The 57,671-nt window shown below is 42.3% G+C and carries 36 protein-coding genes, 11 tRNA genes and 2 rRNA genes (2 of these 49 cut by a window edge); 42 read left to right on the forward strand and 7 right to left on the reverse strand.

All coding sequences use genetic code 11. From position 1 onward, the window contains the following. The 25 genes from WDY75_RS03650 to WDY75_RS03770 all read left to right on the forward strand — a co-directional run. A 23S ribosomal RNA gene (locus WDY75_RS03650) occupies positions 1–1,646 on the forward strand (it extends 1,285 nt beyond the left edge of the window). 66 nt (positions 1,647–1,712) lie between these two features. Next, positions 1,713–1,829 (forward strand): 5S ribosomal RNA (gene rrf, locus WDY75_RS03655). A gap of 10 nt (positions 1,830–1,839) precedes the next feature. Beyond that, positions 1,840–1,915: transfer RNA gene (locus tag WDY75_RS03660), tRNA-Asn, on the forward strand. Between the two features lie 3 nt (positions 1,916–1,918). Further along, a tRNA-Thr gene (locus WDY75_RS03665) sits at positions 1,919–1,994 on the forward strand. A gap of 37 nt (positions 1,995–2,031) precedes the next feature. Next, positions 2,032–2,106 (forward strand) — tRNA-Glu (locus tag WDY75_RS03670). Positions 2,107–2,128: 22 nt separating this feature from the next. After that, positions 2,129–2,204 (forward strand) — tRNA-Val (locus WDY75_RS03675). A 55-nt stretch (positions 2,205–2,259) separates the two neighbouring features. Beyond that, positions 2,260–2,334: transfer RNA gene (locus WDY75_RS03680), tRNA-Gln, on the forward strand. 67 nt (positions 2,335–2,401) lie between these two features. Further along, positions 2,402–2,477: transfer RNA gene (locus WDY75_RS03685), tRNA-Lys, on the forward strand. Positions 2,478–2,491: 14 nt separating this feature from the next. Beyond that, positions 2,492–2,575, forward strand: a tRNA-Leu gene (locus WDY75_RS03690). 5 nt (positions 2,576–2,580) lie between these two features. Continuing rightward, a tRNA-Gly gene (locus WDY75_RS03695) sits at positions 2,581–2,655 on the forward strand. Between the two features lie 3 nt (positions 2,656–2,658). Beyond that, a tRNA-Arg gene (locus WDY75_RS03700) sits at positions 2,659–2,735 on the forward strand. A 19-nt stretch (positions 2,736–2,754) separates the two neighbouring features. Next, positions 2,755–2,828, forward strand: a tRNA-Pro gene (locus WDY75_RS03705). A 76-nt stretch (positions 2,829–2,904) separates the two neighbouring features. Continuing rightward, positions 2,905–2,978: transfer RNA gene (locus tag WDY75_RS03710), tRNA-Gly, on the forward strand. A gap of 275 nt (positions 2,979–3,253) precedes the next feature. Next, the gene (gene ppc, locus WDY75_RS03715; RefSeq protein ID WP_006212877.1) at positions 3,254–6,043 is read left to right on the forward strand and encodes a phosphoenolpyruvate carboxylase; all 2,790 of its coding nucleotides are present in this window, start codon (positions 3,254–3,256) and stop codon (positions 6,041–6,043) included. A 241-nt stretch (positions 6,044–6,284) separates the two neighbouring features. Next, positions 6,285–6,854, forward strand: a complete 570-nt coding sequence (gene sigW / locus WDY75_RS03720) for an RNA polymerase sigma factor SigW (protein ID WP_006212876.1) — start codon at positions 6,285–6,287, stop codon at positions 6,852–6,854. Positions 6,855–7,074: 220 nt separating this feature from the next. After that, the gene (locus WDY75_RS03725; RefSeq protein WP_040681072.1) at positions 7,075–7,689 is read left to right on the forward strand and encodes a zf-HC2 domain-containing protein; all 615 of its coding nucleotides are present in this window, start codon (positions 7,075–7,077) and stop codon (positions 7,687–7,689) included. 313 nt (positions 7,690–8,002) lie between these two features. After that, positions 8,003–8,833, forward strand: coding sequence for a diadenylate cyclase CdaA (cdaA, locus tag WDY75_RS03730; RefSeq protein WP_036643621.1), 831 nt, complete (start codon positions 8,003–8,005; stop codon positions 8,831–8,833). After that, positions 8,826–10,286 carry a YbbR-like domain-containing protein gene (locus tag WDY75_RS03735; protein ID WP_082834255.1) on the forward strand — a complete coding sequence of 487 codons (1,461 nt, stop codon included), beginning with the start codon at positions 8,826–8,828 and terminating at the stop codon, positions 10,284–10,286. Before cdaA ends, WDY75_RS03735 begins: the two co-directional genes overlap by 8 nt. A 32-nt stretch (positions 10,287–10,318) precedes the next feature. After that, the gene (gene glmM / locus WDY75_RS03740; protein WP_063477854.1) at positions 10,319–11,659 is read left to right on the forward strand and encodes a phosphoglucosamine mutase; all 1,341 of its coding nucleotides are present in this window, start codon (positions 10,319–10,321) and stop codon (positions 11,657–11,659) included. 735 nt (positions 11,660–12,394) lie between these two features. Continuing rightward, entirely contained in the window at positions 12,395–14,227 is a 1,833-nt protein-coding gene (gene glmS / locus WDY75_RS03745) for a glutamine--fructose-6-phosphate transaminase (isomerizing) (RefSeq protein ID WP_063477853.1), read from the forward strand. A gap of 151 nt (positions 14,228–14,378) precedes the next feature. Beyond that, entirely contained in the window at positions 14,379–15,218 is an 840-nt protein-coding gene (locus WDY75_RS03750; RefSeq protein WP_053522644.1) for a heteromeric transposase endonuclease subunit TnsA, read from the forward strand. After that, positions 15,215–17,371, forward strand: a complete 2,157-nt coding sequence (locus tag WDY75_RS03755; RefSeq protein WP_053522645.1) for a Mu transposase C-terminal domain-containing protein — start codon at positions 15,215–15,217, stop codon at positions 17,369–17,371. Before WDY75_RS03750 ends, WDY75_RS03755 begins: the two co-directional genes overlap by 4 nt. Next, positions 17,346–19,040, forward strand: a complete 1,695-nt coding sequence (locus tag WDY75_RS03760) for an ATP-binding protein (protein WP_053522646.1) — start codon at positions 17,346–17,348, stop codon at positions 19,038–19,040. The genes WDY75_RS03755 and WDY75_RS03760 overlap by 26 nt, the downstream gene beginning before the upstream one ends. Positions 19,041–19,051: 11 nt before the next feature. After that, a complete protein-coding gene (locus tag WDY75_RS03765) occupies positions 19,052–20,923 on the forward strand; it encodes a TnsD family Tn7-like transposition protein (RefSeq protein WP_053522647.1) in 1,872 nt (623 codons plus the stop codon). Then, a complete protein-coding gene (locus tag WDY75_RS03770) occupies positions 20,904–22,436 on the forward strand; it encodes a Tn7-like element transposition protein TnsE (RefSeq protein WP_053522648.1) in 1,533 nt (510 codons plus the stop codon). The genes WDY75_RS03765 and WDY75_RS03770 overlap by 20 nt, the downstream gene beginning before the upstream one ends. A 980-nt stretch (positions 22,437–23,416) precedes the next feature. Here the strand turns inward: WDY75_RS03770 and gshAB are convergent. Both gshAB and fghA read right to left on the reverse strand, forming a co-directional pair. After that, a complete protein-coding gene (gene gshAB, locus WDY75_RS03775) occupies positions 23,417–25,675 on the reverse strand; it encodes a bifunctional glutamate--cysteine ligase GshA/glutathione synthetase GshB (RefSeq protein ID WP_094871741.1) in 2,259 nt (752 codons plus the stop codon). A gap of 107 nt (positions 25,676–25,782) precedes the next feature. Then, positions 25,783–26,616 carry an S-formylglutathione hydrolase gene (gene fghA / locus WDY75_RS03780; protein ID WP_094871740.1) on the reverse strand — a complete coding sequence of 278 codons (834 nt, stop codon included), beginning with the start codon at positions 26,614–26,616 and terminating at the stop codon, positions 25,783–25,785. Between the two features lie 382 nt (positions 26,617–26,998). Between fghA and WDY75_RS03785 the strand changes: the two genes are divergently transcribed. The 17 genes from WDY75_RS03785 (at position 26,999) to WDY75_RS03865 (ending at position 50,560) form a co-directional block, all read left to right on the forward strand. Next, the gene (locus WDY75_RS03785) at positions 26,999–27,361 is read left to right on the forward strand and encodes a winged helix-turn-helix transcriptional regulator (protein WP_094871738.1); all 363 of its coding nucleotides are present in this window, start codon (positions 26,999–27,001) and stop codon (positions 27,359–27,361) included. A gap of 278 nt (positions 27,362–27,639) precedes the next feature. Further along, entirely contained in the window at positions 27,640–28,755 is a 1,116-nt protein-coding gene (locus tag WDY75_RS03790) for an S-(hydroxymethyl)glutathione dehydrogenase/class III alcohol dehydrogenase (protein ID WP_064617364.1), read from the forward strand. A 25-nt stretch (positions 28,756–28,780) separates the two neighbouring features. Beyond that, a complete protein-coding gene (gfa, locus tag WDY75_RS03795; RefSeq protein WP_094871737.1) occupies positions 28,781–29,362 on the forward strand; it encodes an S-(hydroxymethyl)glutathione synthase in 582 nt (193 codons plus the stop codon). Positions 29,363–29,612: 250 nt separating this feature from the next. Then, entirely contained in the window at positions 29,613–29,936 is a 324-nt protein-coding gene (locus WDY75_RS03800; protein ID WP_053522651.1) for a hypothetical protein, read from the forward strand. 212 nt (positions 29,937–30,148) lie between these two features. Continuing rightward, a complete protein-coding gene (locus WDY75_RS03805; protein WP_064617367.1) occupies positions 30,149–30,499 on the forward strand; it encodes a hypothetical protein in 351 nt (116 codons plus the stop codon). 236 nt (positions 30,500–30,735) lie between these two features. Further along, on the forward strand, positions 30,736–33,690 hold the full coding sequence (locus WDY75_RS03810; RefSeq protein ID WP_338841925.1) for a hypothetical protein: 2,955 nt from the start codon (positions 30,736–30,738) through the stop codon (positions 33,688–33,690). An 82-nt stretch (positions 33,691–33,772) separates the two neighbouring features. Further along, positions 33,773–38,455: an RHS repeat-associated core domain-containing protein gene (locus WDY75_RS03815; protein ID WP_338841926.1), complete on the forward strand. Its 4,683-nt coding sequence runs from the start codon at positions 33,773–33,775 to the stop codon at positions 38,453–38,455. 13 nt (positions 38,456–38,468) lie between these two features. After that, complete coding sequence (locus WDY75_RS03820; protein WP_063477849.1) at positions 38,469–38,843, forward strand: hypothetical protein; 375 nt, start codon at positions 38,469–38,471, stop codon at positions 38,841–38,843. A 961-nt stretch (positions 38,844–39,804) separates the two neighbouring features. Beyond that, the gene (locus tag WDY75_RS03825; RefSeq protein ID WP_063477847.1) at positions 39,805–40,173 is read left to right on the forward strand and encodes a hypothetical protein; all 369 of its coding nucleotides are present in this window, start codon (positions 39,805–39,807) and stop codon (positions 40,171–40,173) included. Further along, the gene (locus WDY75_RS03830) at positions 40,161–40,367 is read left to right on the forward strand and encodes a hypothetical protein (RefSeq protein WP_063477846.1); all 207 of its coding nucleotides are present in this window, start codon (positions 40,161–40,163) and stop codon (positions 40,365–40,367) included. The genes WDY75_RS03825 and WDY75_RS03830 overlap by 13 nt, the downstream gene beginning before the upstream one ends. 504 nt (positions 40,368–40,871) lie before the next feature. Further along, on the forward strand, positions 40,872–41,543 hold the full coding sequence (locus WDY75_RS03835; RefSeq protein WP_082834254.1) for a helix-turn-helix domain-containing protein: 672 nt from the start codon (positions 40,872–40,874) through the stop codon (positions 41,541–41,543). Between the two features lie 349 nt (positions 41,544–41,892). After that, on the forward strand, positions 41,893–43,521 hold the full coding sequence (locus tag WDY75_RS03840) for an ATP-dependent endonuclease (RefSeq protein ID WP_063477844.1): 1,629 nt from the start codon (positions 41,893–41,895) through the stop codon (positions 43,519–43,521). Next, positions 43,508–44,632, forward strand: coding sequence for a UvrD-helicase domain-containing protein (locus tag WDY75_RS03845; RefSeq protein ID WP_063477843.1), 1,125 nt, complete (start codon positions 43,508–43,510; stop codon positions 44,630–44,632). The genes WDY75_RS03840 and WDY75_RS03845 overlap by 14 nt, the downstream gene beginning before the upstream one ends. Positions 44,633–44,832: 200 nt before the next feature. Continuing rightward, a complete protein-coding gene (locus WDY75_RS03850) occupies positions 44,833–45,999 on the forward strand; it encodes a hypothetical protein (protein ID WP_063477842.1) in 1,167 nt (388 codons plus the stop codon). Positions 46,000–46,064: 65 nt separating this feature from the next. Then, positions 46,065–48,323, forward strand: coding sequence for a hypothetical protein (locus WDY75_RS03855; protein ID WP_063477841.1), 2,259 nt, complete (start codon positions 46,065–46,067; stop codon positions 48,321–48,323). Between the two features lie 142 nt (positions 48,324–48,465). After that, the gene (locus WDY75_RS03860; RefSeq protein WP_063477840.1) at positions 48,466–49,071 is read left to right on the forward strand and encodes a hypothetical protein; all 606 of its coding nucleotides are present in this window, start codon (positions 48,466–48,468) and stop codon (positions 49,069–49,071) included. Between the two features lie 37 nt (positions 49,072–49,108). Next, the gene (locus WDY75_RS03865; protein WP_063477839.1) at positions 49,109–50,560 is read left to right on the forward strand and encodes a caspase domain-containing protein; all 1,452 of its coding nucleotides are present in this window, start codon (positions 49,109–49,111) and stop codon (positions 50,558–50,560) included. A gap of 559 nt (positions 50,561–51,119) precedes the next feature. Here WDY75_RS03865 and WDY75_RS03870 read toward each other — a convergent pair. The 5 genes from WDY75_RS03870 to WDY75_RS03890 form a co-directional block, all read right to left on the reverse strand. Continuing rightward, positions 51,120–52,409 carry an ABC transporter substrate-binding protein gene (locus tag WDY75_RS03870; protein ID WP_063477838.1) on the reverse strand — a complete coding sequence of 430 codons (1,290 nt, stop codon included), beginning with the start codon at positions 52,407–52,409 and terminating at the stop codon, positions 51,120–51,122. Positions 52,410–52,571: 162 nt separating this feature from the next. After that, positions 52,572–54,191: a response regulator transcription factor gene (locus WDY75_RS03875; protein ID WP_063477837.1), complete on the reverse strand. Its 1,620-nt coding sequence runs from the start codon at positions 54,189–54,191 to the stop codon at positions 52,572–52,574. Further along, the gene (locus WDY75_RS03880; RefSeq protein ID WP_063477836.1) at positions 54,166–55,953 is read right to left on the reverse strand and encodes a sensor histidine kinase; all 1,788 of its coding nucleotides are present in this window, start codon (positions 55,951–55,953) and stop codon (positions 54,166–54,168) included. The genes WDY75_RS03875 and WDY75_RS03880 overlap by 26 nt, the downstream gene beginning before the upstream one ends. Before the next feature lie 163 nt (positions 55,954–56,116). After that, complete coding sequence (locus WDY75_RS03885) at positions 56,117–56,953, reverse strand: carbohydrate ABC transporter permease (RefSeq protein WP_063477835.1); 837 nt, start codon at positions 56,951–56,953, stop codon at positions 56,117–56,119. Continuing rightward, on the reverse strand, positions 56,950–57,671 hold the 3' portion of the coding sequence (locus WDY75_RS03890; RefSeq protein WP_006212864.1) for a carbohydrate ABC transporter permease. It continues 244 nt past the right edge of the window; the window shows 722 of its 966 coding nt (coding positions 245–966); its start codon lies beyond the right edge, outside the window; it ends in the stop codon at positions 56,950–56,952. Before WDY75_RS03890 ends, WDY75_RS03885 begins: the two co-directional genes overlap by 4 nt.

The following is a 57,671-nucleotide window of genomic DNA, read 5'->3' on the forward strand; positions in this document are numbered from 1 at the left end:
CAGCATACAAGTGAGAATGCCGGTATGAGTAACGAAAAGATCAGTGAGAATCTGATCCGCCGAAAGCCCAAGGTTTCCTGAGGAAGGCTCGTCCGCTCAGGGTAAGTCGGGACCTAAGGTGAGGCCGAAAGGCGTAATCGAAGGACAACAGGTTGAAATTCCTGTACCACCGTAAACCGTTATGAACGATGGGGTGACGCAGGAGGGTAGTGACGCGGACTGATGGATGTCCGTCCAAGCAGTGAGGCTGATGTGTAGGCAAATCCGCACATCGATAAGGCTGGGCTGTGATGGGGAGTGAAAATTATAGTAGCGAAGGTCATGATCTCACACTGCCAAGAAAAGCCTCTAGTCAGGTGAAGGTGCCCGTACCGCAAACCGACACAGGTAGGCGAGAAGAGAATTCTAAGGCGCGCGGAAGAACTCTCGTTAAGGAACTCGGCAAAATGACCCCGTAACTTCGGGAGAAGGGGTGCCTCGGTAGGGTGAATAGCCCGAGGGGGCCGCAGTGAAAAGGCCCAAGCGACTGTTTAGCAAAAACACAGGTCTGTGCGAAGCCGTAAGGCGAAGTATACGGGCTGACGCCTGCCCGGTGCTGGAAGGTTAAGGGGAGCGGTTAGGAGCAATCCGAAGCTGTGAACCGAAGCCCCAGTAAACGGCGGCCGTAACTATAACGGTCCTAAGGTAGCGAAATTCCTTGTCAGGTAAATTCTGACCCGCACGAATGGCGTAACGACTTGGGCGCTGTCTCAACGAGAGATCCGGTGAAATTTTAATACCTGTGAAGATGCAGGTTACCCGCGACAAGACGGAAAGACCCCATGGAGCTTTACTGCAGCTTGATATTGGATTTGGGTACGATCTGTACAGGATAGGTGGGAGCCTTCGAAGCATGAGCGCCAGCTTGTGTGGAGGCGACGTTGGGATACCACCCTGATCGTATCTAGGTTCTAACTTGGTACCGTGATCCGGTACGAGGACAGTGTCAGGCGGGCAGTTTGACTGGGGCGGTCGCCTCCTAAAGAGTAACGGAGGCGCCCCAAGGTTCCCTCAGAATGGTTGGAAATCATTCGAAGAGTGCAAAGGCATAAGGGAGCTTGACTGCGAGACCTACAAGTCGAGCAGGGACGAAAGTCGGGCTTAGTGATCCGGTGGTACCGCATGGAAGGGCCATCGCTCAACGGATAAAAGCTACCCTGGGGATAACAGGCTTATCTCCCCCAAGAGTCCACATCGACGGGGAGGTTTGGCACCTCGATGTCGGCTCATCGCATCCTGGGGCTGAAGTAGGTCCCAAGGGTTGGGCTGTTCGCCCATTAAAGCGGTACGCGAGCTGGGTTCAGAACGTCGTGAGACAGTTCGGTCCCTATCTGTCGTGGGCGTAGGAAATTTGAGAGGAGCTGTCCTTAGTACGAGAGGACCGGGATGGACGTACCGCTGGTGCACCAGTTGTTCCGCCAGGAGCATGGCTGGGTAGCTACGTACGGAAGGGATAAGCGCTGAAAGCATCTAAGCGTGAAGCCCCCCTCAAGATGAGATTTCCCAACTAGTAAGACCCCTTGAAGACGACGAGGTAGATAGGTTGGAGGTGGAAGTGCAGCAATGCATGGAGCTGACCAATACTAATCGGTCGAGGGCTTATCCAAAGATATTTCAATGTGCTGCAAATTCGTTTCGTATCTAGTTTTCAGGTGATCAAGCATCTGAAGCCGTTTGGTGGCGATGGCGGAAGGGTTCCACGCGTACCCATACCGAACACGACCGTTAAGCCTTCCAGCGCCGATGGTACTTGGACCGCAGGGTCCCGGGAGAGTAGGACGTCGCCAAGCGGATACATATTCCCTGATAGCTCAGTTGGTAGAGCACTCGACTGTTAATCGAGTTGTCACAGGTTCGAGTCCTGTTCGGGGAGCCACTTGCTTCCATAGCTCAGTAGGTAGAGTGCATCCATGGTAAGGATGAGGTCACCGGTTCGATCCCGGTTGGAAGCTCCAGATTCGTTTTTAGAATGGACATGCATCATGTAAATGAGGCCCGTTGGTCAAGGGGTTAAGACACCTCCCTTTCACGGAGGTAACAGGGGTTCGAATCCCCTACGGGTCACCATTATTTCTCATCCATTATATATGGAGGCTTAGCTCAGCTGGGAGAGCATCTGCCTTACAAGCAGAGGGTCGGGGGTTCGAACCCCTCAGCCTCCACCATTTAACTCATGATTATTAGAGTATTGAAATGCAAAATAGAAGTACTCATCGATATTGGGGATTAGCCAAGCGGTAAGGCAACGGACTTTGACTCCGTCATGCATAGGTTCGAATCCTATATCCCCAGCCACTTCACACCAAAAAGTGAAGTTGCGCTTTGAAGGTGATTCCGAAACTTTTCGGAGGTCCTGATATGCGAGCCATTAGCTCAGTTGGTAGAGCACCTGACTTTTAATCAGGGTGTCGAAGGTTCGAGTCCTTCATGGCTCACCATTGTTTCATCTTGTGCGCGTGTGGCGGAATTGGCAGACGCACTAGACTTAGGATCTAGCGTCTTTGACGTGGGGGTTCAAGTCCCTCCACGCGCACCATTTATGCGGACGTGGCTCAGCGGTAGAGCATCGCCTTGCCAAGGCGAGGGTCGCGGGTTCGATTCCCGTCGTCCGCTCCATTTGCGCCCTTAGCTCAGCTGGATAGAGCGTTTGACTACGAATCAAAAGGTCGGGAGTTCGAATCTCTCAGGGCGTGCCATTTTTTCAAAGATTAATATCGGGATGTAGCTCAGCTTGGTAGAGCACCTGGTTTGGGACCAGGGGGTCGCATGTTCAAATCGTGTCATCCCGATTTGCTTAGGCGTTATTGCCCATAAAAGTAATCAGAATATGCTCCAAAGTATAAGATCACTTTTATGGGGTGATATGCGGGTGTAGTTCAATGGTAGAACTCCAGCCTTCCAAGCTGGTAGCGTGGGTTCGATTCCCATCACCCGCTCCATACATATGCAGGACATCACCGTGTGTGATGTTTTTTTTACATATTTACACGACTATCCTGCGAAGTGTTAATGTGATAAAGAATGCAGTCATATCAAGGGTTTCTTGGACTAATGTTTATCGTAGAAGGGCATATCAATAGCATGAGTTTTGTCGATTTGGCTAATTTTTTCGCCTGAAAAATGCAGATTTTCATTCGCTTTTATTGTATGATGTTAGGAAGGCGTTACGTCCTAAAGATAAACTGCTGAAACGGGTTGAGATGGGAGGAGTAGCATGACTGAACTTACAGTAACCGCAAAGAGCAATTCCAACAATCTGCTGCGGCGTGATGTACGGTTCCTTGGCAATATTCTTGGGGAAGTTCTTGTCCATCAAGGAGGCAATGAGCTTTTAGATATAGTTGAGAAAATTCGCGAAACGAGTAAATCGTTGCGATCCGTATTCCTGCCGGAATTGTTTGCAGATTTCAAAGGGATTATCAGCACGCTGGAACCAGACATTCGCCATCAGGTGATTCGTGCGTTTGCCATTTACTTTCAATTGGTTAATATCGCAGAGCAGAATCATCGCATACGCCGCAAGCGTGATTACGAGCGTTCCGCTGGGGAGAGTGTTCAACCAGGTTCCATTGAAAGTGCGATCCAGGATTTGAAAGAGCGCAATATTACGTTTGAAGAAGTTCAAGAAATTCTCGAAAGTCTATCCCTTGAGCTGGTAATGACAGCTCATCCGACAGAAGCGATGCGTCGGGCTATTCTGGATATTCATAAACGGATAGCAGACGATGTTATGCAACTGGACAACCCGACACTGACATTCCGCGAACGAGAGCAGCTTCGGGAGAAATTACTGAATGAGGTTATCACACTGTGGCAAACCGATGAGCTTCGTGATCGCAAGCCGACGGTTCTTGATGAAGTCAGAAACGGCATGTATTATTTTCACGAGACTCTGTTTCACATTCTGCCAGAGGTTTATCAAGAGCTGGAGCGCTGCCTAAGTAAGTATTACCCGGGTCACCATTGGCACGTTCCAACCTATTTGCGTTTCGGTTCATGGATTGGTGGCGATCGGGACGGAAATCCTTCAGTGACGGCGGACGTAACATGGAGAACGCTCGAAATGCAGCGGAAGCTTGCGGTTCGTGAATATCAACGGATCTTGCGTGAATTCATGAAATACCTCAGCTTCAGTTCATCCATTGTGAGCGTGTCGGATGAATTGCTTCAATCCATCGAAAAAGACCGCGAGCATGTGACACTGAAAAAGATGGAAATTTGGCACAATGAGAAAGAGCCTTATCGTGTAAAACTGGTATATATGTTAGCTAAAATGAGTCATATTCTTGATGAAAACATGACAGGAAGCGAGCGATACCAGTCTCCTGAAGAGTTTATTGAGGACTTGAATATCATTGATCGTAGCTTGCGTTTCCATTTTGCTGACTATGTTGCAGACACTTATATCCAGAAGCTGATTCGCCAGGCGGAGTTGTTTGGTTTCCATACAGCAACACTGGATATCAGACAGCATAGCCAAGAGCATGAGAACGCAATGGCCGAAATTCTTCGTAAAATGAACGTCACTCAGGATTATGCACAAATGAGCGAGGACGAGAAAATCGAGCTGCTCAATAACCTGCTTAACGATCCTCGACCGTTGACAACTCCATATCAGGAGTATAGCGACAGCACCGAAGAATGCCTTGAAGTCTATCGCACGGTATTCCGCGCACAGCAGGAATTTGGTGTGAAATGTATTTCGAGTTACTTGATCAGTATGTCGGAAGGAGCAAGCGACATTCTTGAAGTGATGGTGTTTGCCAAAGAGGTCGGACTCTTCCGCAAGGATAATGATGGTTCTGTGGTTGCTACATTACAGGCTGCCCCATTGTTCGAGACGATTGAGGACCTTCATGCAGCGCCTGAAATTATGCGCAAGCTCTTCAGCCTGCCGATTTATCGTGAGGCCGTAAGCGCAATGAATGAACTGCAGGAGATCATGCTGGGCTACTCTGACAGCAACAAGGATGGCGGAGCTATTACAGCAAATTGGGAGCTGCAAGTAGCGCTCAAGGATATTACCGCTGTAGGCAACGAATACGGCATCAGGCTGAAATACTTCCATGGACGCGGCGGATCGCTTGGACGCGGCGGCATGCCTCTGAACCGCAGCATTTTGGCCCAGCCGGCATCTACTATTGCTGGCGGCATCAAAATCACGGAACAAGGCGAGGTGATATCCTCCCGCTATTCCTTGAAAGGAATAGCTTACCGCAGCTTGGACCAGGCCACTTCAGCACTTATTACGGCTTCTCTGAATGCACGCTATGCTGAAACCGAATCGACCGAGAAGGAATGGGAAGAGATTTCTTCCAGCATTTCGGCCGCTTCACAGAAGAAATATCAGGATTTGATATTCCGTGACCCGGATTTCCTTAGCTTCTTCAAGGAATCCACACCGCTTCCTGAGGTGGGAGAACTGAATATTGGCTCCCGACCTTCCAAGCGTAAGAACAGTGACCGTTTCGAGGACCTGAGAGCCATTCCTTGGGTGTTTGCGTGGACGCAGAGCCGTTACCTGCTTCCAGCATGGTACGCGGCTGGTACGGGCTTACAGAGCTTCTATCAGGACAAGGAAGAGAATCTGAAGGTGCTTCAGAAGATGTATACGAGTTATCCGTTCTTTACTTCGTTAATTGACACGCTTCAGATGGCTCTTGCCAAGGCCGATCTGATCATCGCCAAGGAGTACTCCTTGATGACGAAGGATGACAAAGCTCGAGAGCGTATCTTCGGATTGATACAGGATGAGTTCAATTTGACGAAGGAGCTTGTTCTCAAGATAACCGGTCAACAGGACATTCTGGATAACCAGCCGGTCCTTCAGGAGTCCATCCGTCTCCGTAACCCTTATGTCGATCCGCTCAGCTATTTGCAGGTTCAACTGCTTAATGAGCTGCGTGAACTTAGAGAGCAAGAGCAGGATGACGATCCGGATCTGCTCCGGGAAGTACTGCTCACGATCAACGGCATTGCAGCAGGGCTGCGCAATACAGGTTGATTTTTGTAACTGGTCAAAAGGGTAGGCAAGGGTTAATATAAAGCGAGGTTCCCCTGTGGGCCTCGTTTTTTCATCTATGAGGTTGCTTGCCTGCTGATCATGAATTTACAGGCTGCAGGAAGCGTATCTTTGATATGGAAATGGGATTGTTTTTGAATTATTGTTGATTTTTAGAAACAGTTGAATTACCATTTGAATGATGCTTTTTAGACGTTACCCATCAGACCATTCTGGGGGAATTATGGTGGACAATTTGGATGTAAGACTGGCGAAGCTGGCCCGAAAAGGGGATCAGAGAGCTTTTGCCGAAATCGTAGAGCTTTATAAGGATAAGATTTTTCATCTGGCTTACCGGATGCTGAGCAACCGCCATGAGGCCGAGGATGTCGTACAAGAGACTTTTCTGCGTGTGTATAAGAACCTTGATCGATATGACGAGAACCAAAAATTCTCAACTTGGATATATCGTATTGGCACAAATCTTAGCATTGATCGGCTGCGTAAACGCAAGCCTTCTTTCTCGCTGGACGCAGATCTGAATGAAAGTGAAGGCATGGACGGCTACTCCCTGATTCCGAGTGATAACCGCACACCTGAGAGCGAGATGTTGCTATCCGAAACACAGCGCATCATTCATCAGGCTATTGATGGACTCCCTGCGAAGTACAAGACGATCATGATCCTTCGGTACATCCAGGATTTATCACTGCAGGAGGTCAGCGAGATTATGGACTTGCCTGTAACAACGATTAAGACGAGAGTACATCGCGGACGTGAATTTTTGCGAAAAAAATTAGAGTACAAGCTTTGAGGAAAAACGCCTATCGCCGTTCTTAGAGGAAGACAGACAGCGTTTATGGGCGCTTTTTCTTGAGGAATCAGAAAGTCATGTCATTTCATCTTTCTTTCCGATTTTCTTAAAAAAAATTGAAACATCCCCGATTCCGGCACGTATGAACAAGAAGCAAGTCTTATGCCTCTCAGGAGGTATAGACCCAGCAAAGAGATTGAATGAAAGGATTGGCTCACAAATGGATTGCAAATTAGCCGTCTCTTTGATGCATGATTATCTGGATAATGACTTGTCCAACCCGCAGCAGCTAGAATTGCAGAAGCATTTGCTGGATTGTGCTGACTGTCGGAATTACTTCGAGAAGCTGGAGCATACCGATATGCTTCTTTTTTCCTTAACTCATCATGCGACCAAGCCATCAGATGATTTAACGGATCGTATAATGGGCATGCTGCCGCAGCCCAAGACACAAAAAGTCTGGGTCAAATGGGTTAGGAATCATCCTGCGCTCACGGCTGCAGCAATGTTTTTGGTTGTCATGCTCTTTAGTACAATCAGTTTTTGGAGTCAGGATAATCAGCTGGTTGTGAAGAGTGATGAATTCGAAAAACTGGTGATTGAAGGAGATACCGTCATTATTCCTCCAGATCAGATCATCACGGGAGATATTACAGTTGAGAATGGCAAAGCTAAGGTTTATGGCCAGGTTAATGGCAATTTGACGGTCATTGACGGAGAATTATTTCAGGCTTCCACCGCACATATAGCAGGTCAAGTGAAAGATATAGATAGGGCAATGGATTGGATATGGTATAAAATTTCCACTCTGTTTACAGATGTCGCTTACCGCTAGGTGAAAGCCGCAGCTTGCTGAATGAAAGCGCCTCTTTTCAGTGAAAAGAAGGCGCTTCTTTTGTTGATTTTAGGCTTCTAAATACGAAAAGCGAGGGACGTCCGCTTGCATCGGAAAGATTAACGTTATAACCTAGAGAGTGTAGAGCACATACTACATATATAGTCTCAAGCGTTACTCAAGAGGAAGTTCAAAAAGTCCTGGGGCATTCACGAAGGATTATGTGGGCAGGTTCGGTATCGAATCCTGCGATCATCTTCGAGGAACCGGATGGATTGGGCCCGCACTTAAAGGAAATGACGGGGGTTGCTGTATGGAGTATTTCACAGATATGACCTGGGGTGAAACCATTAAAGATATCATCGATATCCTTATCGTTACTTATATAATATATCAATTGATTCTGCTCGTCCGAGGTACAAGGGCGGTCCAGCTGCTTAAAGGGATTCTTGTGCTGGTTGTCATCTGGGCGCTTAGCACCTGGTTTGATTTGTACACACTCAAATGGCTGATGAATCAGATCTTTACATTTGGGGTGCTTGCCATCTTTATCATCTTCCAACCGGAGCTTAGACGTGGTCTGGAGCAGCTTGGGCGAGGTAAGCTGTTCGGACGGGGCGGGGATGTTGATGAGGAGACGAATAAGTTAATCAGCGAAACCATTAAGGCAGTTAATTATTTGTCGAGGCGCAAAATAGGGGCTCTGATCGTGTTTGAACGGACCACAGGCCTGAATGAATTTGTAGAATCGGGAATTCCGATGCGGTCTGTGATCAGCTCGGAGTTGTTCATTAACATTTTTATACCGAATACACCTCTCCATGATGGGGCGGTCATCATTCAGAATGGTCAAATTGCAGCGGCAGGCTGTTATTTGCCACTATCAGAGAATCCTTTTATCAGCAAGGAACTGGGAACGAGGCATCGTGCAGCCATCGGTATCAGTGAGGTGGGGGATGCCATTTCTGTTGTTGTATCCGAGGAGACTGGACAAGTATCGCTGGCTTTGAATGGACAAGTGGTTCGGGATATCAAGGAAGAGTCTCTGATCTCCAAGCTGTATGAGGAGCTTCGTCCTGCCGCATCCATAAAGGAGAAACGCTCGTTCTTCTGGAAACGGAAGGGGGATGGCCATAATGGATAAATGGATCAAGAACAACACGGCAAGCAAATTGATTGCTTTGGCGGTCAGTATCCTGTTATGGGCAATGGTTCATATGGACAGTGGGGCGCCTGCCCCGCCAACTACATTTTATGATACCAAGATCATTGAAGGCGTTAAGATCCAGACTTATGGATTTGATGATAGTGAATATGCATTAACCGGCATTGATAAAGATCGCGTGAATCTCGAAGTTCGAGGGAAGAAGTCCAACATTGCGCTCTTGACGGATGAATATAAAGTGAAACTTGATCTGAGTACTGTCAGAGAACCGGGTACACACACACTTCCGCTAACTTACTCGATTCCAAGCGGAGTTGAGCTGGTATCGATGGAACCTTCCGCTGTAACCGTAACGGTAGAGACGAGAGTATCGGAATCCGTTACGGTAAGTATTGGCACGAAGGGGGAACCGGCAAAAGATTACCGGGCCGGAACACCCGTGCTGATTGACCCACGACAGGTCACCGTAACCCTGCCAGAATCGTCGATGGCGAATTTGGGACAGGTCAAAGGTAACGTGGATCTGGATGGAGCCAAGGAGAAAATTACGGAGAAGCGAGTCAAGCTTACAGCATATGATAAGCAAGGCGTCGAGATGGAGGATGCGGTCATTGAACCTGCTGCGGTAGCGGCTGAAGTACCGATTGAACCTGCGTTCGTGACTCTTCCTCTGGAGCTTGAGTATACGGGAAGACTGCCGGATGGATTCGTTTTATCCAAGGTAGACCAAAAGGTAAAAGAAGTGAAGCTGTTCGGCAGCAAGGAGGCACTCGCAGGAGCTGGGACCTATATCGAAGCCGCGATCAACTTGGGAGAAGTTAGGAACTCCGGAACAACAGTGCTTACGGCCGACTTGACGCCGCCCGAAGGTTTTGAGAAAATCGAGCCGAGCTCTATAACAGTGGATGTTACGGCCGTATCGCATGGTGAACGGGTTGTTAATGGCATTCCCATTACGTTAAAAGGGGTCTCCTCAGGCCTGGATGCTGTAATAACCGATCCGAAAACGCAGACGATATCCTTGACGCTTACCGGTGCGCCGGATTTGCTGAATAGTCTGGAGCCATCAGACATCGGGGTTGAAGCGAATGCGGCCGGCTTGAAGGCGGGGGTGCACGAAATTCCGCTGCAGATCACATTGCCAAGTTTCATCAACCGAGCGGACCGGAATCGACTTGTCATTAAAGTGGAGCTGAAGGACAATTCCAAGCCAGTTACAACGGATCCAAGCAGCTCTAACAACGAGGGAACCGACAAAGACAAGCCTGATTCACCGGGAACGGGATCAGGTAATGATCAAGTGGAGAATCCGCCTGCGCCTCCCACGAACGAGGGCACGGATAACTCCGGATCAGGAGAAAGTCCATCCCATCCGCCGGGAGACGGATCGAACGATGGAACAACGGGGTCAGAATCATCACAAGATGGATAATATCGAAGAGTAGATAAAGGAGTATATAAAACATGGGGAAATATTTTGGTACAGATGGAGTAAGAGGAGTTGCGAATCAAGAACTGACAGCGGAAATGGCTTATAGCATCGGTCGCTGCGGCGGCTATGTGTTGACAGGTGATAAAGAGAAGCCAACCGTAATCATCGGTATGGATACCCGGGTATCCGGGGCTATGCTGGAGTCGGCTTTGGTTGCAGGCCTGCTGTCCATCGGTGCACACGTCATTCGTTTGGGTGTTGTAAGCACTCCCGCGGTGGCTTATATTACAAGACTGTTGAAAGCTGATGCAGGTGTCATGATCTCGGCATCGCACAATCCGGTGCAGGACAACGGCATCAAATTCTTCGGCGGAGACGGCTTCAAGCTGTCGGATGAAACAGAACTCAAGATTGAAGAGCTAATGGATGCCGAAACGGATAATCTGCCGCGTCCGATCGGAGCTGATTTAGGTGAGCTTCTCGTTGATGATGAATCGAAATATAAATACCTGGATTATCTGAAAACCACGGTTAACAACCGGTTTGACGGCTTGAAAATCGTGCTCGACTGTGCAAATGGTGCTGCTTATGAGCTGGCTCCGAAACTTTTCCGTGAGTTGGGTGCTGACGTAATCACCATTGGGGCTGAGCCGAATGGCCTGAATATTAATGATCACTGTGGATCTACACACCCAGAGAAACTCGTTGAGGCTGTGCTTGCTCATGGGGCTGATCTCGGTCTTGCTTTTGACGGTGATGCGGATCGTCTGATTGCGATTGACGGTAAAGGCGAGGAAGTGGATGGCGACTTCATCCTATGCATTTGCGGTGACGCTATGAACCGTGCGGGCAAGCTGAAGGAAGGCACGATCGTTTCGACCGTCATGAGTAACATCGGCTTTTATAAAGCATGTGAGAGCTTGAAGCTGAAAACAGCAAAAACCGCAGTCGGCGACCGTTATGTCATGGAAGAAATGCGCCGCGGCGGGTATAACCTGGGCGGAGAGCAATCCGGACATGTCATTTTCCTGGATCACAACACGACCGGTGATGGCATTTTGACGGGGATTCAACTGGTGGATACGTTGGTAGCCTCCGGGAAGCCTCTGCATGAGCTGAAGAGCAGCATGCGCAAGTACCCGCAAGTGCTGGTTAATGTACGTGTGGGTGATAAGAGCAAATATCAAGGAAATGCGGTTATCGAGTCCGCGATTGCTGAGGTTGAGGGCATTCTGGGCGATAACGGCCGTGTCTTGGTTCGCCCATCGGGTACGGAATCCCTTATTCGAGTCATGGCGGAAGGCCCGGACAAAGAAGAGCTCGATCGTTATGTTACGCAGATTGCGGATGTAGTGAAGCGGGAATTGGCGTAAGTCTAAGGGTGTATTTTTCAAGGAAAGCAGACTAATTTCTGTCAGGGCCAGTGAACTATGCTGTTCGGTTCACTGGCCCACAGCTTTTCCAATATGCCGAGTGTATGAAAGCGCAACACACCCTGTCCTGTCTGCGAACATAGCTGTGTAAGTCATCGCCTGTGAACATAGGTCATTCGATGTCATTAGTGTGGGTTATAGCGTGTAGAGTCCAGTCGGGCAAGGAAACGGCCGAGTTGCCAAAGTGATGATGTGTGAATATAATAAAGGATGTTATTCAAGAATAGAAAGTGAGGACCGTGAGGTTACTATAAGCTTCATAAGCGCCAGAGCTTGTACCTGCGCGGGGATTGGTTATTGCTTGATGGAATGACCAAACGGCAGAACGCAAGTTGACGAGGTAGAGGTGTTCGGATTATTCGGCGGGGACCTCTCGGTGATGCACCAACCGTAAGCGGATCACGGAAAAGGAATGGGTGACCGTTCTGACAACGTATTTGCAGGTGCTGCACAATAACTTATATACCAAAACATGAATGTGCGATCTAGAATGCGACAGCGCGGTGGAAGAAGAGTGCATTCATGTCTGTTCAACTAAAATCAGCCTACGTATTGCTGGGTTTCTTGAACGTTGATAATTGAATAGATCATTCTTCTTTCCTCATACCGCACAGATGCTGCCGTGTTCTATTTCCGCCTAACTATTATAGGGAAATCGAACGGAGGAATCATACTATGTGTGGTATTGTCGGATATATTGGAAATCAGAAAACGCAAACGGTGTTGATCGAAGGATTGAGAAAACTTGAGTATCGTGGATACGATTCTGCTGGGATCGCGGTCTTCACGAATGAAGGTCTGCGCGTTGCGAAGGCACAAGGACGTCTTGCCAACTTGGAGGAGAGACTGGAGTCTGCTCCCCTCGTAGGAACCGCAGGTATCGGTCATACCCGCTGGGCTACGCATGGCCGTCCATCGGACGTGAACTCTCATCCGCATACAGACGAAAGCCAGAAGTTCTCCGTTGTTCATAACGGTATCGTTGAGAACTATTTGGAGCTGAAGGAAGAGCTGATCAGTCAAGGACATCACTTTGTTTCGGAGACCGATACAGAAGTTATTTCCCACCTCATTGCCCGTGAGTATGACGGTGATATCGTTAAGGCCGTCCAGAAGGCGATCTCTTACATGAGAGGTGCATTTGCCCTTGGAGTCTTAACCGAGTATGAGCCGGATCGTCTGGTGGCTGTTCGTCAAGCAAGCCCGCTTATTATCGGTCTTGGCGAAGGAGAGAATTTCATCGGTTCTGATATTCCGGCGATTTTGAAATATACACGGAACGTATATATTCTTAACGATGGAGAGATGGCTCTCTTGACGGCAGATGCTGTCGAATTAATGACCATTGAGGGGAACTTTATTTCTCGGGAAATGATTCGTGTCGATTGGGATGCTGTTACAGCGGAAAAAGGCGGATTCGATCACTTCATGCTGAAGGAAATCCATGAGCAGCCAAAAGCATACCGTGATACGATGCTGGGCCGCATGGATGAGAGCGGACGCAAAGTGGTTCTGCCTGAACTGAAGCTGACCCAGGAACAGATTAAGAATATTCGCAATGTGCAGATCGTTGCCTGCGGTACGGCTTATCATGCCGGTCTTGTTGGACGCAGCGTGATCGAAGAAATGGTACGCATTCCGGTAGAAAATGATGTGGCTTCCGAGTATCGTTACCGTTCGCCAATCGTTACACCAGAGACCCTTGTCATCGTGGTGAGCCAATCCGGTGAGACGGCTGACACATTGGCTGCGCTTCGTGAAGCCCAGAGCCACGGTGCTCATGTCCTGGCCATCACGAACGTAGTAGGCAGCTCGATTGCCCGTGAAGCGAATGATGTACTCGGCACGCTGGCTGGACCAGAGATTGCCGTAGCATCCACTAAAGCTTATACCTCACAGTTGATTGCGTTCTATCTGTTTGGTCTGTATCTGGCTCAAGTGCGCGGTACAATGACCGAGGACGCTGTTGCTGAAGTCATTGCAGCGATGGAAGCACTGCCTGAACAGGTGGAATCCATGCTGACCAACGCGGAATCCATTAAGGGATATGCCGAGCAAATTGCGGAGCATGAGAACCTGTTCTTCATCGGCCGTGGTCAGGACTACGCCGTGGCACAGGAAGGCTCCCTGAAACTCAAGGAGATCTCTTACATTCATTCCGAGGCATATGCTGCCGGCGAGCTGAAGCATGGTACGCTTGCCCTTATTGAAGAGGGAATACCAGTCATTGCCCTGGCAACCCAGGAAGCAGTGTTGGAGAAAACCGTAAGTAACATCAAGGAAGTGAAGGCACGTGGCGCTGAAGTAATGGCAATTACGTATGAAGAACATGTGGCTGGCCTGCTGAAATCCGTGGATCAAGCCTTTGCCATTCCGAAGACCTTGCCGATCTTGACGGCTGCTGTGTCTGTAGTTCCACTGCAGCTCCTTGCTTACTATGCATCTCTTGCCCGTGGCAACGACGTAGATAAGCCGCGTAACCTGGCGAAGAGCGTGACGGTGGAGTAAGGAAAGAGGGTGGGAGCAAGGAAATTGTAAGTTTAAAATAAAGTCGCGACGTTTGTAAAAAAGATGCGATGTTTAAAACAAAGTCGCGATGTTTATAAAAAAGTTGCGAAGTTTTACCCCTTTGGATATGATTGTCTAAAGGGGTGTTTTTGTGGCGAAAAGAAAAAGAACATCTAAAGTCGATAAGTGGATTAAAGAAGGTAGAGGAACTGGAAGTGGGGCAGATTATCAACCATGGCTAAAAATTCAAGATGTTTCCTCATTAGGTCGGTCAACGAGGTTAAAAGGTATAAAAGCCGGCAGACAATATGAGTTTTTATCGGATTTGGAACGAAATTACTTTTATTTGACTGAATTTTCCGATGTTGTCTTAGATATTCGTGAACAATTTCCTTTATTACCACAAGAAGAGACGATTGTCATTGCGGAAGAGCTTGGAATTAAACACCCAACTGATCCAAAAACAGGCGATCCAATTGTTATGACAACGGACTTTTTATTAACAGTTGATAAGGGTCAAGGTGTATTTGAAGTCGCTCATACTATCAAAATGAAAGATAAGTTACTAGAAGAGCGTGTGTTAGAGAAATTCGAAATTGAACGGGAATACTGGGAGCGTAAAGGTACTAGTTGGGGTATTGTAACAGAAGAAGAAATCGATAAGACTATGGCTAGAAATATTAGTTATATCCATGATTACTTTGATATTCGTAGCTATGATGTATATCGAGAAATGGCTAACCAACATATAGAAGATTTATCAATGTCTCTTATGAATCGTCTATTGAATAATTCGCAAAGTATCCGGGAAATTACTAGTGAGTTTGATGCAGATACACACTTGCCTTTTGGAAGTGGTGTTACGTTGTTTTATCATCTGCTAGCTAAAAAAATAATGGTTACAGATATGTACAAGCCAATTGATTTAGAGCAACCAATTGATGTTAAGTATATTGATGAAAGTAAATTGGAGAAGGTGAAGTACGGATGATTTATATTAATCAGGTATTTCAATATGTAACAGATTCAAAAAGAATTCGGGTAATAGATATGGAAGAACCGCATGTCTATATAGTTAATATTGACACCAACAGTGCTATGCCACGCAAAGAGCTATACTCTAGTCTAACCACAGATATCAAGCAAGGTGAACTGTTAGCGATTAGTGATCCTTATGCAAAGGTGATTTCCGAAGATGATTTAACAGAGGTGCAGATTCGTAAGCGTGAAGAAGATTGGGGAGATATACAAAAATACTGTGTCCCCAATATGCCAGATTTGCTCCAAAAGCAAGGAAGAGAAAGCAAGATTCGTGAAATCGTTCAAGAGAGCAACTTAGGCAAGACAAAGGTTAAAAAGCTACTAACTCGATATTGGCAGCGTGGCATGACCAAAAACGCCATGTTACCTGACTACTCTAATTCAGGTGGTAAAGGTAAAACGAAAGCTTTAACGAAAGAAAAAGTTGGTCGTCCTAGAAGAGTAAATATAAATAATGAATATCAAATCGGTATTAACATTACAGAAGAAGTAAAGGTCCAAATTGAACACGTTATCAATAAGTACTACAGGAAAAAGAATAAATACTCTTTAAAAGATGTTTATAATTTTATGCTACGTGACTTCTATTCTAATCGCTATAAGGAAAACGGTGAGCTGAAATACCGTATTTGGGATGCTACCCGAACCCCCTCATATCATCAGTTTTACTATTGGTTTAAAAAGCTTGAAGATCCGAAAAAAGATATTCAATTTCGTAAAAGTACGAAAGAGTATGAGTTGAAGCATCGCCCGATTTTAAGTAATTCTAAATTGGAAACAAATGGTCCTGGAACTAGATTTCAGATTGATGCAACTATTGCGGATATTTATTTAGTTAGTTCGCTTGATGTAAATAAAGTAATTGGACGACCAGTTATTTATGCGGTATTAGATGTGTATTCACGTATTATCACAGGTCTCTACGTTGGACTAGAAGGTCCATCATGGGTTGGTGCAATGATGGCTTTAGATAATATGGTTGCAGACAAAGTAGAATTTTGTAAGCAATATGGAATTGATATAACTCCTGAGCAATGGCCAACACATCATTTGCCTGAAATAATTATTGCTGACCGAGGTGAGTTTGAAGGTTATTCGGTAGACAACTTAATTAATAATCTTAATATTAAAATTGAGAATACTACGGCTTACCGTGGAGATTTGAAAGGGATTGTTGAAAGAAAGTTCCGTACGTTTAACGGAAAGGTAAAGCAAAAGGCACCTGGAGCAATTCAAAAGGAATTTCGAGAGCGTGGTGATCAGGATTATCGCTTAAATGCTACGCTGAATTTAAAGGAATTTACGTCTCTTATTATCACAATGGCGCTGCATCACAACCAAAAAGTCATTGAAAAATACCCTGTTGAAAAAGAAATGGTTGCTGAAGAATTAGTACCAACGCCAATTAATTTATGGAATTGGGGCATTCAAAATCGCAAAGGAAGGCTAAGAACAATTGATAGAAATATTCTTCGCTTGAACGTGCTACCACGAGGAAAGGCGACAATTTCAAGGGCTGGCATCAAGTTTAAAAATCTCTTATATGGTTCTCAAAGAGCGATTGAAGAAGATTGGTATTTGAAGTTGAAAAATAGAAGTGTAGAAATTGTTTATGACCCCCGACACGTTGAAAAAATCTATATTCCACACGATGACGGAATGGACTTTGAGACGTGTGTTTTGTTAGAACCAAGTCAGCAATATAAAGAAGATTTCTTAGAAGAAATTGTATTCCAACAGCAACTCCGGAATGAACTAGAGGAAATAGAACGTACAAATCAAATTCAACACACCGTAAATACTGATGCAGCAATGGAAGAAATTATTAAAAAAGCTGTGAGGAACAAAAAACAATCTTATAACCAACCAACGAGTAAGAAAGCCAAAATAGCTTCTATTCGTGACAACAAGGATGTTGAAAAACAATTAAATCGTGAATCTGAAAAATTTGATTTATCGCCTAATAAAGTTAGTGAATCAGCTGAAGTAATCAACTTCGCTACAAAAGAGAAAGTCGATGAGACACCACCGAAGAAATCACCCTCACGCCTAATGCAAAAACTAAAGAAGAAACGAGATGAGGAATTTGGGAAAAACAAATGACATGGTTGTCTTAAAAGGGGAGTTTAAGAAAGGCGTCTATAAGGAACAACCTTTAAGTGAATATACCAATAATCCTTTCATCGAAGCCCTTCCACCGATTTTTAGTGAGGATGATGTGCTAGAAAGATTTATGGTGACTCCCCGAATTAGCGAGCAAGATAAATTAAGTGCAACGAATATTCGTTATCACGTATTAAAACGTGTAAGGAACTTTATACAGCCGTTGCCGATTCACTTTGAGGTTGAGCGTCGGTTATCCACCCTGATTCGGCGAGGTTATTTAGCACGAAATCCATTAGACATAACATTTTTAGAGCGTGTTCGAGTGTTGCATGAATTACGTGAAGAGGAAGAGCTTGCACATAAGCATATCAAGGACCGTTTAAATTATATTCGCTCTACAGCAGATAGTTTATCAATTATAGGTATCTCTGGTATAGGCAAAACCACGGCAATTGAACGCTTGCTGCTCATGTATCCGCAAGTGATTAAGCATGAAACTTATGAAGGACAATCTTTCAATCGTACACAAATTGTTTGGCTTAAAATCGATTGTCCATATGATGGTAGTTTGTCAACGCTTTGTAAAAGTTTCTTTAAGGCAATTGATGATTTACTAGGTACGAGATATTTAGAAAAATACGGTTATTTGAATCGAGTCACATCGACAATGTTGTTGCACATGACCTCACTGGCGAGTATGTATGGCATTGGTGTTTTAGTCATTGATGAAATACAACACTTACTGCATTCAAAAAATGATCAGGAAGAAATGCTGAATTTTTTTGTAACACTGTCTAATACAGTTGGTATTCCCACGGTCTTAATTGGCACTTCTAAGGCACAAAAGCTATTTAAGGGGAACTTCAGGCAGGCTAGACGGGCTGCAAGTGATGGAGCTATTATTTGGGATCGTATGGCGGAGGATAGTGAAGAATGGGAGTTCTTCCTTGAAACGCTTTGGGAATTACAGTGCTTAAAATCCTATTCCGAGCTTACAGAGAATACGAAAAAGGCATTTTACTATGAGTGCCAAGGAATTACTGCTGTCGCTGTCAATTTGTTTATTCTAGCACAAGAACGAGCTTTATTCGATGAAAATAACCCGAATGAAATAATTACTCCACAAGTATTAAAAAAGACTGCTAAAGAAGATATGCAAACGATTCAACCAATGATGACAGCGATTCGGACGAACAATTTAGCTGACATAATGAAATATGAAGATATCATGATCAATCTGGATGAAGTCATGCTGAATCATAAGCGAAACACAGAAATAGCAGGACGTATTCAGGAGGCGTTTAAAGAGCGCAAAAATACAATCGAGTATAAACGACAAGACACGATTGAAAACTTAAGTGTTGAAGTAGCAGCCCTGGGTATTTTTGATAGTTTGAAAGATAAAGACATTAAAAAAATCGTACAAAAAATTGTTGGGGAAAATCCATTTGATATAGACTTTCATCAACTAAAATCAGATGTAATTCAGCAGGCGATTAACTTAAATCAACAAAAGAAAGATAATAAAGCAAAGGAAAATATGAAAAAGGCAGAGGTTCTCCCATTACTTAAGCTAAGAAAGCGAGCATTAGACAAAAAACAACATCCTCATGAACTATTGAAAGCAAATGGGTACATTAAAAATCCTTTGGAAGAATTCTATTAGGAGGCAATTCAATGCTGCCATTCTTTACGGATCCATATCCAAATGAGTTGATTTATTCGGCGATTGCACGTTATCACTTTTACAGTGGAAATATTGATTACAAAGATACGTTGGAAGAGGTATTTCAAAGTCGCTCTGTGATTCCGAGTGTAGAGATTGGCAGCCATTTTCATGCCTTGGTCCAACAGATGGGAAATCATTATTCGGTAGAGAAGTTGTTAGCGAAACATACCATTTACCCGTTTTATGCCCCGTTCCTTTCCAAACAACGACAGCAAGAGATTATGCAGGACGTCCAAGGTGATGGCAAAGGTCTTTACACAAGGCTAGGTATGGTTTCAGGAGGTATTTGCAAAAAAGATGGATTATACTATTGTTCACAATGCGCCCAGGCTGATATTGATAAATATGGTGAACCATACATACATCGGGAACACCAATTGCAAGGTATAAATTTGTGCGCACATCACGATTTACAACTGAAGAAATATCCAGATGATTTCACCGAACAAAGTAGAATCAAATTTATTCGGTTTGAGGCAAAAAGAATGGATTTTTCAATTTTAGAGGAAGTTAAGTCCCTTGATAATACTGATATTCAAGTAAAGTTAGCAAAAATGGCATATCGACTATTAAATATTGATATAAATGCAATTTCACGCAAGGATATTTTTAAAAGGTATCGATTGCTTCTTAGAGAAAAGAATTTAATTACTACGGCAAATCGAATAAGGCAAAATGAGTTATTTGATACATTCCAAGCAAGGTTTCCAATAGGGTTCTTAGAAAAGTATGATTCAGGGTTAAAACAGGAAAATGAGTACAATTGGTTAAAGGTATTAACTCGTAATGAGGAACGTCATGTACATCCTTTTCGCCATTTGTTGTTTCTATACTTTTTAGAAAAAGATGTAGAGAAGCTTTTGCATGTTGGAGATGATGCAGGTTCATTTGGTACAGGTCCATGGCCATGCTTAAATAAGGCTGCTGATCATTATAAACAACTGGTCATTAATCATGTAACTATCACAAGAGATTATAAATCAGCGAACCCTATTGGTACATTTGAATGTTCCTGTGGCTTTGTTTATGCCAGAAAGGGTCCTGATCAATCAAAAAAGGATACATATCGTATTGGTCGTGTGAAATTATTCGGAGACACATGGAATAAAAAATTACATGTTTTAGCAAAAAATAATGAGAATCTAAGCACACGAGCCATAGCTGGAATGCTTGGAGTTGATTCTAAGACCGTAATAAAGTATTTATCTAAGAACGGACAAAAAGAAAAAGCCGATAGTAAAGCAAGCCCTCTATTGTTACAGAAATATCGACAGCGATTGCTTGATGGATTAAAGGAATACCCTCGTGATTCAAGAACGAAAATTAGAGAGCGCTTTAAAAAGGAATATACCTACCTGTATCGATACGATAAAGAATGGTTGTTTGGGCATTCACCTGAAAAACGTAGACAAACAGGTGCTAATAAAACTGTGAATTGGTCTGCAAGGGATGATGAATATTGTAAAGCAATAAAACAACTGTACAAAGAATTGTTGGCATTAGAAAAAATTGTTCGGATAACAAAGTCTCTTATCGGCAAACGTTTAGGTATTTTATCTAATTTAGAGAAGCATCTTCATAAATTACCAAAGACGAAAAAACTTTTAAACAATGTGACAGAGTCTGTTCCACAAGTTCAAATTCGTCGGTGTTGTAAAATTATTGATCGGATGCTGCAAGACGCGGAACCAGTCGTATTGTGGAAAGTTCAACGAATGGGTGCTGTTAAATCACATCATATTCATGAGATAAAACCACATTTAGAGGCGTACATACATATGAAACAGGAAGTGGATAAGGATGAGCGCACGACAAGTTAAAATTAAATGGCCGTTCAAAAAAGGAGAAAAAGTAGGACTGATATGGATTGGCGATCCTTTTCGTTATGATAATAAAATAATGCTATATGCATATTTTCGGGCAAAAAGGGTTACAAAGAAGATCCTTTTAGATTGGGGGACATTACCTTGCTTGGCAATTCAACATTACTATAGTGATGGGGTGATTACCACCAGTCGGTCTCCTCAAGATGCAAAGGAAGTAGATATAACGATTTATCCTAACGGTGCCAGATATTACGAGAAGCCTTGGAAAATTCCAGGGATCAATGACCCTGCAACCTCACGAAGCTTCATATTCTCTTTTAACGGAAAGAATGTCATTTTACCAGTCATTGAAGTGTTACGCAGTATACTAGCACCAAATGGTTTTCTTTTGTATCGCTTGCTTGAATCAAATTCATTTCCTCAATTTTTCACAGAAACATATGAACCAAATAGGATTCATCTTAGCTTTTCATCACTGTATGAATTAAAATACACCAAAACAACTTTCATTTATCAATTGGTTTGGCTATTAACGAATCGTGATTTACGTCAGGTCTATGAAAGCATCGCCTTTACATGGTTGCAAGAACAGTCATTGAAATTCGAATGGAACTTTACACAGCCAATTATTGTCACTGCACGTGTAAAAGAGGACAATAATACATGGACTGTACTACAAATTGTCAATGTAAAAAATAAGCATATTCCTTATGAAAATATCTCGATTTCACATCCGGAAATACAAAATTCAGAGAAGTCAAAAGAAGCGAAGAAATATACATATCGTTCCCTAAACAAAAACGACGATGAAGAAGGCTTTACATTAGACGAGCAAGTAGATGGATCCACGGAGGATTTTGATTTAGTACAGATGAATCAGTTGAAACATGAATATACATCGATGCCAATAGTCAAACGAATAAAACGAGGTTCATCCAAGCAACGTTTGGAAGAGGACGAAAATACAAAGAGGTACTATGGAGAGAATAATTCTATTCATTCTACAGCAGATAGTGGCGGACAGCAATTGGCAAGGGGTTTAGAACATCAAATGCTACATGAGATTAAAGCCCAAGGGGAGCTACAGGAATTTATTAATGTCTTGAAAGTATTGGAACAGTATCCAGAGATAAAAGCAATTCGAGCATTTACCGATGTATTACCAGAGGTCCTAGGAGAACGAAAATTTACAAAGCTAAGCGATGGTATTGCAAAGAGGCGTTATGTAATTGCTGAAGTATATGCGGTACATGGCAGTCGATTCAATATTATTGAGGTAGAACGCGAAACCCGTTCTTTATCTACTCTTATTTTATATTCTCCCTCAAAACAAGACTGGAGTACGATTTATCATAATTTGCTTATAAATCTTGTAAATGCTAGCGGAGCATGGTCCAGAAAATCTTTAAAAACTATTGAAACTAGAGGAATAAAAATTGTTAAATGCAAACATAGCCGTAAAGGAATAAGACATAGATCAAATATGTTGTTAAACAAATTAATGTAACAATTCGATTATATTCATAAGCAGAGTTGTTTAACCGAGGACACTTTTGACTAGACAGAATTAGAGATGTAAGAATTAAATATAACGAGGGGGAGCTTAAATGTCTAAGGCATTAAGAGAGTTTAAGCAATTTATAAAGAAAAATGTTGATGATTTATCTAATTATGAGATAAAGCTGGCGAAGAGATCGTGAAGAGGCAACGAAGTCTTTACAGAAGTATAAAGATCAAATTTCTTTAAAGGACCTGTATACAGCTATTTTACAAAATGAAGATAAATTTCAAAATATCTGCCCTGCGTGTGAATCAGAATTGTATATAGATAGTGAACTCGCTGTTCCTTTAAATCCTTTTGATAAGCAGTATTTTTAAATGCAACAATCGGGCTATTTAGGGTAATACCAGCGTCCATGCAATCAGGGAAAAAGTAAACTATGAAATGACAGAAAGTATTATACACAGTATTTAAACACTATTATTTTAACCCCGTCCCTACTCAGAACGGGGTTATGTATGTTAGTAATTTGAACATTAAATAACTTTATTGTCATTCAACAGCTTAACGTTGTAAATATGCAGTTATCTTAACTCTTACATAGAAAACCTTTGTTTATCAATGATTTATTCATTGAAGCCATATAAACAACGTATTAGTCTAGACAACGATCCTCGCAGCATCATATTCTACAACCGCCTTGAAGGTAGCTAAAACGGCCTTAAGGCGTCCTTAAGAAGTAGCAAATACCTTTAATTCTTCCTAGAACAATGTTTAGAATGGTATGGTTATTTGATGCTTCTAATTATCAAGATATCACTACATTCGATACGTAGAATACATTGTTTACTGGGTTAAGATATCAAGTATTCAAAGTAGCCTTTCACCCAACTTTTCTTCTTAGAATACTTTAAATACTCCCGATTTTCATAGTGTAGATAATCGCGTTTTGCTTATGGCACCCCTAATTTGACTAACTTTGATTCCTAACTTTGTAATAGTTCAGGGAATAAAAAGTGTATTATATGCATAGTCAAACGTCGAGATTCTCCTTTATATGGATAGATATGCATATACATTGATGGATTAAAGTTCGCTTCAATAATCCCATAAGCATTTTTATTAGCTGCAGGAACTTCTATATTTTCAATAATCAAATCGATACCACTAATTTTAGCTCCCAGTGCAGATACCGCATCCACTGCTATTTTTTTATAGTCATCGGGAATTTGATCTGTCACATCAATCGAATCTCCGCCTGTACTAACATTAGAATTTTCACGCAGATAGACGATTTCACCATTTTTTGGAATCGAATTCATTTGATAACCTTGGCCTTTTAGCATAAGGTTTTCCAAGTCACCTAATTGTATAGTTTCTAAAGGTGTCCTATGGTCTTTTCCTCTTAACGGATCACGATTCTTTTCAATGACTAACTCTTCGATTGTATGTTCACCATCGCCTTTAACATTCGCAGGAACTCGTAATAAAACCGCCTGAACTTTATCATGTAACACAAAAAATCGATATTCTGTTCCATAGAGAAACTCTTCTATTAGTACAGAAGAATCTTCTTTAAATGCGAGTGTGATTGCTTTTTGATAATCTTCGTAATTTGCCTCTTGTTTGAAGATTGATATTCCCAATCCATAGTTTGTTGTTTTCGGCTTTACAACAAAAGGTTTAGCAGAAAACATATTATAAGAATTTAAAGCATGTTCTATATCATTAAATTCCTCACCTGTTGGTACACGGAATCCATGTTGTTGAAGAATTTTCTTTGTTACTGTTTTATTTTCCATAATTAAAGGGGATACATAACTATCTTTACTTGTCATATTCCCATTTTTCACATATTCAACATGATCTTTTAATTGAAGCTTCAAAAATTGATCTTGCCGATCCAAAACTTCTACCTTTATTCCTTGCTGTAAGCAATCAAACATTAAAATCTGAGTGGACAACTCCATGTCAGTAAATCCTGTTAATTGATATGGCTTATCCCATGATTTTTTATAGTTTTCTTTCGCAATACACGTAGCCACTTGTCCTTGACTGCTTTTTTCACTCTCTTTATAAAGCCTTCCAGCTAAAGTCTTACTTGGGTCCATTAGCATTTCTCTCAGGTTAACAAATAACGTATCTGAAATAGTCAAATCTAAAATTTCTGCTAAATGTTCCATCTCATCGATCATATTTTTAGCTTCTACTTCAAATTGTGTATGCTCTAATGGATGCTCAAGAGCCACTACATCATTGTAAGAATCACCCATTTTTATCCACTCATCACAATTATTACCCTCATCTTTCCATAGTAAATAAAATAAGAAAAGATGTAGAAATTCTGCTTGTTCATAGCTAATTCCATTCGTTTCAAAAGGATTTAAATCTATATTTCGCAATTCAAGATAACTAACACCGTGAGCTTCTAAATCTGAAACATGATGTCCGCCTCTTAAACGGACAGATGCATAAAATTCTTTTTCTTCTGATAAAAGCCCTTTTTTAACCATCAAAGAAAGATCTGATATATAGTTCTGTATACTACTATATGACACTTGAACATCATCAGAATTAGTATAACCCAATTTACTGCTTCTAATGCTTCTTATTGCCCCATTCAAAGAATCTTCTTCAAAATAATTCTTTTCGCTACTAGGAGAAGCTCCATAAAAATAAGTTACTAACCATCGATAGTGTAAATAGTTTCTTGTGACTTTTAGATAAATCTCTGTTTTAAACTGTAGATAATCTTTTATCTCCGATTGTAAGTTAAATATCGCTTGGATTAACTCATCGCCGAATTCAAAGTTAAAATGAACACCACAAAGCATTTGTTTACGACGGCCATAAGAATTGGATAAAGATTGACGATATAGAACATTTTCAACATTTTTCAATTTCGCAATAACAATATCTTCTTCTTTTTCTGGTAACTGTGGTGGCATGCTTAATGGCCAAAGCATTTCATGATCACCCATAGAACGATAAGCAACATCATGGATGGCTGCTAAGTAATTAAACAGTTCCTCTAATGTCTCAGTAACAGGTGTGATTAATTCCATCTGTAGCTCTGAAAAATCTCGCTGAATATACGGGTGTTCATCTCTTATCGATTTAGGATGATCCGTTTTAGCTAAATTTCCTGATAAGTCAACTCGTTTACTTTCTTTTTCAATCCCATAACGGGCTTTTAATAAGTATGGTTTAACACGGTCATTGACTAACATTTTTTTAATATCCATATTAACTATACCTCCTTATTCTCTTACCTTTTAAAAACAATCAAAAATATCCACAATCTAATTAAATGTGAATATTTACCGTTCCGAATCTTATTTGTTAAAAAGCATCATCTTAATTGCTTCATATGGAATTCGAAATGTTCTTCCAAAAATGTAGAGATGAAGAAATAGCTATGATCATAACCTTTAACTTGCTTATAGTTTATTTCTACGTTATTTGCTTGGGCATTTTCTAAGAAAGTCGTTTCTTCCAATTGTTCTGGATAAAACTGATCTGCAGTTCCTTGTGTAATAAGAATAGGGGGGGTGTCAGTTGCTTTAATGAGTTCTGAAGCATCCCATTCTTTCCAAGAAGCTTTGTCTTCACCTAAATAAGTTGAGAAAGCTTTTATTCCCCAAGGGACTTGACTAGGACTTGAAATAGGAGAAAAAGCAGAAATCGCTTTGAATCTTGCAGCATTTTTTATCCCAATTACTAAAGCACCATGACCTCCCATTGAGTGGCCCATTATACTTTCTTTTCCTGAAAATCCAGGTACTAAAGTGGACGTAATACCTGTTAACTCCTCTGTGATGTAAGTATACATATGATAATTCTTTGCCCATGGATTTTGTGTGGCATTTAAATAAAAACCGGCACCTTGTCCGAGGTCGTATGCATCATCATCAGCAACGTTTTCTCCGCGTGGTGAAGTATCAGGAATAATGACTGCCACTTGATATTTTTCAGCCAATCTTTGAAATCCACTTTTTTGACTAAAATTATCATCTGTACAAGTTAATCCAGATAGCCACCAAATAAGAGGGATTTTTTTCTTTTCTTTATTTGATGGTAAGTAGATACTAAATGTCATATCACATTGTAAAACTTCTGAATAATGGGTGTACTTACGTTGTTCCCCATCAAAAGAGCGTTGTTGTTCAATTAGTTTAAGACTCATTTATTTCACTCTCCATTCTCCATTTGTTTATAATTGTACGGATTGATTTAACTAATGAAGTAAACCAAATGCTTTATTGATATCCATACCCATAATTACATAATAAAATGCAATCTACAATACTGACGTTTTTGTCACTATGCTATAATAGTAAAAGAAAGGAGCATTACTGTTAGAAAACTTTAAGACAACTTGTAAATAAGAAGCCCTATTGGTATGATGCGGAGATTGCTTCTATAGAAAACTTAACCTGAGCATCAAACAAGGCAAGGATTAGAATTCTTAATATGTGAGAATTTCCGGAAAACCAAAAGAACATTCTAATATCGTTTCGACGGTTTAAACCGTGATATATCAATACTTATAGAGAGAGTGAATATAATTGGAAATTAATTATAAAGATAAAACTTATTTTACTGGAAAAGATTTGGCTTTATCAGTTATAGGTGGACGTTGGAAAATAGTGATTATATGGTGTTTGATACAGGAGTCTCCATTAAGGTTAAGTGAAATGCAAAAAAAACTTCCCGAAGTCAATCAACGCATGTTAATTAGACAGTTAAGGGAATTAGAAGATGATAACATAATTACTAGAACTGTATATCCCGTTGTACCTCCTAAAGTTGAGTATCAACTAAGTGAAATTGGTTGTCTCCTAGAACCTGTTGTAACTTCAATCTGTGATTGGGGAGATATTTTTAGCGACTCTTTAGAAAGAGACGCTAATAAAACAGAGATTGAATAACATCTATGTATACTTAGCATGGGTGTAAGAAAGAAAAACAGGCATTAATTTTTCAGTTCGCGTACCTATCCATTACACTTTTGGTTATTATGACATATTTGTCAGTATGGTAATTTAAATTACGATATGTAATCATGGAAATGTAAACATCATAGTGTTTCACATTTTTTACGTATTAATGTGTCCATGATGACAAATGTGTCAGTATTGTCAACGGTATATTGATATGTAATTATGGGTATGGTAACGCTATAAAACAAAAGAAAGAAGGGTTTCATTTGAAAAGTAAAGCAGCCGTTGCATTTAAAGCGGGAGAACCGCTTCAGATTGTAGAAATCGATGTAGAGGATCCAAAAGCCGGAGAGGTTTTAGTAAAGATACTGTACACTTCAGTCTGTCATACAGATGCTTATACATTATCAGGGGATGATCCAGAAGGCGTATTCCCTGCCGTTTTAGGTCATGAAGGCGCTGGTGTTGTAGTAGCCGTAGGTGAAGGAGTTACTTCAGTAGAACCAGGAGATCATGTTATTCCACTATACACGGCTGAATGTGGGGAATGTAAATTCTGTCGATCTGGTAAAACAAACTTATGTAGTGCTGTACGAGAAACTCAAGGTAAAGGTTTAATGCCTGACGGAACAACTCGTTTCTCTTATAATGGAGAGCCTATTTATCATTACATGGGAACAAGTACATTCAGTGAATATACAGTCGTTCCTGAAATCTCTTTAGCAAAAATTGACAAAGAAGCGCCACTTGATAAAATTGGTCTATTTGGATGCGGTGTGACTACAGGTATTGGCGCTGTACACAACACAGCAAAAGTGGAAGAAGGAGCTGTGACAGCCGTATTTGGTTTAGGAGCCATTGGATTAGCCGCTATTCAAGGATTGGTTCAAGCAAAAGCAAGCCGAATTATTGCTGTAGACTTAAATGAAGATAAGTTTGAATTAGCTAAAAAAATGGGCGCAACTGATTTTCTAAATCCTGCTAAATTTGATAAACCAATTCAAGAAGTCATTGTTGAAATGACAGATGGAGGAGTAGATTATAGCTTTGAGTGTATTGGAAATGTTGAAGTAATGAGGTCTGCTCTTGAATGTTGTCATAAAGGTTGGGGTGAAAGTACTATTATCGGTGTAGCAGCTGGAGGGAAAGAGATTCATACGCGTCCATTCCAATTAGTAACGGGTCGAGTATGGCGTGGTTCTGCCTTTGGCGGCGTGAAAGGCAGAACGCAGCTTCCAGGAATGGTTGAAGATTATATGAATGGTGAAATCGATATCGATTCGTTTATCACACACCACTTAAACTTTACAGACATCAATGATGCATTTGATTTGCTTCATAAGGGTGAGTCAATCCGTACGATGTTAACGTATGAAAAATAATGAATATATTCAAGGAGGAAAACATATGACTACCACTAAATTACATCCAAGATTAGATAACGGGATTAATGATTATCCAGAAGTAAAAGACTTTGTAGGAGGAACACTAAAGTGTCTTTGTGAATCCAATAAAGTAGAAGTCAAGGTAGATTCACAAACAATGCACAACCATGCATGTGGTTGTTCTAAGTGTTGGAAACCAGAGGGTGCCAATTTTTCTTTAGTAGCTGTAGCTCCTCGTGACAAAGTTCATGTCATTAGAAACGGCGATAAGTTAGAGATTGTTGATGAAACAGCTACAATTCAAAGACATTTTTGTAAAGAATGTAAAGCACATTTATTTGGTCGTATAGAAAATAGAGATCATGCATTTTATGGTTTAGATTTTGTTCATACAGAATTATCAGAGGATAAAGGGTGGTCTGCACCACAATTTGCAGCATTTGTTTCGTCTGTAATCGAAACAGGTACACCGGCTTCAAAAATGGCTGATATCCGAAAAGATTTAAATGATATTGGATTACCTACCTATGATGTCCTATCACCTGAGTTAATGGATTTAATTTCTACTAAAACTGCTGAACTGAATGGCACATTGAATGAATAAAAGTTATATTTTAATGTAGTAATTAAGAAATAATAAACTAGTTACATGTGCTTTCTGTTTTTATAAACTAGCGGTTCTTCATTAATCGTAAAATTGTTAGTTTATAAAAACTATTGTCGTCAAGAGTCCTTTTAAACTCAAGTTTCGCTTCAATCTCACATATTTTAAAGAATTCTGCAGATTGAAAAGATATGCAAAGGCACTTACTCTATTTCAGAGTAAGTGCTTTTGTATATTCATTATTTAGGGTGTGGGTCTAAATCAACCTCTACCGATAGAAAATCTAACTGCAAAAGTAGCAATTGAAAAACTAAGAAATTCCGATGAAGAGATAATAGAGATCGTAACAGACGATGATTCCACTTGGTATATCATAAGAAGCGAGAATGACGGTATTTCGATAGCCGATGAAAATCTTAAACAAATGATTGGTTCAAACGGCTGGGAATTTGAAGCGAAAGAAGGCTCAGGTCTGTTCTTTGAGAAAGAGGATGAACAATTAACTGTTGCTACACAAATGTGGATTAAAAGATACGTTCTTGTTCAGGTACAAAATAAATATAAAGAACTTTAAAACATTAGGCTAACGTGCGCGAGATTGTAGAGTAAACTCTTGTGACATACGGAAGAATTTATCAAATCGTAGGAATATATTTTGATTGAGATCAATTTTTGTGTTTCACATCAATTTTTGATAGGATTGAACATTCAAGCACGTAAGCGTAATTTATTTGAGTATTTACACTTTATTGTATAATAATAACATTAGAAAAAGGAGATTGAGCGATGATGACTACTTATGAAGAAAATGTAGCTAGTTTTGATAAAATCGATTCCGAAAAAGCACAGGCATTGGTAAAAGGGGAATCCGAAGCCTTAATCTATATTGGAAAGGCTGTTTGTCCTTTTTGCCAAATATTCGTTGAAAAACTAAAAAAAGTTGCTGAGGAAACTGATACTACTATCTATTATGTAAATAGTGTGGAAAAATCTGATATGGAAGGTATTACGGCCTTCCGTAATGAATACGACATTCCAACGGTTCCTGGTTTCGTTTTTACTAATGGTGACACAATAAACGTGAAATGCGATTCATCCATGTCAGAAGAAGAAATCAAAGCTTATATGAATAAATAATTCAATTGCAAACAGTGGTCTTCTGCAATCGGGCGCTATTGTGGAACGTCAAGGGTAGAAAGTGATCAAACTTTATTTTAAAAAGTGTATACTAACCCACAAGAAAAGAATCCATTTTGATCAATCTTTTTTTCAAAACGGATTCTTTTTATTTGCCCGAAAAATGAGCTTTTGCGGGAACTTTTGATCAAACTTTATTTTAAAGCTACACTGAACCTGCGTATACGAGGGTTACATTGAGCCAAGGACAAAGCTATCAGTTTACGAATGTAAGTACGAAGACGGATACGCTGGAAAGCGACGGCAAGTCCAGCGACCGCTTCGATTATGTCGTTTATTTACCGGATGGGACCGAATATTCAAGAGGAACGAATACGTCTAGTGAACCTAGCGTTGCAGCAGGCCGTACAGCTGTACTCACCATGGTTACGGCGACTCCGGTTACATTCGGCGTCCCATATCGAACGTTTGATGTAAGGCCCACAGGAGGAAGTGCCATTAGCCGGATAACCGTTTATCCGGGGGATACGTATGTTTTTTATAATAATGGGTCACTTACAAACCCCATCCGGAATGATGCAAGCAGCGTTGGCGGCTTGTTCGACTACGTCATTTACAGACCCGACGATACCATATACAGGAGCGGATTTAATCAAAAGGGCAGCCCCAGCATTCCTTCATTGGGATACGCGATTGTCACGAACATAGGAAATACGCCCATCGTGTTTGATTATACGGATGATTTCGCGGTTGAAGGCAGCGCAGAGCCTGCATTTGAAAGAGTGACTTTACATCAAGGAGAAAGTTACGAGTTTACGAATATTAGCAGCAATGACGAATACTTGGACAGCGACGGTTCCTCCTCGTCCGATCGGTTATTTGATTATGTTACTTATTACGAAGACGGGACGGAACGCTCCCGTGGACAAGCGACAAGCGTTGAACCCAGGGTGTATCCGAATAACAAGGCAGTAGTAACAGCAGTGTCGGAAAACCCGGTGACTTTTGGAGCTATATATACCGTGTTCCAAGGCGGAGGACGGCCGAATGAGGCCATCAGTCAGATTACCCTTAATCCGGGGGAGTCCTATATATTCCGCAACCATGGAACGCTGTCTAATCCCATCATGAATAATGCCAGTAAAGTAAACGGGATATTCGATTATGTCATGTATAGAGCTGATGGCAGTCGATCTTCGGATGCCTTTAATCGGAGCTCCAGTCCGCAGGTGCCGAAACAAGGCTATGCTAACGTCACGGTTGCCGGTACCCAGCCCATCGTGTTTGATTATACGGATGATTTTACCGTAGAGGCCAGTTCAGAGCCTGCTTATCTGCGCGTAACCCTGTCCAAGGGAGAAAGCTTCTCGTTCACCAATGTCAGCACGGAAAGCGAGTATTTGGATAGCACAGCCTCCTTGGCTGGTGGTCGTACCTTTGATTACATCATCTATGATGCAACGGGGGCGGAACAGTCACGAAGAACGGGGGTTACGGTGGAACCTAATGTACCTCCGGGCTATAAAGCAGTCGTTACGGCGGCATCAGATGAGCCTGTCAGTTTCGGGGGTCTATACCGTGTGTTCCGCGGACAAGATGATCCGGGTGAAGTCGTGCAGCATATCACTATTAATCCAAATGAATCGTATGTCTTGTATAACAGCGGGCCTGATGCTGAGCTTCGTCATAATTCAGATCAGGTCGGTGGTGCCATGGACTACGCCATTTATCGTTCGAATGGATCGCTTTTCTCGGATGGATTTAATACATCTTCAAGACTTGAAGTGCCATCCCAGTCCCATATCGTGATCACGAACCCTTCTTCTGTTCCGATTCTTTATGAGTACTCAGGCAATGTTACCGTCGAAGCAAGCACAGAACCCGCATTCCACAGAGCTACACTGAATCAGGGACAGAGCTATCAATTTACGAATATCAGTACGATCGACAAGGCTATCGTGAGTGAGGCTGTAAATGGTGGCCGTACGTTCGATTATGTTCTCTATGATGGATCCGGCGTGGAAATCGATCGTCGAACAGGTACCAGCATTGAGCCTGTCGTTGCGCCTGGAAATAAGGTGATCGTGACCGTTTCTTCGGACAGTCAAGTTTTGTTTGGGGCCGTATATCGACTATTCCAGGCAGAACCTGCTAAGGAGCCGGTGGGAGAAAAGATAACCGTAAGACAGCATGAGAGTGTGATCTTTACCAATCCGGAAACCACAAGTCAGATGATTAAATCGAATGCTCTTGAAGGAAAGAGCTTTTACGATTATGTAGTATACAGCCCAGGGAATAAACCGGAACTAGCTCACATCAATTCAATAGATCAGGAGATTGTCATTCCTGGTGGCGGTGTCGTTGTTGTAACTGTAACCTCAGCGGGAGCCGTTACCTATGAGTATTCGATACCCGTTACTGCAGAGACCAGCGATGAGAAGGCGTTACTTAAGAAGGAACTGGCTGCTGGAGAACTGGGAAGCTTTACGAATACGGGCCAATTTGAGGCCAAGCTGCTGACGGATGCATCTGTTGTCTCAGACCGGTATTATGATTATCGGTTGCTGGACGCGAGCGGAAACGTTCTGAGGGAGGCAACCGGAACGGATGAGGAACAAGTCGTGCCTAATGGTGCAAGTCTGGAAGTGACCGTGTCCTCACTTCAAGGCGTACTTTTTGCAGGTCCATCCAGAAGCTTTATTTTTACTGAAATCACGGACAAGTTCATCGACCTTGTGGAACGGAGAGCAGAGGACATCGATCTAAAAGAGAAGCAGGAGAACTACTATCGATTTAAACCGGAGGCGGATGGATTATACCGATTTGTTGTCAAGGAGAGCAAGAATTTCGAGAAGGAGCCTCAAGTGACATTGTACGCTGATGCTGGACTGACCGATATGCTGGCCACGACGGTTGATCAGGAGAGAGAGCATGGTTGGGATTACACCGTCTTGGAATGGGAGCTCAAAGCGGGCCAGGTTTACTATTTAAAGCTAATAGAGAAAGATGGAACCGCTCTTGAAGGGGTGATCAATTCTGCTCTAATGATTCTAGCCGCGGAAAACAAGTATCACTATGGCTCAAATAACCGGCTTTCTAAAGTGATTCTCCGTACGGGAGATGAGATTCTATATGAATACGACAACAATGGCAACGTAACGAAGCGAAGCAAAAAGGTATTTCCATTCTAATTCCATCAGATGCGATAGAGGTGACGATGTGTTCAAAAGAGGATGTATAGCTGTTTTATGTATAAGCTTATTAATGGGGAATATGGGCTCTTTGGTATATGGAGACAGCAGCAAGGTAACAGCCAATTCAAGAGAGATTTCTTCACCTGCGATTACGATTCAGATGTTGACACAGCAGTATGGTGTTGACACCGCTTGGGTTCAAGAAAAGATTGCGGATGGATATACCTTGTATCAAATATACTCATCTCTGGGCGGTAAGAAGAGCTCAAAAGCAGCCGATACCGTTCTGGCTAATATACAGGTACCGGATGTTGTGCAATATGATGAGAAGGCTGTGGTGTCATTATCAAAAACGTTGGCTGAAGATTCAAACGACGTGGACGAAGCAGCTCTTGATCAGGTACGAATCCATGACGACTCGTCGGCCTACTTCAACAACTACGGTCAAGATTCGGTCTCCATGGCTACCGGTGATTTGAATTATGCGAGCGTGGATTTGGAGCTTCCGGGTATGATCCCGTTTTCATTAACACGGGTATACGACAGCTCGAAGGCGAACGAAGAGATCGGAATCCGTCAGGATGAGGTAACCGGCCAGGCCGTGAATAACACTAGCATGCGAAGAGAGGAGTCATCTTACGGCATTGGTCGGGGCTGGAGATGGGATCTTCCCCATATTCAATTGCATGGTGGTAAACGTTATTTGTATTTTCCTGGAGCGGGCTCCTACGCCTTGTCCGATTCATTAGACATTGTAGGATATAACTGGAATGACATGGATCTGGTAACGGATCAAAGCGTAACCGTGAATGGACAATCAAGTGAATACAAACTAACGGTTCTCAATGATTATGTTTATTACTTTGATGCTCAAGGTTATCTGCTACAAATCAAAGACCACTATAACAACACGGTGAGCTTTTTATATGATCAGACGCCCGAGGGGCTTGTATTAAAACAGATTTCGAATAGCGAAGGAAATACTCTCCAATTCAGACATCATACATTGAGTCTTTCTGTGATTTTGGAGGGAACGGACCAAAGCGTGGAATATCGCAAGGTTCAGAAGGAAGGCTATACGCTTCTGGCAGAGGTTATTGACTCCATGTCGCGAAGTACGACTTATGTGTACAACCATCCGGTGTCGAAGTTTAACTTCCTATCCGGGCTGGTTAGTATGCCTGAACAGCATGAAGCTGACGGGACGGTTCTGTTGACTCGTATCGTGTACCCGACATCCCGGATCACCGATATTCAATATGAAGCGTCATTGAAACAGATTGGGGATTATGCAACTAGGCATGTATTTAAGGTCAGCTCCCGCAAGGATACATTCAGTTCGACATCGGGAGAAAAAATACTGGGTTCCCGCAGCTTCGAGTATACGGGTGAAGACTTGAGTCGTTACGGACGAGATGTGAACTGGACCACGACCGTAAGCAGCAGCAAGTGGGACGAAACGTACAAGCTGAGTAGTTCCTTTGAAGGAAGCTCTAGTCCGGCGCTTCATTACTTGCAGGAATATCACCAATCGGGAGATTCGGTTAGTTATATCGAAGAGTATACCTATGATGAGACGAACAAACGAAATGCACCGCAGCAGATCCAAGAACGATATATTCAAAATGGTGCAGCTTCCGAGCCTGTTTCCACGTCGTATACCTATGATGAATTTGGCCTCATTACATCGGAGAGATCAAGCACCGGCCAGGAAACAAGCTATGAATACCAGCATATGACGGGTACAGCAGAGTGGAAGGAACCTTCCAAGGTAACCGTCAAAATGAACGACACGCAGTCTCAGGTTACACATCTGGAATATGACGGGCAGGGCAGTGTAACGAAAGAGGTCGTGTCGCAAGGATTGGGCGGAACACCGTTTGCTCAATCCGAGTACGAGTACAACACTTACGGCAACCGGACAAAAACCAAAGTCAAGGATGATTCACGATTTATTGAACAGACGTATAAATACGAGTCCCCGTATGGACGTCATCTGCTGACAAACCAAAGCATGGTCGTGAAGGGCGTAGCCTCACAGTCCTCTGTAATTACGACGGACTATTCATATTGGCCGACAGGACAGCTCAAAAGCCAGAGAGATAGCGACGGAAATGTGCAGACGTACACTTATGATAAATGGGGTAGAATCACCCAGCTTGAATACAGTGACGGCACGCTTTCGACCATTCGTTTCGATGACGCATTGAATCGAGTCACTCAGACAGCACCGGACGGCGTGATTACGACGGAGCAGTATGATCCTTTTGGGCTGCTGGTGCAGGAGAAAACGCATGATGCGTTATACGAGTATGAATATGATGATGAAGGCAACATGACGGAAGTGACCGATGCCGAAGGCAATACAACGAGCCTGACGTATGATGCATTTGGAAGAAACACGAAAACGGTATACGCTGATGGAACCAGCAGCAGCACGGATTATCAAGTCGTGGAACGGACAACCACGTATAGCGACGCTGCTGGAAACAAACAGCGTGAAACCTATGATGTACTGGGAAGAACAATATCAACGCAAGAGTGGAAAAATGGAGGGTTTACGCCGCTTCAGCATCTGGAATACGATCTGCTCGGTCAGGTGACGGCATCCATTGACGGCAATCAGCAGCGTACCGAGTATACGTACGACGTGCTGGGCCGCTTGACCTCGGTGAAGGATCCGAAGGGAGAGGTTACTCGCTATGCATATAGTATGGCTGGTGATTTGGTTCAGGTTGTCTTGCCGGACCAACAGAAAGTAACAAAGATGTATGACGAGATGGGTCGCCTGATCAGCCAGACCGATATGGCCAATCAAACCACGGTCTACCAGTACGACAACCGAAGCAACGTAACGCAAGTGGTGGACCGCAAGAACCAGATCTATAACTTCGGTTATGACTCCGAGAATCAGCTTATTTCAAAGAGCGGACCGGATTTCTCGGTGAATTACGCCTATGATGATGCAGGCCGCCGGACCAGTATGACCGATCCTACGGGTAAGACGACGTATTCCTACAATCCTGAGGATGGAACGCTGAAGGAACTGGAGTTTCCAGACGGAACCAGGGTGTCGTATGAATATAATACGCAGTCGAAAATCGGATATATACTGACGGACGCTGCCGGAGCATCCATTCGCATATCTTCTAAGCTTGATGAAATGAATCGAGTCTCGGCGATGGATATCAGCACCGGAAGCAGTGGACCTTCCTTGATGTCAGCTTCTCCGCTGGATCGAATGACCTTTGAATATGGGGCTAACAGTTTGCTGAAGCGCCGAAGCTTTGATAGTGGACTCAGTGCCGGTTTTAACTATGACGGATATGACTTGTCAGGCGTAACCGTTCAGCAGGGAAGCACATCCGTGCACGAATTCGGATATAGCTATGACCCGAACAAAAATATCATCTCCCGCACGGAGAACGGAACGTCAGGGCAATTCACTTACGATCCGCTGAACCGGATTCAGACGGAAACATCAGGTGACAAGAATTTAAGTTATACGTATGACGCTAACGGGAACCGGCTGGAGCAGGGAAGCGGAAAGATATTCGGCCTGAAGGAAGCGGATTATACGTTTGACAGCCAGAACCGGTTAACCCAGGTGGCAGGAGAAGGCAAGGAAGTCAGCTACACTTACAACGGAGACGGATTGCTGTATGAACGTAAGGAAGGCACGAATACGACGCGTTATTACTATGATGAGGAAGCCAAGCTGATCGCGGAAGCGGAAGTCTCCGGAAGCAAAGGTACTCTTACCTATGCCTATGTCTATGACCTCTACGGTCAGTTAACGGCAAGGCAGGACCGAGCAACTGGGAAGCTGCAGTATTACCAGTTCAATGGTCATGGCGATGTCGTCGGTCTGGTGGATGAGCAGGGTAAGCAGCTAAACAGTTACTCCTACGATATTTGGGGTGGCCCAGTTAATGAAACCAAGGAAACCGTTCCGAACGTGATGCGCTACGCCGGTGAGTATTGGGATGATACGACGGGCCTGCAGTACCTGCGTGCCCGCTGGTACGATCCGGGAACGGCACGGTTTATGGGTGAGGATACGTATGAGGGTGAGCTGGGGAACCCATTGAGTCAGAATCTTTATACGTATGTGCATAACAATCCGTTGATTTATGTGGATCCGACAGGACATATAGTTAGTGAAGTAGAGGTGGATATCTATTTAGATATTGCTATTAACGAAGGGTACAAGTCCGCAGCTTGGTGGAAAATTAGAAGTATTCTAGGTCAAGAAGCAAAACATTATTCACTACTAGGAAATAAAGACAACAACTATTTCAAGTATTTGTATAATATGTCAACAGGAAACCACTATGTAAAAGAAGATAACACTCCTGGAAATATGAACTGGGCTAGGGCGCAGATGAAGAGTATGATAAAACAAAGCGCATCTACACAAAGTATGGTTGAATCCTTATTTATGGGCCCAATCGGAGGAAGCGGAAAAGTTGCAAGTATGATAAAAGCTGATGCTGGACTCGTAAAAGCTGCTGAGCAAATGGGTAAAAGCCGAGCGATACAAAAAGAAGCTGATGAACTCATATCTAAATTTCTTAAAGGTAATGTAAATCCAGGTATTGGAAGTAAAAATTTGACTAGAGACATTAATTATTTGAGAGGCAGAGAGGGAGCGCGTGTATTTTATAGAATGAGTAATGGAGAAATGCAAATATTAGCAAAAGCTAATAAGGCAAATGAGCAAGCTGTTATTAATATTTTGTATAAAATTTATGGCAAGTAAGGAGTTTAAAACCATGAAGGTGCTTAAAATCAGTTATCCTACATCTTTATCAGAAATTAGTAATAAGGAGAATGACAATATTGATGTATTTGTTGAACTAGAAGATGGGTACAGTATAACAGTTGTTGTATCAACACCTTTGAATCTTCTTGACCAAATGAATAGAGATAATATAAACTTCATTGCCCCCCCACAACCAGAAATCATAGTCAAATCATTAACAGAAGAGAATATTGCGCTAGCAATAGAGGAATATGCTAGAGAAGATGCTTTCTGGCTCAAGTTATTATATGTAGCTAGTCTCGATAAAGATGCTATTGATTTAGGACGTATTCATCGATACCTATTTGAAATACAAAGAATGAATAACGAATTGACAGGTGAATAAATATCTAAATTATTTTTTAAAAAATGCATCAGTCAGATGTTCGATGGCATTATAGTGCGAAGTGTACATTAAAGATGTGAAATTCACATTATAATTATGAAGTAGTTTGATGGTCCCGAAGTTAATGACTTTCGGGACCTTTATTTTTTATGGGAAACACTTTTATATCGCTAAAATCAATTTTATCAGCACGATCGGCCTGACTTGTAGAATTTAGCTTGAGCTTGTAGATTTTAGGTTATCTATAACAGTTGGTAGCTCCGTGTCCCTAGGTGGTGGTGAATTTCACCGTCACCGAAGGAAAACTGTTTAAACTAAGAAAGTTATTAATAATTGCTTAATCTGAATAGGTCCGAAATAAGCCCTTAAGGAGTCAAAAATTTAAAGTGAAGATCCTTTTATCACCAGGCGGGGAGGTCTATATGTCCCTATAAATACTCTAGTTTTACAAGGATATTGGAGATGTATAATAACTTAGTGTTATTCTCAATAATATATTCAGGAGAATTAATTAATTCTTTAATATAGATGTGACAATTAAGGGTTTGTAGATGGAAAATGTGGGGGAAATGCCGTTGCAACATTTTCAAGGCGGACAGGCTTGAAAAATAATAATTTCAAAGTGAAGGTGTTTATTATGGGAAAGCGATCAGGTACGGGGGAAAACTCGATAATTAAAACTGTGATAACCCTGTTACTGGGTTTTGGGGCAGGATTTCTTTTAAATCATGACTGGAGACAAGGCACGGAGGCAATGTGTATGGGTATATTATTGTTTTTGATATACCTGTTGAGTAAGCGGATTGACGATAATATGTAGGATGATGAAGTTTAGATTGCTAAAAAGGAGAAGGACTATTTTTTTTGAGATGAATATCTAAATTAAGATAAAATGTATAAAATATCAAATAAAAGATACAATGATTGATAGAGGTTAATAAGAAAGGAGTTGTTTTGTTATATGATTACTAACTATATGAGAAAAGGTTATGGGAAAGTTACATCAAGGGGGATTTTATTTAAAGGAAATTATTACACATGTACAAAGGCAATTCGTGAGCAATGGTTCAAAAAAGCTGCACTAGAAAAGGAATGGAAAGTGAGAATTATTAGCATAATCGAATTTGCTGAAGTTATTTACATTGTAGATGGCGAAGGGGAAACGGAATTGTGTTATCTGATCAATTTAAGAAATGATATTTATTCAGACATCAAACTACAGCGTTATTTTCAAAGTATTCAAAAACTAAAAGCCTTGCGGAAAGCGATTGATGACGGTAAGAAGTATAGTAACCGGAACAAAAAGAAGGTGTTGACATGGAAGAGTTGATTGAAGATGTTGAACGAATCATTGACGTATATAAACAAAATATAGAACGACAAAAAAAGTATCATGACTATCCATTTACAAATAACCCGGATCATTATTTCAGGCTTATGATGCTTCAGAAGGCGATAGAGGTTTGGTCAAACTGCCTAGAAAAAATTCAAAAGAATTGGAAGCAGCTAGATATTCTACAGTAAAGATTTGACTGTGGCTGCAGATGAAGTGTACAGAAGAAATCCTACGCAACAGATAAAAAAATATACAATTTTAGTCCATGTGCCAAAGAGTATTAAAGAACATATAGTTAATGCACCAGAGAAATTTCCAAAGACCATTAAGTTTTTAAATAGTAGGGTTGAAACAGATGAACAATATTTGCTCCGACATCTCCCTGTAATCATTAGTCAGATGAATAAGTATAATAAAAAAATTACCTCACTAGAAAATATAAAGACTTTTAGTCCTATGTACAGGAAAAGTACGTTAGAGGTAGATGAAAAGCTAACAAAACAATTGAATAATCTACTAAAGAAGGATGAGCATAGTGTGTAGTATAATCACACTACTCATCCTTTTTGATATGCTTCTATGGTCCATGTTTTTGGATAATTATTGTGAATAAAGTAGGATTTTCTTGGTTGATGTCGAATTTTTACATATAACGTATAGTCCATAGTTACTAAGGTTAAAGTGAGGTGCCGATGGATAAGATTGTTGAATTAATCGAATTCGGCTATGAGTGCGATTATCTGGATTTTAAGGAGAGGCAGTACCATAAAGACAAGAGTATGGATTTACTAAAGGATATAATGGCGATGGCTAATTCACGGCATAATGGAGATAAATTTATTATTGTTGGAGTCAAGGATCGACCAGAAGGTAAGGAGATAAAGGGAATAGATCCTAAGGAATTAATAGATTCATCTAATTATGTGCAGTTAATTATGAATAATATCGAACCGGAAATACAGTTTGATTATTTCAAATATGAATATAAAGGTGCAGTGTTAGGCGTTTTCAAAATCCACAAAACAGATAATAAGCCATACATGATGAGGAAGAAATTTGACAGACTGAACGAGGGATATTGCTTGATTCGCAAAGGAAGTACGAATACGGTGGCTAAACGCAGCGATTTTGATTATATGTACTTAAATAAAGGGCAATTCGAGATGAGATTTTTAGAAAACGCTTTGCATGCTGTCTATGATGCCGACAGTTGCGCTTCTATAGAGGTGGCATTTACCAATTCCACAGAATTACCTGTCACTGTGATTGGTGGTTCTTTGTATGTGAGCAACGATCAAGGAAAAGAGCTGTCTAGGCACCGTGTGTATGGATTGAATGAATATGTAGTGCAGAATTTCAATTAACTGTATTGCCAAGATCCGAAGTAGTTGGACACTTGATGGTAGGCTTTGAATCATCAGATCCGTTTAGACTAAATATCGATGAATACGGCATAGGTGCTGAGCAATTTAATTTTGAGCTTTTGCTAGTGGATGCACGAGAAAAACGATATTTTGCAACGATGAATAAAGCAAGTGTGTTTGTAGACGGTGACTTTCTTTGGAAGGTTAAACAACAGAAGGGAATTCCACATAAGTTTCGGACGCATAGATGATTTAATAGTATGAGGGAAACAACTATCAATGTAGTATTCTATTTTAAATAGGTGGTTGGTTGACAGGTTTTCTATATTGAATTTGGGGAGAGCTCACTATGAAGATGAACAAACTTTATATTAGGAATTATAGAATGTTTAAAGATGTTCTGATAGAACTTAATAGTGGTTGCAATATTTTTGTTGGCGATAATAATTCTGGTAAGAGTACATTACTTGAAATAATTCAAGTCCTTCTGAGTGGGAAAATAAATAATTCGTCCTTTGAGCGTCAATTTAAGGCATCCTTTTTCAACTATGAATCTCGCTTCAATTTTAAAGAAATTATTGCTGACCCTTCTCAGAAAATTGAAGAATTACCTTCTATAATTGTTGAAGCTTATTTCGAGAATGATAGCAATAATTCTGAATATAAAGGAACAAATAACGAGCTTAGTGAAGACTGTCCAGGCATTCGTATGAGTGTCGAGTTTAATCCCGATTATTCATCGGCATTTCAAACGATGTTACAAAATGGAGAGATTTATGATATACCGGTTGAGTTTTATAAAGTAAGTTGGAGAGATTTTGGTGACAATCCAATTATATTTAGGACTTTTCCAGTAAAGGTATCAGTGATTGATACTACACAAAAGGATTATGACTCAGCAGTAAACAAATTTATTAATTCAAGAATTACTAACAATTTATCTGATGATGAAAAAGTACATTTAACTAGGGCATATAGAAAAATGAAACATGAATTTAATAACAATCCGAACGTTATAGCCCTTAATGAAAGGTTGTCCGAAGAAGAAAAACTAGACGATAAGGCGATAAAGTTTGGTATGCAGGAAGATGTGCTCGAATCATGGATGAATGAGGTTTCAATCGAAGTCGAGAACATTCCTTTTGAAGATATGGGGTTTGGTACTCAGAATCTAATCAAAATGGAATTGGTATTTAAACAAGACTCCGATAAATCTAGTGTAGTATTGTTTGAGGAGCCTGAAAATAACTTAGCATTTGGGAATATGTCACGTCTTATTTCAAAAATAAATCAAGACGAGAATAAACAAGTCTTTATATCAACGCACAGCAGTTTTGTAGCAAACAAAATTGGCCTTAAAAACATAATTCTCTTGTATAAGGGAAACATAAATCATCTAAATGCTGTAAACCCTGATACTATGGAGTTTTTCAAAAAATTGCCCGGTTACGGGACTGTTCGTTTTCTATTAGCAGAAAAAGTGATATTGGTTGAAGGGCCGACAGATGAATTAATTATTCAACGCGCTTATAAAGATGCTTACGGAAAGCAGCCAATTGAAAATGGAGTAGATGTCATTACAGTTGATTCATTAGCATTTAAAAGATATTGTGATCTAGCCATTTTAGTAAAAAAACCATTACGAATTATCACGGATAATGATGGAGATATTCAACGAAATATCATAGATAAATATAAGGACTACATCATGGCACATGGTGATTTGATAGAAATACATTATGAAACTAATGAAACACTACATACACTTGAGCCCAGCATTCTGGCTGTCAACTCAGTTGAAGCAGATGTCTTTAACAAGTTTAAACGGGTAATTTCTAAAAGGAATTCAATGGTTAACAAAAATGAAACGGAAATAGAATCTTTTATGATTAACAATAAAGCTGAATGGGGAATGAGGGTATTTGATTCAGAGGAATGCATCGAATATCCTGCGTATATAAAAGATGCGATACGATAATACATTGGTTCTTGCTTGTGCTGGCTCGGGTAAAACATACGGAATGTGTAGTGATGCAAAGTCTATATCTGAGAAATCTACTAAGAAAATTTTGATGCTGTCCTACACGAATAAAGGCGTTTACTCAATAAAGAAAGAGTATGCAAAACAAAATAATGGTGTTCTCGATAAAAATGTTGTTATAAGTACCTGGTTTCAATTCATATTAAAAGAATTAATTAGGCCATATCAGAGAAGCTTTTTAGGAGTGATCAGTCAAATAAAGTCTTTTGATTTTTCTAGGACATATGGTGTTGATTATGCTAGAAAAAATACCGTGTCGTATTTTCTGAATAAGAACAACGATGTAAAAGCTAACAATGCTACCGAGTTTGCACTTCTCTTAAATCAATTATCAAAGGGCGCTGTCCTAAAAAGGCTTGAGGAAACATATGCATACATCTATATTGATGAGCTGCAGGACCTGGTGGGAAAAGATATAGAACTCCTTGAACTTTTATTCCTTTCATCCATCAAAATCCATTGTGTAGGTGACTACAAACAAGCAACTCTTAAGACCCACAATCCGAAATCGGATAGAAAAAAGGGTGGTATGCATGTTTTTAGTTATCTTGAGACTTGCAAAGATTCACTTCAAATAAACATTGTTAAAAATAACATTTCCAAACGATTTGTTTCTGATATAGCAAACTTTGCGAATCTGGTATACCCAGTGGACCCGATTGTTGGAGTGCTAGAAGCCGAAGAACCGGCCATCGGGGTTTTTCAGATTCAACAGATTGATGTGCATGCTTATATCGAACACTTAAAACCATCTATTTTAAAATACGATGTCAGGACGCCGACCTTGGGGTATCCTTCATTAAACTTTGGGGTCAGTAAAGGGATGACGTTGGATCGTGTTTTAATTTTTCCTAATAAGTCACTTTATTCATTCTTACTAAATCCCATAAGCCGATTGAAGGCTCCAGACAAATACTTTGTTGGTGTCACTCGAGCAAAGTACAGCTTGGCATTTGTAGTTGAAAAATTCAAACCCAACGAATATTTTTTTGAAGATAATATCAATTTTGGAGGTAAGGACGTTACGGTTTTAAAGTTTAAAATATGAAACTAATTTTAACGACAGTTTAGTTTTTATGAGCTTAGATAACGAATGTCCGATTGTAAAACGGGGAAGACCTTATAAGCTCTACTAAGCATATTTACTGACAGCTATTATTGCTTTTCTTATCGAGCAAAAAATGGTGAGGTTACCGAAACCTTTTTAAGTGGTACCACTACGCAGCAAAACATTAAGGGGGGTCTGTGATGAAAACGTGCCCGCCCGAGATCAATTTAAACCTTTCTAGAAAGGATAAATGGATTTCTGAGATTAAAGGGTTTTTATGGAACATCCGAAATTGGGAATTAAGGCAAGTAGATTCGTTCATTAAAACGGATGGAAGCTCATCTATAGGACACATTTCAAAACGCAGAGTGGTTCAGCGATTATTTCCATGTCCAGTAGTCCTTGTTGAATTGCAAGATGATGTTTTTGTGCTTGGATTCATGGTTGGTCAGGGGGATTATAGCTTCAAAATACAATTCCCTGATGAATTAATTCTTCATCAAGTTCAAGATGCAGGCGATAAATGGCATCAGACCTTTGATCAACATAATTCAATTGTATGGATGTCCGTAAGTAAGTTGGGAATTTTGAACATAAGGTACGCGGATTCGATGTTGGATCGAGCAGTCGAATTTTATGAAATAGAGGAAGTTCAGAGGCTTTTGCAAATTCGTGATGATGCCTTAAAAAACATTGGGTTCCACTCAATTAGATTAAGCAGAGCAACAGGGCAACCAGATAATCGTATACAAGCTATCACTCGCTTTTATGACGGTGTACCAAAGGTGTTAACATCTGAAGATTTGGTCCAAGATATGATGAGCTATTCAAAGCTGTCGAATGTGTGTCCTGCAAATGTTAATGATGTGATGCAGAGAGCAAGGCTTTTATACGTTCATGGATATAGCGAGTGGGAGTTTTTAACTACGGCAGTGCATTACGCGGTATTATCGCTGGAAGCTTCATTGAGGTTACTCTACGATACGTGGCTCGGAGAAACTCCAGTCAGGGTGGAGGCAAAAATAATCGGAGTGCAGGTTTGTGAAACACTCGAACCATCAAGAGATACAATATTAAAATGGTCTAATAAAAACAAAGCCCTTGATGTCACGGTTAATGGCTTGATACTTCCACGTTCTAAGTCGAATCTAACCAATCATGCTGTTCATATTGGAGTTCTGACACAGTGGGAGAGGGATAGAATTGAGTATTTCTTGTGGCTACGCGATACATTGTCTCATCCGACAGGAACTTTTATTGAGTGGATTAGTTGGAGCAGAGAGTGTATCGGGGAGGTCTGTCTTCTTATAAATTTAATGTGGGCCCGATTTCTTGTTGGAATGCCTGATGAATTTTCGATGGCATAAACAAAGTCCGTCTATGTGTTAAAAGAGATTCTTGCAATAATTGTCTTTACTTGATGGAGGTAACGATGAATATAGACTACGATATTTTAAAAAGTGCTTTATCGAATGGGGATTCTACGACCGCAGCGGAAATAATCTATGAAGTATATCTTCAACATAGTAATAATGTAATGAAACCAATACTTCTAAGTGATTGTCTACCAGAGCCACTCCAAAGAGATTTTGATAAAAAAAACAAAACGCTCAAGACATTCATTTCCGCATGTGGGCTTGTGCAGCAAAGGCTAGATGAAAACAATAGAGATAACATAGACTTCATGATTCAGTATATGGGTACCATTAAAACCATCGTAGAAATTTATAAACACAATAAGAGTAATACAACAGTACTTGAGGGTACGGAGCTATTCCAAATTCCTATTCCAACAATTATACATATGATGTGTGTTTTTTTGGAAAACCAACAGAGACTTTCAGTGATTGAGTATGAAGCGAATATAAAAGGCTCTAAACATATTGATCTATTTTCACGGAATGTCGCTGACATTGATAGTGAAAATGGAAAATTGTCGATTGGTTCTAATCTTGAAGCAGGAATCGAAATGTTTAATACACTTTGTTCCTATTTATTTTATAAAGGAAAAAAAGTTCTAGACAAAGATTTAGAAGTTGCTAATGATGTGTCTCCGTATGATATTCCAAACATAGAAAAAATGAGCTTACTTGCTCTACATCGAGGAATGCTGAACCACCTGTGGGAGTTGGTGAAGTATAGAGAGTGGGGATATTCCATGCAATGTAATACGGAAGATGAAGAGCATATGTATTACGAGCCACTGGACGAAGAATATGCAAAACTTGAATTAGCTGCAATGATCAGGTACACCTATAAGGACCAATTGGATATTCTAAAAAAAGAAAGTCTTTATAACAGCCTGATACATAACCTAATTCCTTTGGAAAGTGATCTTGCGGAATCCATTGACCTCAATGATCCCCAATCTTTGTTTCGTTTGGACACTGAAAAGTTAATTAAATTGATTGAATTTTATCAGAAGATAAATAAGAGCTCTATTAAATCCTTAGAGTTTATCGATAGTGACTTCTGGTCACAAAATACTATCGGAATAAATAGGAATATATGTTTTGATAATTATTTTTTATTTATTTCATATCTTCAAGCGCTTGGATCCGTATATAGTGAAAAATCTCACGAGAAGTTTGACGATTATAACCGTAGTGGTTATAAACATCTCGCCCCAAGAATAGAAAAAGAATTGATTGTTTCGAACTTCACAGAGATATTTGGTGTAGAGCATGAAGTTGCAAGTGAATTACTCAATATGCTGACCTTTCAGCCTAAGGTACATAAAGATGATTTTTCAGATTTATTTTCGCAACCATTAGTTTACATGGGGAAAAAGGAAATAATCCTTGTGCCGGTATTAATTAAACAGTTGAACTTACCCCGAATGATTGAACAACAATTCGGTATTTGGAATATAGATGATGCCTATAAAGGGAAAGCATTTGAACGCTATATTAATATGGCCCTATCAAGTAATTCAAGCCTTAACGTAAATGTTGGAGGGCTAAAGATAGATGATGCTTTCGATGGAAAATCGGCTGAATTTGATTTCATTGCAACTTTTGGAGACCATATCCTACTAATTGAGATGAAATGTCTCCGCAGGCCTTATACCCCTAAAGAAATTTTTCAAATAGAGCATGAAGTTAATTACGGTGTTGAGCAGGTAAATAGACGAGCATTAGTTTTGCAAAAGGATTGGAATAAAATTAGACAAGTCGCTACGATCGACTTACCAATTCATCCTCCTGACTCAATGAAGATTATTAAGGTCGTCTGTTTGAATATCTTCAATTTTACAGCGAAGGTGAAGGATGATGTAATTATTACAGATGCCTCTTCACTTACTAAATATTTTGTGAGCCCTCTTGTGGAACAGTTTGAGGTTAGTGAAACAAGAAAAAAAATAGGTGAGTACTCCTTATGGGAAAAGGAATACCCGACTCCATTAGAATTCAAAGAATTCCTACGAAAACCTAATACTATTGCGGATATATACGATAGTGTGGAACCTGATCCCAGATCATTAATGTTAATTGATAGTACCAATCATCCAATAGGATTTCTTGATTTTTCTCTAACCAGTAACCCAACAGATCTGACGAATAAAAGGTTTAAATCTCTGAAACAAAAACTAGCCTCTAAAGAAAATTATGTAAGGATAAGGGTAAATAAAGATCGAAAAAAGAAAATAAAGCAGCAAAAACAGTCTAGAAAAATCAATAGAAAAAAATAATCTTTCTCTATACTATCTGGTTGAACTCCTCAAAAAAGTAGCTCGTATATTGGTGTAAATTATGTGAATGTGTTCGAAGGAGTCATTGTTTTTAAGTTTATTTCTTGATACATATTAACTAGATAAGGGGGTATCATGAAAGATGGATTACTATTACGAACCTAAATTAACGGGGGGAGCGTTGAATTCAGCAGGACTAAATTACCAAGATGCCTCCGCACTTTTTTTGTTTTTTAAATACATAAGCAGCCCTAAGTTAAATGTTAGAAACATGGGATTGGAAATGATAAACGACTTTTCATTGGTTGGAGAAAACAAGGTTATTTCGGCACAAGTAAAAAAGCAAGATTTAACTTTGACTAATGTTGTGGAAATACTAAAAACTCAAGATTATAGTTCCCATCTCCCTATGATAGTATCATGCAACTTAGATAAATCTATAGTTTCACATATTCGTGATAGAGACGCTCTTAACCATATCCTTAGCTCGGATTTTCCGGACAACATCAAAAATAGTGTTTCAAGAGACTTTTTTAATAAGATATCTAACAACAAAAAACTAGACTCTGTAAAAGACCAATTTATGAAATGTGAGTTTATTCAAATTCCTGAGCATGGTTCGGTATTACTATTACGAGCCCAAATTATAGAGTGGGTTTTTAAGCAAAAGTATTCCTTAAGCCTCCCGACAGCTTTTTCTTATATATGTGCCACGGCAGGTCTTGCTCGCCTGTTAGGGATTATTTAAGTTAGTACAATAACACTATAGACTAGGGATGAATCTAATGGCATACAAAGCTATTTTAGTAGCGGTAAATAATAATTTATTTCCTGAATTCACAGATTTGCCTAATACATTAAATGATGTCCGTGAAGTAAAACGTTTGTTAATGGAGACTCCGTCATATTTCCATATTACTGATGTGCAGGAGTTTACAGGAACTATTTCAAGAAAAACGATAATAGCTGCAGCTTTAAAAGAGTTTTTTGAAAGTGCAACAAATGAAGATATACTCTTCCTTTTCTGGGCGGGACATGGGTATTTATACCAAGGAGAGGGTTATTTGGTTCCATTTGAAGGTGAGACTCAAAAAACAGTTGACTCCATGATAAAGATGGCTGACGTCAAGAGCTTGATAGATAAATCAAAAGCAAAAGTAATAGTTAGTTTCTTTGATACATGCCATAGTGGTTCTATAGTCCGAAGCCAGGACATTTTAAGAGGGCTTCAAATAACAGGTTCGGGAAAAGTTATTGTTGCCGCATGCCAACCTCATCAATATGCCTATGACCGAAACGGTCATGGCGCCTTTACTGATTACCTGATTCAGGGTTTGTCGGGAATGGCTGCAAATCGACAGGGGGTAATAGACGTTTATACTCTTTATTCTTTCATTTCTTCAAAGTTATCTGATGAGTTTCAATCCGGTGTTCAAGTTCCTGTGCTTTCTTCTTCTACGATAACTGGGCAACCGATCGAAATAAAAAGAATAGTGCCAAGGGTCGATGAAAAACAAAACAAAGAATTTAGTGCGGAAACAGACATTGATAACTCTGGAACGAGCTACTGGCTAGGAAATCTAAGTAGTGAATTTGATAGCTTTTCTGAAGTTAGATTAGGAGAGTATAACTTGACCTTGAATAATCCCAATTCTGAAGTTGAAAATGAGCTCCGCAAGTTAAATGAACAAAAGAACGTTGTGGGTTTTGCTATAAGAAATCAAGCATGTTTAGTTAGAATTGTGAATTTGAATATCACATCAGGTAAATCAGGTGAAGTAATAGAAGTTGAACTGCATAAAGTTGTAGGTAACCATGAATCAGCAATGATGGACATGGCATATGGGGGAGGACAGGGAAGAAGTCTTTCTGCCGATGAAATTGCCACGATACGTGCCAATAGAATATTATTAGGCGAACCTAAAGAAGAACGATATTCTTCAGTTGGAGACATGCTTCTAGAAAGTTTGATAAGTAACCCCGTGAATGCTAGTATTAAGCCAGTAATAGCAAACTTAATTGAGAATCTACAGAAACAACAGTATAAACTGACAAGGATTCGTGTCATCACAGTGGGGCACTTAATATTGACCGGTACTGTTGAACGAATTGAAAAATTGAGCTTTAAAGTTACTGATGGTACTATTTCCGAGGTATCCTTTATCGGATACAGGAAGAAATATTACTCTAACGTTGACCCCTTCCGTATTGAGATAACTGGTAAGGTTCCTAATTAATGCGGTTTCCAACTTTTTTTCCATGGTAATATTTAGTAGTTCCAGACTTTCTTTTTTTCGCTTTTATCACGTACTCTGGTAAACCCAATAAAATCAACAAATTTGGTTCCAGAGATTTTTTACACCCAACAGGAAAATATAAGCTTCCTAGTGGCACAAAGTGTAGAAGAGTAAAATGTGTGGAAACACATATAAGATATCGTATATAGTAGGCAGTCTAAGGGAGTCATCCCAGGCTGCCCTCTTTTTATTTCAATGAACATTATTTCGTGTGGAATCTGATATATGCTGGTTTAAAGAAGCTGTTTGAGCCTGTTTATTTCATCGAAATTTCAAAGCGGTCGTGGCTGGCTGTGATTCGATGGAGTTGTGCCGACCCAGGACACAGTCGGTGCTCCCTATATTGTTGCGGTAAAGCTGACTTACAAGATGCCGCTCAGAACTGAAAAGCAAACACCAAAAAGCACCTGATACTATCAGGTGCTTTTTGGTGTGCTACTGCTGCCGCTGCCGCGTACGCATTTTATGCAAACGTAATCCAGCCCTTATGGGACATAGCTTACTCCAAGCTTTGGCTTAATTTGACAATCTGATTCCAGCCCTCGTCGATGCTGATTTTACCGAACATAATCGACTGCGTGATGTTGTCGTACTCCTTCGTGAAGTTGGCCCAGCCGCCCTTATTCCCCGGGCCGGGGTCAAACGCGGCGCCGTCCTTGGATACCTCGTTGATCAGACCGAGGGAGCTTTTATCGACGTCCGTAAATTTAGGCTGGAGCGCATCGGCTACGCTTTTATTAACGGGAATCCCCCTCGAAGTGCCCAAGATTTCTCCGGCTTCTTCGCTGTTGACGAACCAGTCGATAAACTCCTTCGCTTCCTCTTTATATTGGCTGTTGGGGCTGACACTCCAATACATGGAGGCTTTCAGCCAGCCGCTCGCCTGCGTGGCCCTCGGCTGAGTCGTTAGTGCCATCACGCCAGGTTTTAAGGCATCCGTTCCGCCGAATTCCGCCGCATGTGCGCCCCGAAGCAGAATCTTTTCCTGGATGAGCAGGTCCATTTGTGCGTCCTGCCCTTTATCCGACACGGTCACGTCCGGAGGTGTCACAAGTTGTTCTTTGCGAAGCTCAGCCCATTGGTTCATCCAATCCTTCCAGGTAGCCTCGTCATAATGGAATTTTCCGTCCTTGCTCATGGAGAAGCCTTTGCCCATGCTCAGCTGATAGGACATATAGGACGCGCCATCCGCGGTCAGGTCCCGCGTGAGGTATTGGTCTTTGGCCAGCCTCGGTTTCAGGTCACGCGCCATGGCAAAAAACTCGTCCCATGTCTTTGGCGGTTGAATGCCGAGACTGTCCATCATCGTTTTGTTGTACACCATGCCCCAGGCATTGTTGCCCAGCGGCATCGCGTACAATTTGCCCTGATAGGTGCCAGTCTCAAGCAGCACCTTATCGATCTTGTCCGTCGGAATGGAGGAGAGATCCTCCAGCCGTCCGCTGGATGCCCAATCGTTGAACCAGGCGGCATCCATTTGGAAGATATCCGGTGTATTTTTCCCCGCGGACTGGGTAGACAGCTTGTCCTGGTACCCGTCGAAGGACTGGTACTCTGGTTCGAAAGTGATGCCCGGATGCTTTTCAGAGTATAAATCAAGCGCTTTCAAAGTTGCGTCATGCCGGGCTTGAGAGCCCCACCACATGATCCGGAGTGTGATGGACTTGCCGTTTCCCGAATCCGCGGATCCGCCTTCTTCCTTCTTGACACCGCTGCAAGCGGAGAGAATGAGTGATAGTGAAAGCACTGCCGCAGCGCCAGTGGCGAGACGATGCCATGATTTTCTCATCGGATGAACCTCCCTTAAGTAACTGATCTACTTCTTCACTTAACGTACCAAGTCCAGAGCCTCCCTCGTAGTGGACAAATCAACAAATCGTTTCAGTATTTTACGATTATCGAGTGAAGGGGGCCATATGCTTAACGCCAGGAATAATCGGGAACTCTTCGTTCAGGCTCTGTGGAACTCAGTGGGACTGCGCCCGGTATGCTTTTTGAACAGGGTGGTGAAGTACGGAACATTCCGATAACCGACCCGCTCGGCGATTTCGGCGATCAGCAGTTTTTTCTCGAGAACCATGCGCTTGGCTTTTTCCATTCGGACCCTGGTTAGATAATCTCCAAAGGTTTCGCCTGTAAACTGGCGGAATAACGTGCTGAGATAGTTTTTGGAGATATAGACCTGGTCGGCCAAATCCTGAAGGTGGATGTTCTCGGCATAATGCTCATGAATGTATTGGATGATATAATCGACCGTTTCCTTATGCTTGAGGTTCTCGTTAGGCGTGTAACGCGAGCAGATTCGTTTCACTTTCTCCGCTATCCATGCTTTCCACTGCAACGCATCTTCCATTTGGTCCAGCTCTTTGGTCAAGTCCGTGAGAGGCAGTTCATCGTCGAGCCGGATGCCGGACTCATACAGGGTGAAGGAGAGGATGGCGAACAGCTGCGTTCCGATGGCGGTAAGCTCTTCGGGTTGGAGCCGGGCCGCGCCGTTATCCCTGCGGAAGAAATCATCCAGCGCCAGCAGCGCCCGGGGCTCATCGAAGGTTCGAACAGCGTCGGTCATCTCCTGGAAAAATCGCACCGGCCGTACGCTCCGGGCTGCTGAATGCCGGAAACCGCCTTCGTTATAAACGTAGACACAGGGAAAGGCGACATCCGGTTCGCGCCGCTCGGCGAGTGCCTGAAATGCTTCTTCGGTAGAATCGGGGATGGCAAGCCAGTCATCTTTGCGAAGACCTGCCCCGATGTGCAGCTTGACCTTGAGGAATCGATGCACAGACGAGTTGATTCGCCCTGCCAGTGCCAGAACTTCCGAGCGGAACGCCTCTGTCGGCCAGGAGAGGGGCTTATACAGCAGCAGTGCCATATGGTGACTATGCAGCTCCAGGAAATAGCTGCGCAGCCCATCCTGGCCGGCCAGCTCCTCGACCGTGTTGCCCACGGCGAAACGGAACAGGTGCCAGTCACGGACGGAGATTCCCTCCATACGTCCTTGCCGCTTGATTTCTAAGGCCAGCATCATGAATTGGGCATTCTTCCAGCCGAGCCGTTCCAGCATTCGGGAGGGATCTGTCAGCGGGGAGGGTGTTCCTCCGGTGAGGACGGACTTGACCCATTCCCTTTCCAGATACGGCTCATACTGCATAAGCTGGGTTTGAATCTCCTGCTCTCTGTGTTCCAGCGCTCGGCGTTCCGCAAGCTCGCGGGTGACGCGCTGCAGCACCTCGCGGATCGTGGTCGGTGAGGCCGGCTTCGGTAAATAATCATCAACCTGAAGCCGAAGCGCCTTACGAGCGTAGTCAAAATCCGAGTACCCGCTCAAAATGATGATTTTGCCAGCGTACTGCTGCTTACGGAGCTGTTCAATCATATCGAGACCGTTCATCACCGGCATATAAATATCCGTAATGACAATATCGGGCTGAGTCGCTTCAATCAGCCGAAGTCCTTCTTCACCATCTAGAGCCTCCCCGACAGGCCGGACTCCGAGCTGCTCCCAGGGAATCAGCCGGGACATGCCGCTGAGCACTTGCCGGTCGTCATCCACGATAGCGATGGTCCACATGTATTCCTCCCCCTTCCTGATCCCGCGGCTGATTTACCTTCGGCCAATAGATCTCCGCTTCGGAGCCTGGCGCATCGGTACGGTTGCGAAGCGAAACGCCAAAGGGCGGGCCGAAATAAACCTGTATGCGCTCCTTTACATTGCGGATCCCGTATCCGCCCGTGGGATGGCGTTTACGAGTCTTCCAGTCTTCACGCAGTCCGATGCCGTCATCCCGAATCCAAATCCGGATGCCTCGGTCCTCTTCCATGCAAATCAGATGAATCCGGCCCTGGCGTCTGCCATGAAAACCATGCATAACGGCGTTTTCTACAAAGGGCTGCAGGGTCAGTTTCGGAATCATCAAATGCCGTAATTCCTCTGGGCAATCGATGTGCCATTCCAATTCTTCGCCCCACTTGAACTGCTGGATTTTCAGAAAGCAATCCACGTGCAGAAGCTCTTCCTGAACCGTAATCATGGATTCGCCGCCCGACAGCCCGATGCGGAACATCTGTCCCATCAGCTCGAGCACTTGGCTGATCTTCTCCTGGCCAGCTTCAAGGGCCATCCAATTCAGCTGATCCAGCGTGTTGTAGAGAAAATGGGGGTTAATCATGGCTTGCAGCGCCTTGATCTCCGCTTCGCGCTGTGCTTTATACTGCTGTTCCAGGGATTGATACAGGGTTTCGATCCGCTCGGTGAGCTTGCGGTAGCCGCTGAACAGGCTGCCAAATTCGTTACGGTATTCCGTCGGCAGCGGCTGTCCACGCTTCTCGGGATTAAACGCCTGCATCAGCTGAACCAGCTTCCGGATCGGCCGCGTGAAATTTCGGGATAGGAACAATGTGAAGAACAGGGACAGCATAATGGCGGCGGCTCCAACTACAGCCATCGTCCACGCCAGACGTACACTTCCGCTGGTGATGTCCTTCCAGGGCGTAAGCTCCACCAGCATCCAGCTGCCCGGGGACGTCCGGGACCATACCGTAAGCATGCTCTTCTCCGGCAGTGAGCCGGCGGCAGCCAGCACCTGATGCGCATGGCCAGTATCCCCGTCGACCCGCTCCAGGATGGCGTTGATTTCCCCGGGAGGCGGAGCAATTCGGGTGTGCATGATCATCCGGCCGCCGGAGTCGAGCAGCAGTCGGCTGGCCGAGGAGTTGTCTTCCGTCAGAATTTGCTGCAAAAATTTAACCCGGACATTGATGATCAGAATCCCCCGGTTCACACCATCCAGCGTGGTGATTTTACGGATAAAGCTGATTACCTGCTGCTTCCCCTGCGGGGAACCGACCTCACGCTGGCCGATCCAGACAAAGTCGGACTTGTCGACGGCCGGATACCAGCTCTCCCGGCTGGCCGAGGCGAGAGGGAGGTACTGAATGTTGGCGTTCGGGTCGACCTGAAGCGGATCATTCATATAAATCTGAAAGGAGAACATCGAGCGAGAGCTATTCAGCATCGGCGCCAAATAATCCCGGTTCAGCTCGTCCCTCGCTGTCTTTCGTGCATAATAATCTCCGTTCATCGTTACATAGTTGACCAGAGGTGAGTTAATGGACACGGCTAACGAGGTTTGCTCCACAGCACTCATATGGTCGGTAAGCTGCTTGTTGAGCTGCTGCAGCACCGCCTGCTGGTACATGGAGGTGCTGTCCGCTTGCTCAGCTGCCGAGAACCGATAGCTAACGATCATCATGATCGTGATGAGGACCGCGACAAAACCGGCAAAGCTGAAGAAAAAGACGTAATCGATGCGGAACGTGCGAAACGGATTCATGCGTTTTTCCCTCCTCTTGGTAGCTGTGAGGACTCTGCATTCGCTCTGCTGCCTCAAAGCCAACGTTGACGGAAGCCGAATGAACGAGTCCGTCCGGCTTAACCGCTGCCTGAAGAAGAGCTGGAATAAACTTGGCACAGCGATCCGTTTACCGATCTGAAACCTAACCTTTCAGCCCGGTTGTGGCGATCCCTTCCACGAAGTGCTTTTGCGCCAGAAAGAAGATGACAACCGGCGGCAGCACGGAGAGCAGGGATACGGCAAGCAGTTGTCCCCACGGAACGGCTGACTGGGAATCGATGAACATCCTGAGCGCGAGCGGGACGGTATACTTGTCCACGGTATTCAGATAAATCAGCGGGCCGAAATATTCGTCCCAGCCCCAAATAAACGAGAAAATCGTGACCGTAATGAGGGCCGGGAGAGTCAGCGGCATGATGATGCGCAGATAAATGCCGAACCAGGTGCAGCCGTCGATTTTTGCTGACTCATCGAGCTCACGCGGAATACCGCGGATGAATTGGACAATCAGGAAAATAAAGAAAGCTCCGCCCATGGCTGACGGGATGATCAGCGGCAGATAGGTGTTGATCCAGTCGAAGAAATGGAACATCGTATACTGCGGGATGAGCGTGACCTGCCCCGGAAGCATCAGGGTCATGAGCAGGATGGAAAACCATAATCCCTTCAGCGGAAAGGTCAGCCTAGCGAAGCCGAAAGCCACCAGGCTGGCTGAAATAACGTGAATGATCGTAGTCGCCACGTTGAGCTTGAGGCTGTTCATAAAGAAGCGTGTAAACGTATACTTGGGCAGTGCCATCCAGCCTTCCGTATAATTTTGCCACAGCCATACCTTGGGGAACAGGGTGGGCAGACTGATTTCTGGTGTAGACTTAAAAGAAGCGCCGATCCACCAAAGCACGGGATAGAACATCACAAAACAGAACGCAATCATCAGCACATGGACCAGCCAATTTTGTTTATTATGAGCCCCTGTCATTTGCGACCCTCCGTTTCAGTTTCGTAGAACACCCAGTATTTGGACGCAACAAAATTGAGCGCCGTGGCAATGCCGATGATAACGAGCAGTATCCAGGCCAAGGCCGAGGCGTAACCCATCTGCAGCGAACCGAAGGCTTTATTGTAGAGGAACAAGGCAAACATCTCGGTTGAATTGACCGGTCCTCCATTCGTGACCACAAAAGCCGAAGTGAACATCTGGAATGCGTTGATGATGCCCATGATCAGATTAAACAGGATGACCGGGGATAACATGGGCAGGGTAATCCGGATAAACTTGCGGAACGGCGATGCTCCGTCCACGGAGGCAGCCTCATATAACTCACCAGGGATTTGTTTGAGACCGGCAAGGAAGATAATCATCGATGAACCGAACTGCCATGCCGTCAGCAGCACCAGGGTGGCAAGGGCGGTGGAGGGGGTGCCAATCCAGTTTTTGGGGGCGATTCCGACCCAAATCGCGAGATGATTAATGAAGCCGTTCAGGCCGAAGATATTGCGCCACAGCACGGCCACCGCCAAGCTTCCGCCGATCAGAGAAGGCAGGTAGATGATGGTCCGGTAGAAGGAGATTCCACGGATGTTCCGGTTCAGCAGCAGGGCTACAGCCAGCGCAGCCAGCAGTTTCAGCGGCACGGAAGCGATCACGTACAGAAAGGTCACCTTCAGCGAATTGAAGAAAAGCCGATCTTGGGAGA

This window comes from Paenibacillus glucanolyticus, from assembly GCF_037333485.1.
GTDB classification, from domain to species: Bacteria; Bacillota; Bacilli; order Paenibacillales; family Paenibacillaceae; genus Paenibacillus_AQ; species Paenibacillus_AQ glucanolyticus.

Bases quoted from the DNA above. Each gene is read 5' to 3' on its own strand.
- ppc (WP_006212877.1), top strand. From the start codon at position 3,254: ATGACTGAACTTACAGTAACCGCAAAGAGCAATTCCAACAATCTGCTG.
- sigW (WP_006212876.1), top strand. From the start codon at position 6,285: ATGGTGGACAATTTGGATGTAAGACTGGCGAAGCTGGCCCGAAAAGGG.
- WDY75_RS03725 (WP_040681072.1), top strand. From the start codon at position 7,075: ATGGATTGCAAATTAGCCGTCTCTTTGATGCATGATTATCTGGATAAT.
- cdaA (WP_036643621.1), top strand. From the start codon at position 8,003: ATGGAGTATTTCACAGATATGACCTGGGGTGAAACCATTAAAGATATC.
- WDY75_RS03735 (WP_082834255.1), top strand. From the start codon at position 8,826: ATGGATAAATGGATCAAGAACAACACGGCAAGCAAATTGATTGCTTTG.
- glmM (WP_063477854.1), top strand. From the start codon at position 10,319: ATGGGGAAATATTTTGGTACAGATGGAGTAAGAGGAGTTGCGAATCAA.
- glmS (WP_063477853.1), top strand. From the start codon at position 12,395: ATGTGTGGTATTGTCGGATATATTGGAAATCAGAAAACGCAAACGGTG.
- WDY75_RS03755 (WP_053522645.1), top strand. From the start codon at position 15,215: ATGATTTATATTAATCAGGTATTTCAATATGTAACAGATTCAAAAAGA.
- WDY75_RS03760 (WP_053522646.1), top strand. From the start codon at position 17,346: ATGAGGAATTTGGGAAAAACAAATGACATGGTTGTCTTAAAAGGGGAG.
- WDY75_RS03765 (WP_053522647.1), top strand. From the start codon at position 19,052: ATGCTGCCATTCTTTACGGATCCATATCCAAATGAGTTGATTTATTCG.
- WDY75_RS03770 (WP_053522648.1), top strand. From the start codon at position 20,904: ATGAGCGCACGACAAGTTAAAATTAAATGGCCGTTCAAAAAAGGAGAA.
- gshAB (WP_094871741.1), bottom strand. From the start codon at position 25,675: ATGGATATTAAAAAAATGTTAGTCAATGACCGTGTTAAACCATACTTA.
- fghA (WP_094871740.1), bottom strand. From the start codon at position 26,616: ATGAGTCTTAAACTAATTGAACAACAACGCTCTTTTGATGGGGAACAA.
- gfa (WP_094871737.1), top strand. From the start codon at position 28,781: ATGACTACCACTAAATTACATCCAAGATTAGATAACGGGATTAATGAT.
- WDY75_RS03805 (WP_064617367.1), top strand. From the start codon at position 30,149: ATGATGACTACTTATGAAGAAAATGTAGCTAGTTTTGATAAAATCGAT.
- WDY75_RS03815 (WP_338841926.1), top strand. From the start codon at position 33,773: ATGGGCTCTTTGGTATATGGAGACAGCAGCAAGGTAACAGCCAATTCA.
- WDY75_RS03820 (WP_063477849.1), top strand. From the start codon at position 38,469: ATGAAGGTGCTTAAAATCAGTTATCCTACATCTTTATCAGAAATTAGT.
- WDY75_RS03825 (WP_063477847.1), top strand. From the start codon at position 39,805: ATGATTACTAACTATATGAGAAAAGGTTATGGGAAAGTTACATCAAGG.
- WDY75_RS03830 (WP_063477846.1), top strand. From the start codon at position 40,161: ATGGAAGAGTTGATTGAAGATGTTGAACGAATCATTGACGTATATAAA.
- WDY75_RS03835 (WP_082834254.1), top strand. From the start codon at position 40,872: ATGGATAAGATTGTTGAATTAATCGAATTCGGCTATGAGTGCGATTAT.
- WDY75_RS03840 (WP_063477844.1), top strand. From the start codon at position 41,893: ATGAAGATGAACAAACTTTATATTAGGAATTATAGAATGTTTAAAGAT.
- WDY75_RS03845 (WP_063477843.1), top strand. From the start codon at position 43,508: ATGCGATACGATAATACATTGGTTCTTGCTTGTGCTGGCTCGGGTAAA.
- WDY75_RS03850 (WP_063477842.1), top strand. From the start codon at position 44,833: ATGAAAACGTGCCCGCCCGAGATCAATTTAAACCTTTCTAGAAAGGAT.
- WDY75_RS03855 (WP_063477841.1), top strand. From the start codon at position 46,065: ATGAATATAGACTACGATATTTTAAAAAGTGCTTTATCGAATGGGGAT.
- WDY75_RS03860 (WP_063477840.1), top strand. From the start codon at position 48,466: ATGGATTACTATTACGAACCTAAATTAACGGGGGGAGCGTTGAATTCA.
- WDY75_RS03865 (WP_063477839.1), top strand. From the start codon at position 49,109: ATGGCATACAAAGCTATTTTAGTAGCGGTAAATAATAATTTATTTCCT.
- WDY75_RS03870 (WP_063477838.1), bottom strand. From the start codon at position 52,409: ATGAGAAAATCATGGCATCGTCTCGCCACTGGCGCTGCGGCAGTGCTT.
- WDY75_RS03875 (WP_063477837.1), bottom strand. From the start codon at position 54,191: ATGTGGACCATCGCTATCGTGGATGACGACCGGCAAGTGCTCAGCGGC.
- WDY75_RS03880 (WP_063477836.1), bottom strand. From the start codon at position 55,953: ATGAATCCGTTTCGCACGTTCCGCATCGATTACGTCTTTTTCTTCAGC.
- WDY75_RS03885 (WP_063477835.1), bottom strand. From the start codon at position 56,953: ATGACAGGGGCTCATAATAAACAAAATTGGCTGGTCCATGTGCTGATG.